This window comes from Desulfobaccales bacterium (assembly GCA_041648175.1).
Classification (GTDB): domain Bacteria; phylum Desulfobacterota; class Desulfobaccia; order Desulfobaccales; family 0-14-0-80-60-11; genus 0-14-0-80-60-11.
This window is the reverse complement of sequence record JBAZPO010000020.1, coordinates 1-53,445: the sequence shown is the minus strand read 5'-3', so window position 1 is coordinate 53,445 and position 53,445 is coordinate 1. Positions and strand designations below refer to the sequence as shown.

The following is a 53,445-nucleotide window of genomic DNA, read 5'->3' as shown; positions in this document are numbered from 1 at the left end:
TCACCCTAACCCTCTCCCCCATTGGGGAGAGGGGAAAAAGTGGAACCGATTTAATGCCTTATGGTTACTAAAACGGCCACATCTCCTACCCCCTCTCCACCCGCTTCGGGGGGAGAGAGCTGGGGTGAGGGGGGCAGAACAACCTCATGCAATTTTCTAACCGGACACTGCTGGGATTTAGGGGGATTTCAAGATGTTATATAAATCCCCCCTGCCCCCCTTTGTCCAAAGGGGGGTGATTATTTCCTTTCAAGTCATTTCAAGGTGAACCCAAAATAGGTTTTGAAATGGCCTATAATGATTTTTTTAGGTTTTGGTTCTTGGTAAAGGCAACAATGAAAACCGTAACGATCCGTAGGCGGGATGCGCTGCGCTTTTCCGCCCTACGACCTTGGGACCTCGACTTTAATTATGGCTAAACTAGCCTTGGGGCTTATGTTGGTGGTACTGTTGACCGGGGTGGGGTGGGCCGCTGAGGCCTTTCAGACGCCACAGCCGGGACGGGCCTTTGAGTTCCCCCGGGACCACGGGGCTCACCCTTCGTTCCAGACCGAGTGGTGGTATTATGTGGGGCACCTTAAGGCCGCGTCCGGGGAAACCTTCGGCTACCAGTTGACCTTCTTTCGGACCGCTTTACGGCAACCCGACCTTAAAGCCCGCTCGGCCTGGTCCTTGAACACCATCTATTTCGCCCACCTGGCCGTTACCGACCCGGCCCGGAGCACCTTTGCCTTTCGGGATAAGGCCGGACGGGGGGCTTTGGGTTTGTCCGGGGCAAAGGCGGGGGCCATGCGGGTCTGGATCGACGACTGGCACACGGAGCTTATGGGGGATGAATTTCACCTTAAGGCCCAAGCTGAAGGCCTGGGGTTGGACCTGACGCTTACGCCATTGAAACCCCCGGCCCTGCATGGTGAAGGCGGCTACAGTCGCAAGTCCGAGGCATACAACTCCGCGAGCTATTACTATTCCATCAGCCGCGTTTCGACCAAGGGTGCCATCACTGTGGACGGCCGCACCCTAACGGTGAGCGGCGAAAGCTGGATGGACCACGAGTTTTTCAGCGGCGCCATGGCCCCGAATCTTTCGGGGTGGGACTGGTTCAGCGTGCAGTTGGGCGACGGCTGGGACGTGATGCTCTATCTCTTGCGGCATAAGGATGGTTCGGTGGACCCGGCTTCTTCGGGCACTTTGATCGACCCGCAGGGGCAGGTCCGGCATTTGAAGCTGGCGGACTTTCAGGTCAAGGCTACCGGCGTCTGGACGTCCCCGCATACGGGCATCAAGTATCCGGCGGGGTGGGAGATCGCCATCCCTAAGGCGGGCTACCGCCTTAACCTGACGCCGACTTTGGCCGACCAGGAGATCCGGGCTCCGGCCCCGGCGAAGGTGACCTATTGGGAGGGCGAGGTCAAGGTTGCGGGCACGAAGAACGGGGCGCCGGTTGCCGGACTGGGTTACGCTGAACTTACCGGGTACGCTGGCGGGATGGGGGGAAGGTTTTAAAAGGAGGGTGAAAAGGGGAAGAGGCGAACAGGGGGGATTTGATAAACAGGCTCAATGTGGTGGGCAGTGCCCTCCTTACATTTTTAGATTCCCCTAAAATGGATTGGCCTTATTCAAGCTTGCACAAGTACCTGGAGTGGGCGGCAGATGATAACATTCGGTAGTCATACCGAGTTGCGCTCATAGAAGTAAACATAGCTTCGATTCTGTAGGGACGCACCTGCGCGAGTGCCGGTCCTGAGGGCGGACACATAGGTCCGCCCCTACAAAACACAAATTACTTGTATGGCCGCAACTTCGTATCAGAGATGGAATGATTCGTAAGGCGGGATGCGCTGCGCTTTCCCGCCCTACGGTGCTTAAGCCAGCCAAGTCCAGCGTTCCGGACCTGGATTTATGTGCAGTTAATTCTAAAACAGACCACTAGCGTCGATGGGGATGGAGAAGCTGATTGCAGTGCCATTACTTTTTTGACTCAAGATATTGAGATGGGCGCCGATCATCCGCAGCCGTTCATCCATAGCCGCAAGCCCCATGCCTTTATCTGCTATTTCATTACGCGTGATTTGTTCAAAATCGAATCCCACCCCGTTATCTTTGATGAGAAAATTTACTTTCCCGTCTTGCCTTTTGATGGTGACTGTGACTTGAGTGGACTGGGCATGCTTGGCAATGTTATTGAGAGATTCCTGGAAGATTCTGAATATGTTGGTCTCGGTCTGGGGCGAGAACAGGTTTTGGATGTCGTCCGTATCTGCTTGTACCGTTGCGTTTTGATACTTACCAAAATCGTCCAAGAGACGCTTTAAGGCCGCGGTTAACCCCAGGTTTTCAAGGAGCGCCGGGCTCAAGCCCTGGGAAATACGCCGCACCTCGTCAATCATTTCCTTTAACAGGTTTTGGGCGCCATTGAAATCCTCTTTTATGGTTACCGACTCTGCCGGCACTTCCATCTGAATGAACCGCAAGTGCATTTTGAGCGCCGTCATGGATTGCCCCAGGCCTTCGTGAAGTTCCATGGCGATGCGTTTGCGCTCCTGTTCCTGGGCGGTCAGGATTTGGGAGGCCAGGTAACGCAGGCGCTGTTCGGATTTCCGTACAGCCTGCTCCGCCTGCTGGCGCTCAGTCACTTCTGCCTGCAATTGGGCCAACGCCAGGCGCAGTTCCTCGGTGCGCTCCTCCACCCGCTGTTCCAGTTCCTCGTGGGCCCGGCGCAAGGCCTTCTGGGTCTGCTGGCGTTCTTCCACTTCCCGGGCCAGTTCGTCACGGGATACCGTGACCTTCGCCAGGTTGTCGATCATCTCATTAAAGGCCTGGGATAGTTCCCGGATCTCCCCCGTGCCGGTGGCCGCCACCCGGTGATCCAGGTTGCCGCGGCCAATGATCTGGGCGCCTTCGTGAAGTTGCAAAACCGGCCGCACCACCGATCTTAAAAGGAATATGGAATTCGCGATAATAAATGAGGCTAAGGTCAGCAAGGCGATGACATCAAGCAGGTTTTCCTGACTCTTCAGCGAAACTCTGTCGCGGCCGATCTCTTCAGATATCTTAACAAGGCTTGCCACTATTTTATGGGCGGTGAGCCTGATCTGGGCTATCAATCTATTCTGGAATTCTTGATTGGCTTCAACTTCCGGTGCACTCAAGCCGGTTTTACCGATGGTTGTCGTCAGCCTGGTGAAGCCCTCGCCCATCAGCTTTAACCGGTCGTCGAGGTCTTCGATGAGATATTTCCTTTGGAACGCCTGGTACTCAGGGGTATTTAATCTCTGGAGGAGCTCCCCCTGAACCGTCCACCATTGTTGGTGGGCCCGTGCCGTCCGGTAGAGCACATAATCGGTGGTAATGTCCCGCAACTGGTCAAAAGTCCCACTGAGGTCAGCCACTTTTTGTAAATCTTGCTCCTTTAACTCCTGGGCTTGGTCGATGAATACGTCAAGAGCGCTGTAAATTATAACTACGATTATGGTGATAAAAGTAGCAATCTTTACCGTGCTTCTGACTCTCATGGCTGCGTTCCTAAAGATCGGAGTTATTTACTTCTTGTCTTTGGGGATGATTATACTGACCGCTTGCTGTGTAACCTTGTCCAGCGGTTCCGCATTGAGGTAGTCCAGATAATTGGGGATTCTGGTTTGGCCGGTCAGTTTATTTTTGATCATCCAGCGGGCTTCGTCCTCCATAGAGATTAAGAGCGCTTGGTCAAAAGACAGCTCATAAGAGCTTTTGAGCCAAGTGCTTTTGAAAATAGCTTGATCGAGGTTAAGGTGTTTGGCGATGATCGCGAGGCTCTCATCCCGGTTATTTTTGCTAAAGGTTTCAGCCTGGGCCAAGGCCCGGAACAGCCTTTCCAGAGCCTTTGACCGGGATTTGATAAATTCGTCGCGGCCCACCAGGACATTATAAAATTTTTGACCGGTTTGCCCCGGCCAACTGATGATCTTGTTGCCCAGGCGCTGGTTAATATCATAGGCTATCGGGTCCCAGACCATGGCCGCATCCACCTGGCCATTGGCCAGGACCGCGGGTGTTTCCTCGGGGGTGAGGGAGATTAGGTGAATATCGCTTAAAGAAAGCTGGTTAAAGGTTAAAAACCTTCCCAGGAAAAATTCCGCGATGGTCCCACGCGCAACGCCGATGCTTTTTCCTTTCAAATCGCCGGGCTGCAAAATCCCCCGGTCCTTTAGGACCGTCATATGCAAAATATCCGTGGTGCCGATTGAACCCAAACAGCGCAGGGACTTCGCACCTTTAAAAATTTCCTGGACTAAAACAAAATCGGAGACATGGGCGATATCGATCTGGCCCGCCTGCAGTTGTTCCAGCCCCAAGGGACCGGTCGGAAAGAACTTTAGCGTGGCCTCCAGGCCGTTATTCCGGAAATATCCTTTAGCTTGAGCAATAAGAAGCAGGCCTGATGTGGAGTTTGAAACGGCGCTGATAGATATTTTCTCCACGGGCCCGGCATAGGGCCGCAGAGATTGGGCCGGAGGGGACCAATACCAGAAGGCCAGTCCTATTAGCACCACCAGCCCCGCGCTCATGAAGGCGATGGTCCGGCCGGTTATAGTTTTCATCTCAAGGCTCCATGGAGAAAAAGCGGCTGAAAGATAGGCAGGGTGAAGAGGACCGGGAAAACTGCCGGATGGGAAGGAGACCGCAAGAGCCAGGTGTACTTTTTTGCTTCGGCGCGGAAATTAGTGCTTCAACAAGCTGCGCCCTGATCTGAGCCCAGTCGGCCAAAACCGCCTCCCTCGGACAGACAACCTTCCATAATGTTGGAATATAATTTTATCACATCGAATTCTAAAGAGAAAATTTTATAAGCATGTGGGGGCGGGAATGGGTTAGGTTCTTTCAGACTGGGACATAACGGAAAAATCTTTTGAACTTCTTGCAAAATTGCCGGACGTTATATAATCGCAGCTTTAGCGTGAAAATCCAAATCCCCTTAGATCCCCCATCTACCTGGTTGTAAGTGTTGTAAGCTGCTCCTTGGCCGCGGCCAGGGCGCTACTCACTTTTTCTTCCAACTCTTCTTTGTCAATCGGCTTGATGCAATAATCAAAGGCGCCAAGTTCCTTGGACTGGCGCGCCGTTTCCAGGGTGGGGTAACCGGTCAGCATGATTACCTGGGTTTGGGGGGACAGCTTTTTCAGTTCCTGGAGCATATCCACGCCACTCATCTTTTTGAGCCGGATGTCCAAAATCGCCACTTGCACCGGGTGAGTTCGAGCATGTGCGAGGGCTGCTTCCTCTTCTGTGAACACCGCTACCTGATGGCCCTTCCGTTCCAGGATGCGTTTGATCATGACGCCGGCGTCGAGGACGTCGTCAAGCACTAAGATATCACCCATAACCCCTCCTAAGAGGCTTGCTGGTAACTGCTCGGACTCAAATTCGTTATAAAGTCTTCACAAGAATCCGCCCCGGGTTCATCCGGCGACACCGGCAATTCCACCAGAAACACCGAGCCCGGCCCCGGCGCTCTTCGGCCCGGTCCGGCATCACCTAAAAAGGCCGGGGGGTTTGGGCTCAGGGCGGAGATGGCGCCGTGATGGTCCTGGATGATGCCGAAAGAGACCGACAGCCCCAGGCCGGTGCCGGCGCCGGGGGGCTTGGTGGTGAAGAACGGTTCAAATACCCTTTTCAGGTCTTCAGGTTCAATGCCGGACCCGCTATCGGCCACCGTCACCAGCACCCGCCGGCCCTGGGGACAGATACTGGTTTTCACCCAGATGGTGCCATCCTGGCCGATGGAATCAAAGGCATTATTCAAAAGGTTGATCCACACCTGCTTGAGTTTTTCCTTATCGCCGGTTAAGCGCGGCAAATCGGGATCGAAAGCGGTAACGATATCAACCCAGTTTTGCTTGAAGGTGTGTCCGACCAGGTGCAAGACCTCCTCGATGGACTGGTTGAGGTCCAATTCCTCCATTTTGCTTTCAATATTCCTGGAAAAGCTCAGTAAATCGCCGACTATGCGCCGGCAAATCTGGGCCTGTTTTTCAATGATACCCAAATATTCAAAACTTTCCGTGTTAGCGGGTACGTCTTCCAGCAGCATCTGGGCATAACCCAGGATGATGCACAAGGGGGTGTTGATTTCGTGGGCCATGCCGCCGGCCAACCGGCCCAACTGCTCCATTTTTACCGTCTGCAATAATTTCTCCTGGTACTGTTTAATCTCGGAAATATCCCGGACCGTGAGCAGCAGACCGGCAATCCGGTCCACATCATAAACCGGCACCTTGACTATATGCAGCCAGTAGCGACGGTGGTTTCTGGTTAAGAGGAGTTCCTTGCTTATAGGTGCGCCGGTCTTGAGGATCTCAAGATCTTCCGCCCGGTGGCGTCCGGCCACTTGGGGGAAGATTTGGGCATTCGACTTGCCCAGGACATCCGGTTCATCCAGACCGAAGAACTGGCAAAAAGCCGGATTAACCGCCCGATAAATGAGATTTTCATCCTGCAGACTTACCAGGTCAGGGGTTACATCCAGAATGGTTTTGAGCAGCTGCTGCTGCCTGGTCAGAGTCCGTTCGGCCTCTTTGAGGCTGGCAATATAGGAATCCAGATTAAGAGCCATAAAGTCGAAGGCCTCGGCCAGGCTCTGGATTTCATCGCCCCTCATTTCCTGGTAAACCGGGCACTCCTGGCAGGCTTCGATTTTTTGTTCAAAACCTCCGGAGGCGCACTCAGGGCACATGGTTCCCACCAGATACCAGCAGCGCCGGCGGGTATCGTTGTAGGCCGGGCATTGGGGCTCCTGGCAATCCTTGATATCCCAGCAGTTGCGCTTGAGTTGGGGGCCGGTCTGGAGATCAAGATTGCCTCTGACGATGGACTCGGCGGATCGCCTCAAAATGTTTAAGCGCCGGGTGACGGTACCGGCAAACAGGGTGCCCAGCACCACCGCCATCAGGCCGGACCCGGCCGAAATGCAGAAGATGATGAAGAGAAGCCGGCGCACCGCAGCCTGGGCTTTGACCTGGGACAGACCCACGTGCACCGTCCCCAGACGCTCGTTACTGATGGTGACCGGTATGGCAAAATCGTAAATCCGCCCCTCTCCCGTATTCAAGAGTTGAACATGCTGACTCGCGTCTGGGGGCACTTGATTGGCGTCTTTGAGGTCCGTGGGAAAACCGTTTTTGAACGTGTGGGACAATATCTGGCTGTTTTTATCCTGGACAAAGACATAGATGATGTCATCGCTGGACTCTTTTAATTCGTCCACCATATTTTTCAGGCGGAGAAAGTCCAGGGCCAGCAAGGGGTCGGCGCTGCGGGCGGCCAACGACAGGCCCAGACTCAGACCCCGCTTTTTGATTTCCCCCAGCATGGCCTGCTTGGCGATTCGGCTCACGAAAATGGCGGAGAGCAGGCCGAAGACCAGGACTACTGCGGTGATTCCCAAAATTATTTTACTGCGAAACGACAGCCTGGTTAAAAACCGCATGTTGCCCTCAACCTTAGAGGCACCTTAAGGGAGGCCCCAAAAAGATAGCGCTGGTATCTATCGCCGTCCGCCGGATTCCACGATATGGGCCAGCCGCCGCACTCCGTTAAAGTCCGCGTCCTGAGCCGGGACGACTTTAATAAAGCCGCCCTTTTCCAGGATGGCCCTATCTGCCGGGTTATTCATATTCAAAGCCAACAGGGCCTGTTTGATCTTTTCCACCAGAGCCGGGTCAAGTCCCCGCCGGGCGGCATAAACCCAGCCCGGATACCAGGGAGAGTAGGCCAGGACCCGGATTTTCGTGAGATCGATCTTGTTCTTCAGGATATTCAGGGTTCCCTCGCGAATCAGGCCCACATCGTACTTCCCCGAATAAACCGCCATAACCACCTTCTCCTGCTTGCCCCCCGGCCCCGGGGCAAAGGTTATTTCGGTGAAATCCTCCTTGCGCAGGCCATTCTCCAAAATCATGCCCCAGGGATAAAGATAGCCTCCCGCGGAAGTGGGGTCCACGGCAATCAGGCGTTTGCCTTTCAAATCAGCCAGGGTTTTGAGATTGTGGTTATCGGCGCGGCAAATAATCTGGCCGCGAAAGTTTTCTTGACCCTGGGGTTCGACGATCCGGGCGAAGGCCCGAGCCCCGTAGCGGTCAGCGATCTTGGTGTAAATGAAAGGATTGCTAAAAGTGAGATCGATCAGCCCCCGGCCCACCATGTGCATGTGTTCATCAAAGGTATCGGGAAAAACCTGGCGGATGGTCAGTCCGGTGACGCGGCTCAAATATTCTATTACCAGATGGTGCCGGGCATAGGAGACCGTATGAGCGTATTGGGGCAGATAAGCATAGGTGATGGCATGATCAGGACGGTCTACCGTGACCTCCCCCCGTTTGGATAAATCAATGGTCTTGGCCGGCTCGTCATTCCCGCAACCACCCAGGAGAAGGCCGACACATAACAGGAGAGCCACGCTGCGCGCACTCATGATCTGCACTCCTTATACTCATTGCCAAAAGTTTTTTCTTATTAACCCCTCACCCTACCCTCTCCCACAAGGGGAGAGGAGAATTAGAGGAAAAAACTTTTGGCAAAACCTTATAGAGTTCCCACGGGCCGTGTAGCTCTCGCCCAGGCAAGGGAATCAAAGCACATCTTTGGCGTTAATTTTATGATATTTTAGCCACTTCCACAAGGTAACGCGGCTTACCCCTAAAATCCTGGCGGCCTCGCTCACCTTGCCTCCGGCTCCTTTCAAAGCTCTCAGCAGCGCCTCCTTATCCCGGGACGGGCTGCCATCCTGAGCTTTGGAGGTTTTTAACCGGGCCGCGCCTTTCTGGCTGAGGTGGATCGGCAGATGTTCCGGCAAAATATACCCTTCCGGGCACAACATAAAGGCATACTCCATGGCGTTGATCAGCTCTCGAACATTGCCTGGCCAATCATACTTCAGCAGCAATTCCAGGGCCTCTTTGCTGAGGCCACCCACGGGTTTGCGGGTCTTGAGCCGGGTGCGCTCGATGAAGGCCTCTGCCAGCAGGGGGATATCTTCTCGGCGCTCCCGCAAGGGCGGCAGGTGAATGGGGATGACGTTGAGGCGATAAAACAGGTCTTCCCGGAACCGGCCCTCCGCCACGAGACCCTGAAGATCCCGATTAGTTGCGGCGATCACCCGCACGTCCACCACGATGGGCTTCTGGCTGCCCTCTCTTTCGATGACTTTCTCACATAAAACCCGTAGCAGCCTGGCCTGGATATTGAGGGACAGGTCCGCCACCTCATCTAAGAAAATGTCGCCCCCATTGGCCGCTTCGAAATGGCCGAGGCGGGCAGGTTCCGCCGCATTGGAAGCACCGTGACCGGGTCCAAAGAGCTCAGTCTCGAGCAGCGATTCCTGCAAGGCCTTGCAATTCACCCTGATATAAGGTCCCTGCCGATGAGGACTTAAGTTATGAATAGCCCGGGCCACCATCTCCTTGCCGGTGCCGCTCTCACCATAAATGATTACCGAAGCATCGTTTGACGCGACGCTTTCGATCAGGGAGAAAAGCTGAAGCATGACGGCAGACTTGCCGATGATCCCTTGAAACCCGTCCTCCTGGCTCAGTTCCCGGCGCAATCGGGTGATGAGCCGTTCCTGAGCAGCCAACTCACTGATATCCATAAAGAACTCTACCCCGCCCAAAATTTGGGCGTCGTCGTCCAGGATCAGAGTCGCAGTCTTCATGACATGTCTCAGGGTACCATCCTTATTAGCCAGGACACACTTGGAGGGCGCAACGACACCGTTTTGGAACAGCTCGCACTGTTTGCGAGCGTTGGCTTGGTCCGCACTGAAGCAGGCGTTACACCTGATCATCGCACAGCTCTGACCGATGAGTTCGTTGTGCGTGTAGCCGGTAATCTCCTCCATGGCGCGGTTGACGGTCTGAATTATCCCCTTGGGGTCCACCACTACCACTCCTTCCATCATGGTGGCACTAACCTTTTCCCAGAGTTTCCCCAAATCCCCTTGAAACATGGCGCTCCTTTGAACCAGCGGCATCCTATTTTCAGGTTAAGTTAACCGTTAATTATTTAAGTTAACCATTAACATAAATAAGCCCCGGTCTCAACCAAAAAAAATAATTGACAACTGATATCAACATGTTTTATATGTTAATCGTTAACTAAAAAAATGTTTTGGAGATAGGCCCGGCGCACCATACCGACCCAATGGATTACAAGAGGGCGGGTCTAAATAATTTCATTAAGGAGGCTTTTTGTTATGAAGAGAAACACCTGGATTCTTATTGGCATGGCGGTCATTCTGGTCGCCTTCGCCGCCCTGGTGTTGACCGCCCCGGCGGAGGCGGGCAAGTTGGAAGAAGCCATTGCCAAGACCCCGGCGGGCACAGGACCGGGGCAGATCAACCCTGAGGCCACTAAAGGGTTCATGGGGATCCCCGGGGCGCCGCATCATTTCTGGCTCTTTTACATCTTATGGGGCATCTGGGTGGGCTGGATTTTCTCGTCCGTGGGCGCCTTCGGGGGCATCATGGCCGGGGTAGGCCATATCTCGGTCTTCGGGCTGTCGGATTATGCCTCGACTTTTAAGAAAACTAGTCCATTTTTGAACAAAATGCTGACTGATTCCATCCGCACCAGCAACCAGTACTTGGTGGGATTATCGGCACTGATCTCTTCCTTTACCTACTATCGCATGGGCCGCTTGGTGCTGCCTTTGGGCCTCTGTTTAGCTGCCGGCGGCATCCTCGCAGGCTACCTTGTCCCCTTGCTTACCGTGGGCAAAATGGATGTCAGTTTCTACGTGGGGTTTTTCGGGATCATCGTCTTTGCCGTAGCCTTTGTGCTCTTTTATGAAACCACCCCTAAGGGGCAAGCCAGCAAGAAGGCGGCCAAAGCCGCAGCCAAGGCCTTTGAGGACATCCACATCAGAAAATGCGCCGTGGACGAGGGCGGGGCCCATGCCTGCGGCGTTCAGGTGAAGCATTGGGGCCTGACCAGAATCGCTTTTACCTTTTATGGCCAGGAATTTTCTTTTAATCCCCTCTGGCCCGTCTTGGGCGGGTTTGTGATCAACGGCATCTCGGCTTTCATCGGGGTGGGCGGCGGCTTTCTCTACGTGCCCTTCCTCACCTCCGTGGCCGGTCTGCCCATGTTCATCGTGGCCGGCACTTCGGCCCTGGCAGTGCTGGTGGGCATGATCGTCAACATCTTTAATATGATGGTGGTCCGGGCGGTGCCCGTGGATTTTGTCCTGATCAGCACTGAACTCATCGGCATCGCCATCGGCTCCGTCCTCGGTCCGATGACCTCCAAGAAGATTCCGGATGTCTGGCTGAAGCGCATCTTCGTGGTCCTGGCCGTGTACGTCGGCATCGGTTATTTGACCAAGGGCTTCATGGGCAAATCAATTTTCCCGGGCATGTAAGGTGCTAAAACGATAGACTAATTGATGGAAGGCGGGGACGCAGCCACTACCGTCCCCGCCCATGGGTTCCCTGACTATGGAAATGCATCCCGTTTATCTCTTCCTGGACCCCTACTTGATCTGGTTTTACCGGCTCACGGGTCATGCTGCCCTGAATTTTCTCCTGGGGACCTTTGTCCTGGCTTCATTGGCCTTCTTGGTGGGGGAGTGCACCTCTAACCTGGCGATGTCCCTGGTGCGGCGTCATCTCGGACGCACGGCCGACGAAGCCAAAAAATACCAGGATTTGTCCATGGAGGCCTTGAAGACAGGGGACAGACCGGCCTATGAGGCGACCAACAAACTAGCCAATGATGCCTTCGGCCAGTCCTTCTTCATGCAGTTGACTCTGTCGGCAACGTTTTTCTGGCCGATTTTTTTCGCTTTGGGCTGGATGCAGTATCGTTTTCTGGAGATGGAGTTCCCCATCCCCGGCACCAACTGGTCTCTGGGCTATATCGGGGGGTTCATTCTCATTTATATTGCGGCCTATCTGATTTTAAAGCGGCTGCCCTGGATTCGGCGGATCAAGGCATGGTGCGGTGCGGTTGGCCATCAGGCTCAGGGTCAGGAATCTACTTGACACCCAAGGGTAGAAACGGGGGTAGGCAACTGCTTGATAAGAGAGGAGCTTTTCGTAGGAAAATCTAGTAATATTAAACAGATGATTAATGCGAACCGGCTTTAAAGAGAGAGGATAGGATCATGGCAACTGAAGTATGGAGCATCTGTTTTATGTGCACGGTGCGCTGCCCTATTCAGGTGATGGTGGAAAACGATGATGTCACCTGGATTCAGGGCAATCCCCATGTTGGGGGCATTGAAGGGGCGTTGTGCGCCAAAGGGAGTGCAGGGCTGTCCCTGCTGCATGACCATGAACGGCCCCAATATCCCATGATTCGCTCCGGACCCCGGGGCGCCGGCCAATGGCGCCGGGCCAGTTGGGAGGACGCTCTGGAGTATGTGGCGGACAAACTCAGGCCTATCCTCCAGGAGCATGGTGGGCAGAGCCTGGTTTTCGGGGAGCGCACCAACCTCAATACCCACATCAACAAGGCTTTCATGAAGGCCCTGGGCAGTCCCAACCACTTCACCCATGACGCCCTGTGCAAGGGGTCGTTGAACACCGCCTTTCGCAGCTTGACGGGCTATACTGACGCCCAGATGGCTGTTGATTACGCCAATACCCGGCATATCATCATGTATGGCCGGAACATCTTTGAATCTTTAGAGATCGCCCCTCTCAACAACCTTCTTAAGGCCATGGACAAGGGCGCCAAGCTTACCTATATCGACCCCCGGGTGAACGTCACGGCCACCAAAGCTCACCGCTACTGGATGATCCGCCCCGGTACCGACCTGGCCTTGAATTATGCCCTGATCCATACCATCCTGAAGGAGAAGCTCTTCGATCAGGATTACGTGCACCGTTGGGTGTCCGGGTTGGACGAGTTGACGGCTTTTGTGGAGCCCTACACTCCGGAATGGGCGGCGGCGGAAACGGGTATACCGGCGGGTGAGATCGTGGCTTTGGCGCGGGAAGCGGCCGAAGTCAAACCCGCGGTGATCTTCCATTATGGTTATCGAAGCGCCCATCACCTCAATGAAATTTATCTCAGGCGCTCCCTCATTATCCTGAACGCCCTCATGGGAAGCATCGAGGCCACCGGTGGCCTGATCATTCGGAAAGGCCCCAAAGCCGCGGGTCGGGGCGATATCGGCAAGTACGTCGCTTCCCAGGAATTCCCCAAAATCACAGTTCCCCGGTTTGACGGCTCGGGCCTTGAAGCCTTTCCCATCGCTGACTCCAGCCATGGCAATCCTCAGATGCTGGCCCATGCCATCTTAAACGAAGACCCTTACCCCATCAAGGCCCTTATCATCAACCGCTTTGAGCCGCTGCAGTCCATCCCGGACAGCGCGAAAGTGCGCCAGGCCCTGGACAAGCTGGACCTCATCGTCGCCATTGACGTCAATTTCAGTGAAATCGCCTGGTATGCCGACGTGATCCTGCCGGAATCCATGTACCTGGAGCGCGCCGACTCCATCCAACTGGTGTCCGGGCCCCGGCCCCAACTGCGTATCCGCCGGCAGGCCGTTTCCCCCCGCTACGATACCAAGCCAGCCTGGCAGATCATCAAAGAACTGGCCAATCGGTTGGACGTGGGCCTATATCTGCCCTTTGAGACCATCGAAGATATCTGGAACTTTCAGCTCAAAGACATGGGGGTGAATCTGGACGATTTTGACGCCAAGGGGTTTGTGGCCCTTACCGACAAGGCTATCATGATGGACCGGAAGGACGGCCTCAAGTTCCCCACCCCTTCAGGCAAGATCGAACTGGTGAGCTCCCTCATGGAAAAAGCCGGCATCCCCTCGTTTGTGCCGTACGAACCGGTGACGCCACCGCCCGAGGGCCAGTTCCGCCTGATGGTGGGACGTTGCGCGGCGCACACTCACGTGTCCACGCAGAATAACTCGCTGTTAAACGAGTTAGTGCCCGAGAACGAGGTGTGGATTCCCACCAAGGTTGCGGCCAAGCTGGGCATCAAAGACGGAGGCTATGTGGAGGTGCTATCCCCCTTGGGCACCACAGGTAAAATCAGAGCCAAGGTCACCGACCTCATCCATTCTGAGGCCGCGTTCATGCTGCACGGCTTCGGGAAAACCGTGCCGGTCCAGAGCCGTGCTTATCAGAAGGGCGCCAGTGACGCCCTCCTGCAAAAAAATATTTCCGACAAGGTTGGCGGCAGCCCTGCTTTGGATGAGACCCTGGTGCAGGTACGCCCCCTTTCGTGAGGAATTCCATGAGCAAATACTTTCTTCTGCAAGATCAAAAAAAGTGTATCGGTTGTTTGAGCTGCGAAGTTCACTGCAAGAGCTATAAAGGGCTGCCTTTCGGGCCTCGCCTGGGGCAGATTATGCCTGTGGGCCCTAAGATGGTGGCGGGACTTCCCCAACAGGCCTTCGTCTTCATGCCCTGCTTCCACTGCGAAGACCCCTGGTGCGTGCCCGTGTGTCCTACCCACGCCATGCGCAAGCGCCCGGAGGACGGCATCGTCTATGTCGAGCCGGCCCTCTGCGTGGGCTGCAAGTCCTGCATCACTGCCTGCCCCTGGGGGGCACCCCAATGGAATCCTGAGACGGGGAAAGCGGTGAAGTGCGACTACTGCATGGACCGGGTGGACCAGGGCCTGCAGCCTGCCTGTGTGACCAAATGCGTCACCCATTGCCTGAGTTTTGGCCAAGTCGAACATATGGACACCACGAAACGGGAGCGTTTCGCCAAGACCGTGGCCTTTGAGCTTGAAACTGTGGTCAGCGCCCGTTGATAAAAGATGCGAGGTGTTAGTCCCGCTCCGGGAGGCTTTTCCCTTGATTGAGAAGACAGGGAGATAAAAGAATTATGCCTAACAATGGGCACCCCTTGCTGCACGTGAATATCTGCACCTTTCCGGGAAAAAGTTTAAGGGAGCCGCAGGCCGTTCAAGAGGCTTTCCTGGAAGCCATGAAAGAACGTTCTTTGGACGATTTGGGGCCGCTGGAGGTACACCTGGTAGGGTGGCGGGGCATTGAAGGCAGAGATGTGGTGGTGGAGGTCCGGGACTCCGCCGGGGCTCACCTTTACGAACTCATCACCCCCGACATGGTGGCTCGCATCGTTTTGAGCCACGTGGATGAAAAACGGCCGGTGGAGCGCTGGCTGGTAGGCAAGGATTTTCGTGACTTTATCGAACCCCAAAAACGGTATATCTCCGAACTGGTGGGCCAGATCGATCCGGTATCTTGGGAGGAGTACCAGGATTACGACGGTTATAAGGGGTTACAAACCTTTCTGAGCCAGGGATTTGATCCCTTTCTACAGAAAGTGGTGGCTGCGGGTTTCTGCGAGTTTGCCCGCCTCACCTCTGCTCCTTTGGGAAGGCGTTGGTGCGAATTGCGGGTGGAGAAAGAGCAGCCCATCATTGTGGTCAACGCCGCTCCCCCCACGCCCGATGCTAGCAGTGAAATGTTTTTGCTGGAAGGGGTGCCCCATCAGGTGCTGGAAGGAATTCTTTTGGCGGCCAAAACCCTGAAGGCTAAAGCCGCCATAGTCTATCTGACCGAGGAGGATGAGTTGGCCCGGGAGCGGCTGCAACAGGCCATGGATGCTTGTGTTACCGCCCCCATCTGGCCCAAGAAGGAACCCTTGGTGGAAATCAAGGTGGTCTCCGGCCACGGCCGCTATATGATGGAGGACGAACACCTCCTCATTCGCAGTCTGACCGGGCTTTTGCCTCGGAGCTTCCTGGACCAATACCCCCAGCGGGTGTTCCTCACCCATAGCCTGATGACCATTGCCTCCCTACCGTTCATCGCCCAAACGCCGGTAGCCTGGTTCCGCAAGTTGGGGGTGGAATGCGCTCCGGGCACCGTGGTTTTCCGCTTGTTTGGGTCGGTGGAACGTCCCGGTTTTGTGGAGGCGCCCTTATCGGCCACCTTGCATGACATCATCCACAATGAAGGCGGGGGATTCCGCTTTGGTCATACCCCTAAGGGCGTCCAGGTAGGCGGCCCCCTGGGGGGTTTTTTCCCCTTGTCTTTGCTGAATATGAACCTGGCCCACGAGACCCTCAAAGAAATGGGCGCCACCCTGGCCGTGGCCTCTATCCGGGTTCTGGATGAGCGGGACTGCTTGGTCTCCCTGGTGCGGGAGCAGGTGGACTTCATCCTCAATCAACCGGGGGGCCAGTGTTCTGCCTGTCAGGATGCTCTGTTAAAGATCAGAGACCTTTTGGACCAAATCTCCGAGGGGGTAGGGAGCAAGGAAACCCTGCAAGAATTGGAAAACCGGGGTCAGGCCTTGAAGATGAAGGGAGCCTGCCAACTATCCCGGAGTGCGGTGAACCCCCTGTTGGCGGCGCTCCATTACTTCCCGGAAGAATTCCGCCTGCATCTGGAAAACAAGCACTGTCCGGCCCGGACTTGCCCCAAACTGCTCTTAGCCCCCTGTCACCAGGCCTGTCCCACCGGCATCGATATTCCCAGCTTTATCGGCTTAATTGCCCAGGGCAACTTTCAGGAAGCCTGGGAGGTGATGCGGGAAGACAACCCCTTCCCCTGGGTGTGCGGCCTGGTGTGTCCCCATCCCTGCGAACGGGCCTGTGTACGGGCCAACCTGGATGAACCTATTAACATTCGCTATTTGAAGGCCTTTGCCTCAGAGTGGGTCTCCAAGCATGGGAATTTTCTCCCGCCCGAAGCGGCCCCGGCCAACGGGCACAAAGTGGCAATCATCGGCTCCGGGCCTGCCGGGCTTTCTTGCGCCTATTTTCTTGCCTTACGCGGCTACGAAGTGACGGTTTTTGAAGGGTTAAAAGAACCGGGCGGTTTGTTAATGGCCGCCATTCCCGACTACCGGCTGGCCCGGGAGGTGGTGCGGAAAGAAGTCCGGCTGATCAAGTCTCTGGGGGTGCAGATCAAAACCGGGGTGACGGTGGGAAGGGATGTCACCTTGGATGAATTGCGGGCTCAGGGCTATGAGGCCTTTTTCCTGGGTATCGGCGCTCACCTAGGCTACAAGTTAAAAATCGAGGGTGAAGCCGATTTTCCCCAGGTCCATGATGTAATCACCTTTCTCCGAGGGATCTATCTGGGGAAAAAGGAAAAACCCGCTGACAAGGTCATGATAATCGGCGGCGGCAACGCTGCCATGGACGCAGCGCGAACCTGTGTGCGCCTGGGTTGCTCCGAGGTGCATGTCTCCTATCGCCGTACCCGGGCCGAGATGCCGGCCCACCCTGAGGAAGTGGAGCAGGCCCTGGAAGAAGGGGTGCAGATTCATTTTCTGACGGTGCCCATCAAGATCGGCGGCGACAATGGCCAGGTCACGCAGGTAGAATGCCTGCAGGCGGCATTGGGGCGGCCGGACGCCAGCGGCCGGCGCCGTCCTTTACCAATTCCGGAGAGCAACTATACGATCGAGGTCGGGGCGGTCATCACCGCTATCGGGCAGCAGCCGGATTTCTGTCCTTTCCCGGAACCTCCGGTGCAAACCACCCCCTGGTGCACCATCGTTACCCAAGCCGGCGGCACCACAACCAGCGTGAAAGATATTTTCGCTGGGGGCGATGGCGTCACCGGCCCGGCCACGGTGGTGGAAGCCATCGCGGCGGCAAAACAAGCGGCCGCGGAAATCGACCATTACCTGACCGGAGCCACCACTCCGGCCCTGGTGATGAGCCCTCAAAAGCGGCGCAAGGTACCTTTTCAAACCATCCCGGCGGCAGAAAAAATCGCCAATCACCGTACTCCCGTCCCGATGTTGGACGTGGAACTGCGCAAAACCACCTTTACGCCGGTGGAGATGGGCTACTCCGACACTCAGGCCCAGAAAGAAGCCAGCCGTTGCCTGCGTTGCGATGTGTGCATCCGCTGTGGCACTTGTGAGAAGACCTGCGTTCGGATGCGGGTGCGGGCTCTGAAATTTACCCAGATCACCACCACCGAACGGGTCCTCACCGACTACCCCCTGGCGGCCAACACCTGCATTGCCTGTGGCGCCTGCGCCCTGGCCTGCCCCACCCAAGCCATTGATTACGTGGAGGGGCCGGATTATCGTGAGGTGCGTCTCTGCGGTACGGTACTGAACCACATGGAAGAAGCCCACTGTATTGCCTGTGGCGCCCCTATTCCTCCGCCCCGTTACCTGGAATATGTTACCAAACGCAGCGACGAGGCCATGAACAAACAAGTGTTGCGCCGTTTATGTCCCTCCTGCAGCCGACAGCAGAGAGCCCAGAAATTTGTCAAGTTTTAACCGGAGATAGCACGGCCAATTTCTCTCACCTGGGCGGCCTGAAGCCGCCCCTCTTTTTGTGATAAAGGAGAGACGAGAGGAAAAGCGCGTATTGGGCGGGCGGGGAACGCAGGGACACCCCGGCCTGCAAAGCGCGGTCGATTTCGGCGCAACCGGGGTGGATGCAGTTCGTTCATCTTTAAGAGTGTCGAGATTTTAGAGAAGCATTCCAGCACCTTCCCCATGACTTGAATTCGGGCTCATCATTTAAAAACAAAAACGTGCGATGGAGACTGTCACTCCCCCGTTCAAGAAGTTTCGAAATAAGCTAATGCTATTTCTCTATATAAATCAGATACATAATGATTAATATTAAACATAGCAATAAACTACCTTTTTCAAGAAATAAACTTCATAAATTGATTTAAGGGTATTCAGAAGTCATAATTAGGGAAACCCTAATAGACCTAAGGATAATCGGAAGCCATAATTAGGAAAAGTCTAAATGACAATAAATAGGTTAAAGCATAGTTAAGATAAAAACCATTCTGTCAGTGCATCCCTAAGGATGGGGAGAGTCTCTATGGCTGGCCAGAATAAAAAATCTTAGATCGAGGGACGCTCCTCTCAAAAAGGTAAGTGCCCTCTTTTTTTTCTCTTAATAATTTTCCATTTAAGATAATGATAATTTTTATTAATTTATTAAATATCATAGCGTTTTATTTCGCTGGATTAAAGGTTATCAAATGGAAAATCATTCATCTATTATTCGAGGGTTAATAAATGATCTCTTGCGTACTTTGTCTGCATCCTTGGTACATGTCGATGATTTGATAATGAAACTTGAAAGAAGTTCAGATGGATTCCCGGATGCTATCTTGACGAATGAACAACTCTCAAGATCAATAGAATTATTTTTAGAGTTACGTTCGGAATGTAATTACCTTCATGAGGAGAGAAGTGCGAAGTCATAATAATTAATTGAATACGTCTATTAAGTTAAATGTAGTTAACGTTAAACATAGCTTGAATAAATTGTTGAAGATTTATTGAATTATTGTGATCTATATTATCTTCGTTATTTATTTAGGCTTAAAAGATTGCCGTTATCGATCCAACTAACCTTGTCGCCTGCCTTATATAGCCACATTAATTTCGGACGATCCATGAAGAAATTGCCTCCTTGGAATTTTCGGGGTGGGTGCATGGAGCAGCGTTTATCCCTGGGTGGTCTCGTTTTTTGGAGCGCTCTTGGGGGGCAGCCAGTAAGGCTGGATGCGCTTCGCTTTCGCACCCTACGTCTTGGGGGCAGGGCATGCCCATACGCAGGAGCGTTCCCAAGGCTTGCGCTTGGGAACGAGGAGTATAAAGGCGGGATGCGCTTCGCTTTCCCGCCCTACGGTTTTAGGTCCTTGGGAACGAGGACGTGAACTTGGGAACGAGAACGCGAAGGGAGGGGCATAGTTCGAGATCTGCCCCTCCCTTATTCTACTTATATATAAGCGCGTGCTAACGCGTGAGCCAGCGGTCGTTTCTGACGGTGAGGAAGGCCCAGGGCTGGACCCAGTTGAGGGCGAAGAAGGCGAAGTAGGAGTAGATGATGCCGTAGACGAAATCCATGTCCCGTTCCTGGTGGATATAGTGGTACATCCAAACCAGGGTTAAGACGCCCAAACCGGCGAAGAATTTCAGCGCCACGATGGGGTAGAGCCAGAAGGAGAAGAGCAGCAGACCCAGGAAGAGGTAGGTTAAGGGAAACTCGATCTGGGTGATAAAGAAATCCAGGATGGGCAGCACCCGGTGGCGCGCCCGGTATTTGCTGAAGATGAACTTGAGCTGGACCCAGTTTTCCCGGAAATTGCTGCGGTCCCAGCGCAGGTACATGCGGCATAAGCCCCGGTAGGTTTCGGGCACCATGGTGTGAACCACGGCGGTGCGTTGATACGAGGTATAATAGCCCCGGCGCAGGACGAAGTTGGTCAGGGCGCGGTCTTCACCGATGTTGGCGGGCAGGCCCATAAACGTTTGGGTGCGCCATTCCTTAAGGACGGGTTTGAGCACCGCGGCCCGGTAGGCGGACAAGGCGCCCGGAGTGCAAGTGACGCAGCCGTACATGGATTGGGAGGCCCTCAGGAAATCAAAGGCCAGGACGAAGCGCACCGCCAGCATCCGGGCCATGGTGCAGCGGAGCCGGTTGTAGACCTTGACGTTGCCCGCTACCGCCCCTATCTTGGGATCGTTGAGCATGGGCGCAATGACCTGTTTGACGGTATCGGGTGAGATCACGCTGTCGGAGTCGATGGTGACAAAGAACTCGCCCTTGCCCCGGATGAAGCCGGCGTACAGGCCTTCTTTTTTACCCCGGTTTTTGGGGAAGCGGATGGCCTTGATCAGCTTGGGATAGCGTTTGCGGGCCTTATCGATATAGGACCACGTGTCGTCCTTGGAGCCGTCGTCGATGCAGATGATTTCCAGCCGATCGGCGGGGTAGTCGGAGGCGACTGCGGCGTAGATGGATTTTTCCACCATGGCGCCTTCGTTATAAGCCGGGATGATGACGGTGACCCGAGGCAAGGGGCCCGGGGGTACGGGATAGGCTTTATAGCGCAGCCATAAGACAGTGCGCACCAGTTGGAAGGCCAGGTAGATCAGGGTGAAGCCGGCCCCCAGGGCCATCAGGGGGGAGCCGAAGCTCTGGCGGCTCAATAGATTGATATAACCGTTAAATGAGCCTACCTTCAGGGCAACTACCAAACAGACCGACAAGATGAGCGGCACTAAAATCTTGAGGGCCAGGTCAATGGTTTGGACTCGCTGTTCCTCTTTGGAGCGCCATTTCACCTGAGTCCAGGGAAAGGCAGAGGTGGTGGTTCGCATATAGTTAAGTTCCTCGTGTAATGGCAAAATAATTCAAGCGCACTCAGGATGCATTTTTTAGAGATGCAATTGGCTTGCCAAGTTGGCTGAAAAAGAGGGGCCATAACTGCTTGAATTAACAATGAATTAATTTACACGAAATTTCCCGCGCCAAGAGATGGCCGCGAATTTCTCTCCTTGAGAGAATGGCCGGGAAGCTTGATAAAAATTTCTCAAATTGAGAAATTGACCTGACCTGGCTGCTCTATATTTATGTTTGGGAGCGGCAGGCAATGCCGTGAAGGCCCAAATCCTTCTAAATCCCCCTTTTCCAAAAGGAGTACTTTTAAAATCCCCTACCTTTTATAAAGGGGAAGGGGGGGGATTTTCATCCTTCAAGGGTGGCCACGTTCGGCCATGTATGTTAAGCCTGCTCTTGCACAGGCGAGACGCCTGTGCCACCGGTTTTTTTTGATTGCGGTAGTTTTAGGAGTTCAACGCTGAGGCGGCAAGCAGGTCCGGAGCAATTATTTTGCGCCTGGAAGTTTAAGGCGGAGTTCACATCTTCATCATCTTATGGTAAAAGACAGAAGTCAGGATTTTTGGGTTTTTCGTATTTTTTTCGTAAGTGTTCGCACATCGGCTCGGCAACCTTAGACCTCAACCCATAGGAAAGACAGCATGGAGGCACCGAAAAAACCGACAGGAGCAGTAGAGGCAGGGCTCAAGCTTTGTCAATTAGGGCATGAGGTGAATGTGCCCGCGGGCACGCGGCTTGTGAGCCAGGGAGAGACGCCGGAATTTTTCTACGTCATCCAAGCCGGTTCAGTGCGGGTCTTTAGGGAAACCTCCGAAGGGATTCGGACCGAGTTGACCGAGTTGCGGGCCGGCAGCTATTTCGGAGAAGTGGCCCTGGTCACCGGAAGGCCCCGTACGGCCTCGGTTGAGGCCGCGGTGGACTCAAAACTGATCAAGGTTTCCAAGGAAGAATTCGACCGCTTGCTAGACCAGAATCCTCAGTTGTCCCGGCATATCATTCAGCAGTTGGCCGACTGGCTGGTGGCCGGGGACAGCCGCCTGGAAACCGAAACGGTGCACCAGGTCAAGCTGCGGCAGGTTTCTTACTTCGATTATGTCCTGATGATGGGGTTGAGCCTCATTCTCGCCCTAGTTTTTAACATTTACAACGATAACCGGATTCCCCTGATTCACGGTTGGGGCTTACCTGCCGTGCCCGAGATTACGACAGACCAGGCCGTGGCCTTAGCCCGGGAGCATAAGGCCATTTTCGTTGATGCCAGGAAAACCGCCTTCTATGCGCAGGAACACATCAAGGGCGCCCAGAATCTGCCGGAGATCTTATTCGATATTATGTTCCCCATGTTCCAGTTCACCCTGGAGCAGACGCCGGGGGATATGGACAAAACCCTGATTGTCTACGGCGGCACCTTGAGCCGCCGCATGGACGTCGATCTGGCCCGTTTATTGATCAGCAAGCGTTTAAAGCACGTGGTGGTGATGCAAGATTACGGGGCCTGGACGAAGGTTTTTCCCATAGAAAAGAAGTCGCCCCAGCCGGCTCCCACCATGCCGCTGGGTCTGCCGGGCCTGCTTGAGTGGATACCGGTGAGCATGTTCTTGCTTATCCTGATTCCGCCCATCCGGCGCAGCCCATATCTAGCGATGTTCTGCCGGGTGCTTTTGGGGGCCATCTTCATTTCGTTCGCGTTGAGCAAAATCTTGCGGCCCGCGGTCTTTGCCTTGAACGTGGTGGATTACGATATGATGCCCTGGTTCGGCGTGAACCTGTGGTCCCTGGCTTTGCCGTGGGCCGAGTTGGTGTGCGGGCTGTTCCTGATCCTGGGCATCCGCACCAGGGCTGCGGCCACGCTTATCGCCGCCATGAATATCATCTTCATTGTGGGACTGGTTAATGCCATTTTGCATCATATGCCCATCAACTGCGGCTGTGTCGGCGAAGTGGGTGAGCCGGTCAACTGGCTGAAGGTTATGAAGAATACTGGCATGGTGATCATGTGCATCCAAATCTACCTCTACGATCGGTTTTTCGTGCTGGATCGGGGAGGGTTCATCTTGCGGGACAGAAAGATATGAAGAAAAAATTTCTTACCGTGGCTGTAGTTTTGGGTCTGATGATGATGGGGCTGGTTCTGGGAGGCTGTGGGGAGTCTCGGGCTAAGTTCGCCGGGACGTATAAATCTGCGCAGCCCTTCGCCGGTAAAGGCAACATCACTCTCGACCTCAAAGAGGACGGCAAGGGGACCTGGTCGCTGGCGGGGAAAACCGTTGAGTTCACCTGGGTGATAAATGACGACAAGATCTGGATTTACACCAAAACCGGCGCCATCCTCATCGTCACCCCCAGCGAAGGTGGCAAAACGTTGTCTGCGGATATGAGCGGTGAGTGGCACCCTGGATGTCCCCCTGGCGCCTGTGTGGTGTTCCTGCGGGTCGGGGAAGGAGGGTAAAAGCATTACCGGTATGCAGAGCTTGGCCGATAAACCGGGCAGAAGGTTCGTTTGGCTGCTCGCGGCGTTGGTTTGCCTGGTGCAACCCGTCTGGGGGGCCGGCGGCGGGGTGGAAGTGCGGCGTCTGGGGCTGAGCAAGGTGGGGGAGAATACGCTCCTAACCGTGGTCCTGGACCGGGCCGCGTCGCCCCTGGTGAGTACTCAGAACGTGGCAGGCAAACCGCAATTGGTGGTGGACTTCCCGCAAGCTCGAGCGGGACAGCTGCCTACCCATCTGGAGGGCGATGAGTCTTTAGTCCAGCAGGTGGTTACCGAAACCCATTCGGCCAAAGGCGGGGTGCGCATCATCCTGGATCTTTTTCCCGAGAGACCCTACACCTATTGGCAGAAGAGCCGGCCGGGCGGGGCGGGGCAGACCTTTTTTATTCTGGGCTTGAACCCGGATCTCAAGGTACCGCCGGTACAGGCCCGGCTTGCCACGCCGGCGTCGCCAGAACCCGCGGCTTCCCTGCCTGGACCCGGGGAAGAGGTGCAAAGAGAGCCAACGCCTGAGCCCCCGGAGGCCAGCACCGATGAGCAAAGTTATCGGGAACCCCCGGGCAGCGCGGCCCCCGGCAGCTTTACCGAACTGCGCAGTTTAATGCCTAAGGCCGCTAACCTGTTCCAGGGTTTGGAAACTGATGGCTGGCGGGTGTCTGAGTCCAACCGGTATGATCGCCCGGGGTCACGCCTCAGCCGCGATTTTATCCTCACCAATAGCAAGTATCCTGAGTTAGCGGTGAAGATCGCCTATCTGCCGGCCAATGTCCCGAATACGCCCAACATTTCCATAATCATGCTCACCACGGACAAACTCCAAAGCCAAACCGCCAGCGAATACCAGGGTTTGCGCCAATGGAGTTTCGCGAAAATCAAGACGAAATACGAGGACATTGGCGATTTCTTTGATGAAGCTTTGAAACCCCTGCGGGTGAAGTTGCGTCAAGAGACGCAAGCTTTAGCGCTGCGCGATGTGACGGTGTTTCAGAACTTCCTGAAGCTCGCCTGTCCCAATGACCCTCAGGTTATCGATAAGGTCATGAAGCACATCAGGGAAAAGGTGAGCCCCCGGTTTGAAGGGGTGCAGTACACCGTTTCGGAAAGACCCCTGGTATTTTTGAATTTGGTGGATTTTCTCTTTATCAAGGTCTATTACGTGGACCTCCCCCATTAAGGAGAAGGGCTATGACCACAGAGATCACCATCTTCGGCAAAAAAACCTGACCATTTACCCGGAAGGCCCGGGAGGCCAAGACCAAGGAAGGCTTGACGGTCATTTATCGGGACGTTCAAGAAGATGCCCAGGCCCTGGCAGAGATGCTCGAGCTCACCGACGGCAACCGCCGGGTGCCGGTCTTGGTGCAGGGTGAGAAACTGAGCATCGGTTTCGGGGGCTCCTGAAAGGTATAATCACCCGCAGGTTGCGGGCCGTGAAATGAATCGGGGGAGCGTCGGGCCAGAGGCCCTGACGCTCCTTTTTTTTGTTGCTTTTCTGCAGGTAGCCGCAGGCTTTAGCCTGCGTCTGCACAGGCGAGACGCCTGTGCCACCAGCCCTCGGTGTCGAATAAAGGGCGGGAAGGCCTGGTCACCCTGAAGCGGAAAAAGCCGGAATAATTAAAGTTGACTAACCTATTGAATAAACAGATTAAAAGTACATTATAAACGTACTAACCGAAATGACCTCCTGGCATACAAAAATCCCCCACTTGAAATCGGAAAGAGGCTCAAACCTGCAAAAGCTACCCACTTATCCATAGAATAGCCCCTATAATTTTTAGCACCCGCCATTGAGAAAAAAAGAACAATATGTTCTATTAAATTTATCTATAAATAACAACAAGTTATACTAATTGTAAAAAATAATCCTTGACAGCAAGTTTTAACCAGGGTAAATATACCGGAAATCGAATCAGCTCACTTGGGTGTGCAGAAGATAGTGCACTTCACCATTGGATGATGGGGATGGGAACCTGAGAGCGGGTGGCAGATAAGCCGAAGAGGAACGTTTCCTTGAGGCGTTCGCCCGAAACGCAGGCGCAATAAACTATCGAAGCAATCCCGGGCCACGGCCCTTACGAGTTCCTGGCAGTTCCCGTCTTTACCATTCCCCAACCATCCGCCAGCTCCCTATAATTGCGTCCAAAAGCGAGGGAACCATGAAAAAAATGGCGATTACGATATTCTGTCTCTTAGCGGTGGGGATATTGGCGACACCGCAACCTACCGTGTGCGTCACCATGTCGATTGTTACGGCAACAGCTTATCATCATTGTCCCGGCAGTAAAGGCATTACTTCTTCGGGGCAGCGGGTTAAGCGGGGGGTATTGGCAGTTAGCCGCGATTTGGAGAGAAACCTGGATTTGCGTTTTGGCAACCGGTTACTGTTGCACGGGATGGGGGTCTATGAATTCCAGGACCGCATGGCCTCCCGGTGGCATAAGAAGGTGGACATATATCTGGACAGCCAACAGAAGGCCAGGCGCTTCGGAGTCAAGCGTTACCTCGTCTTGGTCAAGCTGGTCTAAACGGCAGTCTTTTTATTTTTTTATAAGGTCGCATGAGGCGCAGGTTTTTAAGGGCCCGCGGCTAGCAAAAATCGTTTCATAAAAGCAACCCGCTATTATTTAACCCGCTCAATATAGTTGCCGGTGCGGGTATCCACCTTAACCCGGTCACCCTCGTTGATAAACAGTGGCACCAGGATGGCCGCCCCGCTTTCTAAAGTGGCGGGCTTGGTGCCGCCTGCCGCGGTATCGCCCTTGAGCCCGGGTTCGGTCTGAGTCACTTCCAGTTCCACGAACATGGGAATCTCCACGCCTACGGGCTGTTGGTTGAAAAAGAGGACCTTGACGTCCAGATTATCTATCAGGTAGAGCCGCGCCTCCCCCACCTGCTCCTCGGTGAGCATGATCTGGTCATAGTTCTCGTTGTCCATCATGGAGAACCTGTCACCCTCACGGTAGAGAAATTGCATATCCCGCTCCACGAGGTCCGGCTTTTTGACTTTTTCGCCGGAACGAAACGTCTGATCTATAACCCGGCCGGATAGCAGGCTTTTAAGCTTGGTGCGCACGAAGGCCCCGCCTTTGCCGGGCTTGACGTGCTGGAAGTCTACGATCGTGTAGGGTATGCCGTCCATTTCGACCTTCAAACCTTTTTTGAATTCCGCGGTTGAATACATACGTCTAGCTTTCCTTGTCTATTAAGATGAGTTGCCGAGAGCACCGGCCCGGCCCCGAGCCGTCAGGGGCGAAAAGGGCTCTGCGAGATTTTCAGAGGTTCGCTACCGGGAGGGCTCATTCCCGTCGGCGGCTGGCGCGCTTGTTCTTAGGACCGTCCGCCGGTGGAGAAACCCATTGAGACTTCACGACTTTTCTGGCAGAAATAGTCTGAACCTGAGTCGACGCCGGATCAATGCTGCCGCTGGCCGGGTCTAGCGGCGCCACGGCTGGTTTTTCCGGAGGGAACTGGAAAATAATTTCGTTTTTCTTGACGAAATTGAGTTCCTGGCGAATGAGGTCCTGAATCAATACCGGGTCGTGCTGCAGACGGTCGATGGTGCGGGCCAGGCGGGCATTTTCAGCGGCTAGACGGGCGTTTTCCTTTTCTAACCGTTGCCGCTCATGCCCCAAGCTATACATCTGGTATAGACCCCGATGGCTGAACAGGACCAGAACCAAGACCACCCCCAGGGGCAATGCAATCCACCCCAGGAGCTTATAGCCTCCCCCGACTTTTTGGGTCTCAACCGTCGCACTCGGTGAAGTCATGTTTCCCCCCACAGGACTTCTGTGCAAGATATTGCCTGAAAATTTCCACAGATGCAACAAAATTGCTACCAGAGCAGCATTTAAAGTTAAAAAAATTACCCGGGGCCGCGTGGCATCGTCCAGAGACCAGGGCTATCTCAGGCAGATAGAGGGCCGCTTGGTCCCCACTTTCCAGGAAAGCCGATGCCTGGTGTTGCGCCCGGTTGGCCAAGGGGGCACAGGAGGAGGTCTTGGTTAACGTGCAGGTATGGCTTCGAGGAGCCGATGGGACGCTATTGACAAGGTCCGGGAAACATAATAGGTTTAGGCAAACAATCGGGAGGAGACTATGTCCGGCCTCGCCCCCCTGGCCGCTACCGGCATTGGTTCGGTGCCTTTCACCGACGCCCGGGAGACCGTGGCCTTGATTCTGGAAACCTTGCCCCAGATACCCTATTGGCCGCAAATGGTCCAATTGGGTTATCTCGAAGACATGACCGCCCAGTCGGCCCGGGGTCTGCCCGCCTTGAAGCTGGATGTGGCAAACCGGACCGTTTTGATGGACCCGGCCGTGCCCCGGGATGAAGCCCTGGCGCAGTTTTATGAGGCGATTCTCTCCGGGGACCTCAGCCCCTTTGCCTTGAGCGAGCAGGATTCCCAGGGCTTTTTTGCGCTTTTGGACGCGGTGGCTGCAAAGGGATGCCCGGCCCCGGTCCTCAAAGGCCAGTTGTCCGGTCCGGTGACCTTCGCCTTGGTCATCAAGGACAGCGAAGGCAAACCCATCCTCTATGACCGGGAGCTGACCCAGGCGGTGTGCGCCGGTCTGGCCCGCAAGGCGGCCTGGCAGGCTGAGAAGTTTAGAGAATTGGGGAAGGAGCCCATCGTTTTTTTGGATGAACCCTCACTGACGGGTTTCGGTTCCGCCTACCTGCCCATATCCCGGGAAGAAGTGCTGGAAATCCTGACCCAAACCCTGGAAGAGACCCGGAATGCTGCCACCGGCCCCGTTACTCTGGGGACCCACTGCTGCGGCAACACCGACTGGTCGCTGCTGCTTACCGCTCCCCTGGACATTGTCAGCTTCGATTCTTACGGTTATTTTGAGAGCCTGCGCCTCTATGCTCAACCGCTATCGGCTTTCCTGGCCCGGGGGAGCTGGCTGGCCTGGGGCCTGGTCCCCACCCTCGATCCGGAAGAGTTTAAGAAGGAAACCACCGACACCCTGTGGCAGCGCTTTAAGGAGCAGGCAACCAGACTGGCCGCGGACCTTAACCTGGGACTCAAGGACATTCTCTCCCAATCGCTGCTCACTCCGGCCTGCGGCACGGGCTACATGAGCGTAGCAGACGCCCGCCGGGTGTTGACCACGCTGGCGGAATTGAGCACCCGGGGCCAGGAGTGGCTGGCTTCCCTGTAGGGGAGTCCCGCCTGGCGATACGAATTTAGGATGCGGCAGTTTTTAACCTCATAATAGGCATCTTACGGGGAAGGACATACACATGAAAGTCAAAGATGTTATGGTGAAAGAAGTGGCTACCCTGGACGTCAACGACGAACTGAGCCTGGCCAATGATATCATGCGGTTAGGGCGGATTCGCCACCTCCCGGTTTTGGACGGCACCCGGTTGGTGGGGATTGTCTCGGAGCGGGACCTGTTCCGCAGCTCTTTAGCCCAGGCCTTGGGTTATGCCTCTAAAGATACTCGGGAAATGATGAAGACGTTGCATATCAAGGATGTCATGGTGACCGGCGTGATTACCATTACTGCGGATATGGAGCTCTGCGAAGCCACCAAGATTATGATGGAGGAAAAAATCGGCTGCCTGCCGGTAGTAGAGAATAACCTGCTGGTGGGGCTGATCACCGAAACTGACATCCTCATGCAATACGTGAAAGAATGCGGTCATTAGGAAGAGCTGATTTTTGAGCAGACATGGCAAAGGCGGGCCAGGCGGCCCGCCTTTTTTTGTTTCCGGTATGGCTAAAGGTCTTAATTGACATGGTGGATTTGAGCCTTATTTTCCATGAGCAGGACAGGGAAATATAACGCTTCTCACTATGGTTGCCTCGCTCCGATTTGGGAGGGCATAAACTGTGAATTTTAAATGCGGGTTGGGAGCTACCTGTCTGGGAGGAGGCCTGGGCGGCTTTCTTGTCTGGGCCCCTTTGGTTAGCCGGGTGGAAGTCCATATTGTTTCTCCAGAAGAGCGTATTGCGCCCCTGGAAAAATTCGGACGGGGCTACCACTATGGTGTTGTTCAGGGGATTAGCCCGGGAACCCGATATTTTTATCGGTTCGATAGCAACCTGGAACGTCCTGATCCCGCCTCCAAATTCCAGCCCGAAGGCGTCCATGGGCCGTCCCAGGTCATTGACCCCAATTTTGTTTGGGAAGAGCTGCACTGGTCCGGCATACCTTTCTCCCATTATGTGGTTTACGAACTCCATGTGGGGACTTTTACCGCTCAAGGCACCTTTGACGCCATCGTCTCACACCTGGATGAACTGAAGGATCTGGGCATAACCGCAATTGAGCTCATGCCTGTGTCTCAATTCCCGGGGGAGCGCAACTGGGGTTATGATGGCGTTTACCCTTTTGCGGTGCAAGATTCTTATGGAGGTCCTGATGGACTCAAAAGGCTGATTGACGCCTGCCATCAGCGCGGCTTGGCGGTGATTCTGGACGTGGTTTACAACCATCTCGGGCCGGAAGGAAATTATCTCCAGGATTTTGGGCCCTACTTCACCGACCGATACCGCACTCCATGGGGAATAGCCATCAATTATGATGGGCCTGACAGCGACGAAGTCAGACGATTCTTTATTGAAAATGCGCTCTGGTGGGTAACGGAATTCCGCGTCGATGCCTTGCGCCTCGATGCGGTTCACGGGATTTTCGACTTTTCTGCACTCCATATTCTGCAGGAATTGGCCTCTGCGGTGCACGAGCAGGCCGAGCGGCTTAATCGCCGGATCTATGTCATTGCCGAGAGTGATTTAAACGACGTCCGGCTCGTGCGCTCTCCAGAGCTTGGTGGTTATGGATTGGACGCCCAATGGAACGACGATTTCCATCATGCCCTCCACACGCTGCTTACCGGTGAGCGCACCGGATACTATAAAGATTTCGGACGTCTCCAGGATCTTGCCAAGGCCTTTGCCGAGGGGTTTGTCTATTCAGGCGCGTATGCCCCGGCGCGCCGTCGTCGACATGGGAATAGCTCCAAAGACCTGGCCGCGCACCGGTTCGTGGTCTGCGCCCAGAACCACGATCAGGTGGGAAACCGTCTGAAAGGCGATCGGCTCAGCGCCTTGGCCTCCTTCGAAGGGCTGAAGCTGGCTGCTGCCGTGGTGCTTCTATCGCCGTTCATACCCCTTTTGTTCATGGGTGAAGAATATGGGGAAACCGCGCCGTTTCCTTATTTCGTCAGCCATTCTGACCCGGATTTGGTAGAAATGGTCCGCCGTGGGCGTCGGGAAGAGTTTGAGTATGCACAGGGGTCGGATGAGCCACCGGACCCGCAGGAAGAAGCGACCCAACAGAGCGCCAGATTAAATCACAGCCTGGGGCATCAGGGAAAGCATCGCATCCTGTATGAATTTTACAAGGAATTGATAAAGCTTCGCAATGAAACTCGGGCGGGCGCGGGATTAAGTAAAGATCGCCTGGAAGTGGTGTGCCTGGAGCGAGAGAGCACCCTGGTCGTGCGCGGCTTTGGCCGCGAGGCGCAGGTGGCCGCCATCTTCAATCTTGGTGACACGGCTCGGTCAGTCGAGGTCCCCTTGCCTTGCGGACGCTGGCTAAAACGCCTGGCGTCGGGAGAGGCGCGCTGGCACGGTCCCGGCCCGGACTTGCCCGCGGTGTTTCATTCAGACGGGAAAGTCTCGGTAACCTTGACGCAACATGCCTTTCTCATGGTAAGTCTGGACCCGGAGGACTGATTGATGGGGCGATTTAGTATGAAGTAAAAGGTCCCAAGCCCAGCTTGGGGGATATATGGGTTCCCAAGTGCAACTTGGGAACCAGGGAAAAAAGGGCGCACACACAGGTGCGCCCCTACAATGTCAACACAAATTAAATATAGGTCAGCCAGCGCTCGTAGCGGGAATTGGCGCCCTTGACCGCCGCGAAATAGGTATCCTGGATTTGCATGGTAACCGGGCCGGGCTGACCCGGGCCGATGATCCGGCCGTCCACTTCCCGGATGGGGGTGACTTCGGCCGCAGTCCCGGTGAAGAAGGCCTCATCCGCCAGGTACAGCTCGTCGCGGGAGAACCGGTCTTCCTTCACTTCCATACCCAGGTCCCTGGCTATAGTGATAATGCAGTCCCGGGTTATGCCCGGCAGGATCGAGGTCAAGGGCGGCGTCTTGAGCACGCCGTCTTTGACGATGAAAATATTTTCCCCGGAGGCCTCACAGACGTAGCCGGCCGTATCCAACAGCAAGGCTTCGTCACAGCCAGCCTGGATGGCCTCCTGTTTGGCCATGATGGAATTGACGTAGTTCCCCACGGTTTTGGTCTTAGTCATCATGATGTTGACGTGGTGACGGATGAATGAGGACGTCTTGACCCGTATGCCTTTACGCAGGCCCTCATCACCCAGGTAAGCCCCCCAGACCCAACTGATCACCGTCACCTGGATGGGACTACCCTTGGGGTTGAGCCCCATGACGCCTTCCCCCAGGAAGACCAGGGGGCGGATGTACGCCTCTTTTTGGGCGTTGACCCGCAGGAGTTCGCAGCACGCGGCCTTGACCTCATCCTGGCTAAAGGGGATGTTGATCAGCATGACGTGGGCGGAATCGAACAGGCGCCGGATGTGCTCCGGCAGACGAAAAATGGCGGTGCGGCCATCAGCGCATTGATAAGCCCGAATGCCTTCAAAGACTCCCAGCCCATAATGCAGAGTATGGGTGAGGACGTGAACCTGGGCCTGATCCCAGGGGATCATCTTGCCGTCGAACCAGATAAATTTGGCCTTCTCCACCATTAATCCTACCTCCGTAACCTCAATAAAAATTATTAACTTTTCGAGGCGCAGTTGTCAAACGGAATTTCCCCCCGGTTTTCATTGCCTTGTGAGACCCTTTTCCGGTATCATGGGCAAAACGGCGCGCCATTTGAGGCCGCCGTATCTTAGGGCGGGGTAACATATTCACATTCTCAGTAATAACAAACTCTCTTAATATTTGTGGTGGTGGGCACGGAGGCCCGCCCCACCGATGGGTTTGTTTCTCAAGACGAAAACGGTAAAAATTCATGATCGAACCGGTAAAAGTTGGCGTCATTGGCGTTGGTTATTTGGGCCGTTTCCACGCGGAAAAGTATGCTGCATTGGAGGAAACGGAGTTGGTGGGAGTGGCGGACCTGAACCGGGACCAAGCCTGCAAAGTCGCCCACGCCCTGCATACTCAGGACTTTGTTGACTACCATGACCTCCTGCCCCAGGTTGCGGCGGTGAGTGTGGCGGTCCCAACGTCGATGCATTTTGAGGTGGTCCGGGACGCGCTGTTAGCCGGCTGCCAGGTGCTGGTGGAAAAACCCATCACCGTGACCGTGGCCGAAGCCGACGAACTGGTGCACCTGTCCCGGGAGCGAGGCCTTATCCTTATGGTGGGGCACCTGGAGCGCTTCAACTCGGCCATGGAAGAACTGAAACGGCGATCCGGGCACCCCCGCTTTATCGAGAGCCACCGCCTGTCGTTTTTTAAGGAACGGGGCACCGACGTGGACGTGGTTCTGGATTTGATGATCCACGACCTGGACCATGTCCTGAACCTGGTGCCAACGCCGGTCACCGAGATTCGGGCCGCGGGCATCTCGGTCCTCACCGACCGCGTGGACCTGGCCAACGTCCGGCTGGAGTTCGGCGACGGCTGCATCGCCAACCTCACGGCATCCCGGATGTCCTTCAAGAGCATGCGCAAGTTCCGTCTCTTCCAGCCTGACGCCTACCTGGCAGTGGACTTCGAGAACCGGGAACTCACCGCGGCCTCCCGCAAGGACGGCGCCATCGGGCCGCTGCCGGGAGTGGCCCTGGAGACCCGGCGCTTTTCCCAGGAAGACGTGCTGCTCAAAGAGATCGTGGCCTTTGTCCAGGCTATCCAAACCGGCGGTGAGGCCCTCATCCCCGGCGAGGCCGGCCGGGCCGCCCTGGACCTGGCGTTGGAAATCAACGCCGCCATGAAAAAAGCGAAGGGGTAAAAACCTGGGGGGAAAAGGAGAAAAGGCGAAAAGGCGAAAAGGGGGGGAAGCAAATAGACCTCTTTAAAAATTAGAGTCATAGGGCGTGCCGTGCACGCCTTCCCGACAAATTTCGGCGGCCATGGGCCGCCCTATATTAAGCCATAAGAGAGAGGATAGGCCAGGTAATGATTTTTTCCCCCAATTAATACTGGAGGGTTAAACATGGCACGATGGTTTCGTTTGAGCATGATGGTTTCGGTTTTGTTGGTGGTGTGGGGTTTCGGCCAGAGCAGTTCCGTGGAGGCCCAGGTGGCGGACGGCAAGGGCCAGCCCATGAGATTTACCAAAGCTGCTAATGGCGTTATCAGCGACAGCGTCACCGGCCTTGAGTGGTATGTAGGCCCCAACCACGACAACACTTGGCATGAGGCCAAAGCTTGGACGGAGAATCTCACCGTGGGCGGAGGCGGCTGGCGTCTGCCCACCGTTCCGGAATTGAAAGCCATCTATCAAAAAGGGGCGTCCCCTAACAATATGGACCCCATATTTCAAACTACCGGGGCCTATGTATGGTCTGGGCAGTTGAACAACGCCTGGTCGGCCTGGGGATTGGCCTTCTACAACAACCTGGAGGGCTGGCACAGCATGAACTACGGCTACGGCAGACTGGCGTTGGCGGTGCGTTCCCGGAAATGATGTGGGTTAATAGATTATTTCCCGCAAAGATTTCATTAATTGATGGGGATTTTGGGTGCTGCAAAAGCTGGCGGCCACGGGCCGCCCTATGACTACTAAGGGGTAAAAGGGAAAAAGGGGAAAGGGCGAAAAGGGAGGAAAACTTAAAAATCTAAAATTTATTTATTCTGGTTCCCAAGCTGTGCTTGGAGCTTTATTTTCACCAAACTAATCTTGGAATGCACATAGGTCGTGGTTCCACCAAATAACCTTATGAGAGATTCTTCCCCTTTTTCCCTTTTTCCCTCTTCGCCTTTTCCCCCGGGGAGCAAGCCCCCCCGTATCCTTATCGTCGCAGGCGAGGCCTCCGGTGATGACCATGCGGCCCGGCTGGTGGCGGCCATCCGGGAAGCGGCGCCTCAGACGGAGTTTTTCGGGGTAGGGGGGGAGGCGCTGGAAGGGCAGGGGGTGCGCCTGCTGTGTCACGCGTCGGAGCTGGCCGTGGTGGGCCTCCTGGAAGTGGTGAAGCACCTGCCGTCGATCTGGCGAGGGCTGGCGGCCATCGGCCGGGCCCTGAAAACCGAACCCCCCGATTTGGCCATCCTGGTGGATTTTCCCGACTTCAACTTTTGGGTGGCCCGCCTGGCAAAATATTGGCGAGTGCCGGTGCTCTATTACATCAGCCCGCAGGTCTGGGCCTGGCGCACCTACCGGGTGCGGACCATCGCGCGCCTTACCGACCGCATGGTGGTCATCTTTCCCTTTGAAGCCGATTTCTACAAAGAGCGCGGCGTGGCCGTTTCGTACGTGGGCCATCCCTTTAGAGAAACCCTGCCGCCCCTGCCGGACCGCAAGACCTTCCTGGCCGCGCATAATTTGGACCCGGAGCGTCTTACCATTGCGCTTTTGCCTGGCAGCCGGGCCGGCGAAATCGAGCGGCATCTGCCCATCATCCTTAAGGCCGCGCACCTTATCCACCAAGCTATCCCCCAAACCCAGTTTATCCTGCCCCTGGCCTCCACCGCGCCGGCGGGACTGGTGGAGGGGGTTGTAGAGGAATTTTTGGGGGGAGAACATGTGGAACAGCCGCCCTCGGCTGTTCAAACGCCGGCGGGGGCGCCGGCGCCACATATAAAAACTTTCCCCGGCCCTACCATCAAAATCATTGCCGGTCAGTCCTATCAGGCCATGGGTGCGGCGCAGGTGGCAGTGGTGGCCTCGGGCACGGCCACGGTGGAGGCGGCCCTGGCTGCGGTGCCCACGGTCATTGTCTATCGGGTCTCGCCCCTCACCTTTGCGGTGGCCCGCCGGCTCATCCGGGTGGAGCATGTGGGCATGGCTAATCTTTTGGCGGGGGAGCGGATTTTTCCCGAACTCATCCAGGATGATTTTACCCCGGAGCATTTGGCCCGGGAGGTCTTGAATCTCATTAAAGACCCTGAGTGCATGATTGCGGTGCGCCGGGGACTGGCTACGGTGATCAGGCGTCTGGGGGGGCCGGGGGCGTCGGCCCGGGCTGCGAAGGTGGCTTTGGAACTTATGGAGGCAAATTATAAGGGGAAGGAAACCCTTGTCTAACCACGTGGGAATCTTATATTAAATGAAGCTATACGCATCGCTAAAAGTTTATTCTTAATCGCCTCTGACCCTGGCCCTCCCATCAAGGGAGAGAAAGATATAAGGAGTGAGGTGGGAGGCGTGCAGCGATAGAGGGCGGACACGCAGGTCAGCCCTTACAAGAGGAGCCCAAGCAGAGCTTGGGCGAAAAGTTACGTTCCCAAGTACAACGTGGGAACGAGGATGTAAAGCGCAGCTTGGGAACGAGGGCGTAGTAGCTCATGGAGGGCAAGGCCCGCCCACATGACTCCTGCACAGGCTGGAAAGCCTGTGCCACCAAAAACCGAAAACCGAAAACCGTCTTTTAGGAGGTGGCCTTATGATTAAAAAAATCCAATCGTTATTAGGTGCGGAAGCCGAGGACCTGCTGAACCATAAATGTACGGGGTTCCCCAAGGAGAGCCTGCATCTGCCGGGGCCGGATTTCATCGACCGGGTCTGGGTAGGCAGCGACCGGTCCCCGGGGGTGTTGCGGTCTTTAGGCGCTCTGTTCGGGCACGGCCGTCTGGCCGGGACCGGCTATCTTTCCATCCTGCCGGTGGACCAGGGGGTAGAGCATTCCGCGGCCGCTTCCTTTGCCCCCAACCCCATGTACTTCGACCCGGAGAACATCATCAAGCTGGCCATCGAGGGGGGCTGCAACGCAGTGGCCTCCACCATGGGGATATTGGGTTCGGTGGCGCGGAAGTACGCCTATAAGATCCCTTTCATCGTCAAGATCAACCACAACGAGATGCTCTCCTACCCCAACTTTTACGACCAGACCCTGTTTGCCAGCGTGGAGCAGGCCTTTGACATGGGTGCGGTGGCCGTGGGGGCCACCATCTATTTCGGCTCCGTTGAGTCCCGGCGGCAGATTCTGGAAATTTCTGAAGCCTTCAAACTGGCCCACGAATTGGGCATGGCCTGCATCCTCTGGTGCTACCTGCGCAACTCGGCGTTCAAGACCGCGGAGGGAGATTTCCACGCCTCCGCGGACCTCACCGGGCAGGCGAATTATCTGGGGGTGACCATCGAGGCGGATATCATCAAGCAGAAGCTGGCGGAGAATAACGGCGGCTATAAGGCCGTCAAATTCGGCAAGACCAGCGAGTTGGTCTACACCAAACTGGCCCCCAACCATCCCATCGACCTGTGCCGCTACCAGGTGGCCAACTGCTTCATGGGGCGGGCGGGGCTGATCAATTCGGGCGGCGGTTCCGGCAAGAACGACCTGGCCGACGCGGTGCGCACCGCGGTGGTCAACAAGCGGGCCGGGGGCACAGGGCTGATCTCCGGGCGCAAGACTTTCCAACGGCCCATGAAGGAAGGGGTGGAACTTTTTAATGCCATCCAGGACGTTTTCCTGACCAAAGAGGTTACGGTGGCCTGAGAAACAGGTAATGGAGGGGCGGGAGCCATGCGGTCCAGGCCCTCTGTTTAAACCAGATTTATAGAGGGCGCCTAAGTCTGCCCGGCGCTTCTCGAATTACAAAAGGCAGGGCCATGGTGGTCCTGCCTTTCTCTTTTAATAACCGCAGTCGCTTTGCCTGCCTATATTTTCCCTCACTCTCACGCAGTTTTCAGATTGGAAAACCTCGTCAATAACTTCCTGGCCGTTCATGAAAATTATGTTGATTATGTTTGGTCAATTAATGAACCATTATTGAACCAACTATAATTGTTACATAAAAATGGTTTGATGGAAATTTATGTATAAAAAAATAAACAATTAAAATTTAATAAATATCACATAGAGAACTATAAATATGTAATTAGTTAATTAAATCAATTAATTAATAAAAGGGTATAAAAATTGCATTAAATATAATGTAAATATCTTATTAATATTAATTTAATTTATTAGTTCATGAAAATGAACAAGAGGAAGCAAAACACAGAGGCAAGCCTGTGTTTTGTGTGGCTTGTAGCCTGAATTGATCGCACAGTGACTATTTTCAAAATATTTATACAGGGATGTATCGAGGAGGTGACTCATCGATTTTTCCACAGGCAATTCGTGGATGCAGCGTGCTAACCCTTTTCATCAAACAAGCAATTAAAGGAGGAGAAAACTCATGAAAAAACTTGGAATAGTCGCTCTGGCGGCTATCATGGTTATGGGTTTGACATTTTCGGCGCATGCGTTTCAGACCATTAATCTCGCTCCCGCTGGCGAAGCTAACCTTTGGGACATTATCAATGGGTGGACCACCTTAACCCTCTCCCAGAACGATTTGCAGAACGCAACCGTTCTAGAAACCTTGCCTGATGGCTCTTACACTTTATTAAACTGGGCAAAAGCCTCAGCTTTTAGCCAGACGCTAGATGTTCCCAGCCAAAACTTGCTAAATTTACCGACGAGTCCCACCAACCAATCTGGCTTTTCAGGTACGACGTTCATCGAACCGGCCAGCTTCGGCTTCTCAGACACACCTGATGGGCTTGCGGCCAAGACAACTCAAAACCAAAATGGGGTTGGAAACCAGTCTTCCGGTTTTATCTTCGACCTCGGCCAATTCGACGCGGCCTACGCGGGGCAATACATCGTGGCTTTTGAAGACGGTAGCAACAGTCAGCCCTATGGTGATTCGGATTATAATGACATGGTCGCCCAAGTGGTGCCCGTGCCCCCCAGTGTACTCCTGCTGAGCTCCGGTCTGCTGGGCCTGGTTGCTTGGCGGAGGCGTTTTATCAGCTAAAGGCAAACAGTTTCTCACCTGGAGGGGAGGATAGACCCGCTCGCCTCCCGTAATCAAGTTAACAGGGTTTACTGTTTATCGTCAAGGCGGCGTCCTTCTAAGGGCGCCGTTTTTTTGGAGACGAGAGAATCTTGTCAATACTCCCTGGCCGTCCATGAAAAATGGATTAATTAAATTAGGTTCATCAATATAAACATTAATCAACTAATTAATATAATTAGTCAATAAAACAATTAATATAGAATTATGTTCATTTATTTAACCAAGTAAATTCTTAAAAAATAGATGAGATATAGGTATGTCATTGAATTAATTAATTAATAAAATATAGCAATGGAGGGGCATATAATATGCATTAACTCAGATAAAAATATTATTAAAAATAATTATATTCACTAGTTCACGAAAATGAACAAAGGGAGAAACTGCCGGTGGCGAGGTAAGTCGTGGGCTTCTTGGGGCTTGTTGCCGGGATTGATTAGCACAGTGACCATTTTCAAAATATCCTGATAGGGATGTCATCGGGGAGGTGATGGGCGGCGAGTTTTTTCGCGCAGATATTGTGTTTTAAGATGTTTTTATGAATTAACACAATTCTTTAAAGGAGAGTTCTTTATGAAGAAACTTGGAATTTTTGTCTTAGCGGCCATCATGGTCATGGGCCTGGCGCTGTCGGCCCAAGCGACCAACGTGATTACAGGAAATCTCTGGCACGTTCCCGAGGCAACCTCCCAGAACGCCATCCCTGCGAATGTGCCTGGAACAACCGCAGACGTCGCGTTCGACGTAAATTCGCCATTTAACTTTTCTGGCACAAGCGTCACAGTCGGGACATGGCTTGCTAGTAGTGGTGCCTTCAATATCGTAGAGAATACTGCTGGCACCCTTGCCTCGCTTATGGATAACGGTAGCCAGGGCACCTTGGTACAGTTTAAAGGCTTGGTCACGGTAACCACTGGACAGACATTCACCGTGACGCATGATGATGGTTTGACGCTGATCATCGGTGGTGTCGACCTTGGGTTCAACCCTGGACCCACATCGCCCACTACTACGACAGAAACGTACACGGGGCCATCGGGCAACTTCCCCTTCGAGTTGGTGTATGGTGAGTGCTGTGGAGGCCCAGCCGTCCTCCAGGTCGATCTTCCGTTCACCAACGTTCCCGTGCCCCCCAGCGCCATCCTGATGGGATCCGGCCTGCTGGGTCTGGTGGCCTTTCGGCGGCGGATTTTCGGCTAAAAGCAAGCATCCCCTCATCCGAGGGGTAAACGAAGGGTGGGAGACCGGGTTCGCCTCCCATCATGCAGCTATCAGGGTTTTCCAGTTTAGCATCAAGGCGGCGTCCTTTTGGGGCGCCGTTTTTTTTATGGGGGAAAGGCGTTTTCTTATGCGGCGGCATAGTGTAAAATTACAAGATAATTCACCGCTTATATTCGGTTTCAAGGATTAATTTTATCACCCCTCACCCTGGCCCTCTCCCCTCAAGAGGAGAGGGGAATAGAGGATGGACTACGAATATGTTCACCGGGCTGGTGGAAGGCGTCGGCGTGATCGTGGCGTTAACTCCTATGGCCGAGGGCCTGCGTCTTACGCTGAAGACCTCGTTTCCCGCGGGGGAGCTCACCTTGGGGGAGTCGGTGGCGGTGGCCGGGTCCTGCCTCACGGTGGTTGACCTAGCCCCGCCTAAGGCCAGTTTCGAGGTATCGCCGGAGACCCTGAAACGTACGACTTTCCCCTTGAAAAAGGTGGGCGACCGGGTAAACTTAGAGAGATCATTGAGGATCGGCGACCGCCTGGGCGGGCATCTGGTCACCGGGCATGTGGACTGCCCCGGCGTGGTGCGGGACCGGCGGCCCGGCCCGGCCCACCTGGGTCTCAAGGTTGAAGTGCCTGGGCCTTTGAGCCGCCTGGTCATCGAGAAAGGCTCCATCGCCATCGAGGGGGTCTCCCTGACCGTGAACTCCTGCCAGGGTAACACCTTTACGGTGAACATCATCCCCCACACCGCGGCAGCGACCACTCTGAATGCACTTAAAGTGGGCGACCGGGTCAATCTGGAGATGGACATTATCGGCAAATACGTGGCTCGGCTGCTGGGTAAAGATGCGCCGCAGGGGGAAGGGGTTAGCGCGGAATTATTGGCCCGGCAAGGGTTTTTATAAGTAAGCAGTGAGCAGTAAGCAGTAAAAGTGTAAGCAGTGAGCAGTAAACAGTAAAAGCCTAAGGATGGTGCGCAGGGCGCAACCTACACCCGCGCTGCACAGGTTGAAAACCTGTGCCACCAAATATTAAGAATTATAGGGCGTGCCGTGCACGCCGATTTATGGCGGCCATGGGCCGCCCTATAACTGCACAGGTTGAAAACCTGGCGCCACCGAATATAAGTAACTTTTGTTAACCGAAAACAGAAAACCGAAAACCGAAAACAGGACTATAACCATGACGGTAGTACCCATTGAAGAAGCGATTAAGGACATACGCCAGGGTAAGATGATCATCCTGGTGGACGACGAGGACCGGGAAAACGAAGGCGATCTTACCATGGCCGCTGAACTGGTCACGCCCGAGGCCATCAATTTCATGGCCCGCTTCGGGCGGGGGCTGATCTGTCTGGCCTTGGGTTCGGATATCATTGAGCGCCTGCAACTGCCCCAAATGGTGCGGGATAACCAGTCGGGTTTCAAGACTGCGTTCACCGTGTCCATCGAGGCCCGGCGGGGAGTCACCACCGGGATTTCCGCGGCGGACCGGGCCACCACTATTCTCACCGCGGTGGCCGATGATTCCCATCCCGAACACATCGTCAGCCCGGGGCACGTCTTCCCCATCCGGGCCCGCAAAGGCGGCGTGCTGGTACGCACCGGGCAGACCGAGGGTTCCGTGGACGTGGCCCGCCTGGCCGGACTGAAAGGCGCGGCGGTTATCTGCGAAATCATGAAGGACGACGGCACCATGGCTCGGATGCCGGACCTGGAGAAATTCGCTGCGGAACATAATATCAAGATCGCAACTATCGCTGATCTGGTGGAACATCGTCTGCGGCACGAATCCTTTGTACACCGGCGGGCCACCGTCAAGTTGCCCACCGCGTTCGGGGAGTTTACCGCCATCGCCTATGACAACGACGTGGATGACAACCAGCACGTCGCGCTGGTGAAAGGCGAGATCAGCCCCGATGAAGCGGTTTTGGTGCGGGTCCACTCCGAATGCGTCACCGGAGATGTGTTTCACTCCATGCGCTGCGACTGCGGCGATCAGTTGGAGTCCGCCATGGAGTTGGTGGAGTGCGAAGGCAAGGGCGTCATCCTTTACATGCACCAGGAGGGCCGGGGCATCGGGTTGGTCAACAAGCTCAGGGCCTACGAGCTCCAGGACCAGGGTGCGGACACGGTGGAGGCCAACGAGGCTCTGGGGTTCAAGGCTGACCTGAGGGATTACGGCATCGGGGCGCAGATCCTCAGGGACCTGGGAGTCCGGAAGATGCGCCTCATGACCAATAACCCCAAGAAGATCATCGGCCTGGAGGGCTACGGCCTCACCATGGTGGAACGGGTGGCCCTGGAGATTCCCCCCAATCGGGTGAATCGCCACTATCTCAAGACCAAATGCCAGAAGATGGGGCACCTGCTGAAGATGGTTTAAGAGCAGGTGTCAGGTTTCAGGTGTCAGGTTTTAGGTTTTGGGACAAAATCGAACCTGGACCCGGAACCTGAAACCTAAAACCCGGAACCTGAAACCTGAAACCTGGGGGGTTAAATGCGTAACGTAGAAGGCAAGCTCATCGCAACAGGCCTGAAATTTGCCTTGATCGTCAGCCGGTTCAATTCTTTTATTACCGAGCGCTTGCTTGAAGGGGCGCTGGATTGTCTGCGCCGGCAGGGAGTCAGCGAGGATGCCCTGACGGTGGTGCGGGTGCCCGGAGCCTGGGAGATTCCCCTGGTGGCTAAGCGCCTGGCCCAGGGCCGGGCCTTTGACGCAGTCATTTGCCTGGGCGCGGTGATCCGGGGCTCGACGCCCCATTTCGATTACGTGGCCGCGGAAGTGAGCAAGGGCATCGCGCAGGTGTCCCTGGAGAGCGCGGTTCCCATTGCCTTCGGCATCCTGACCACCGAAAATCTGGAACAGGCCATCGAACGGGCCGGCAGTAAGGCGGGCAACAAAGGCTTTGCCGCGGCGGAAGCCGCCATCGAAATGGTAAACCTCCTGAAAGAGTTGGGGGCCTAGCTGGTTGGCGGATTATTCCCGCAGCCGGTGCCGGGAATGGGCGCTGCAATTCCTCTATCAGGGTGAGTTCTCCGAGCCGCCTGATCCTGCGGCCTTGGAGCGGTTCTGGAGCCATTTTCAGGACGAGGAGGGCGCTCCTCCTGCCTATCTGGAGGAATTGGTGGCCGGAGTTGGGTCCCACGTGGAGGAACTTGATGCCCTGATCGTGCGTTACTCGGAGCATTGGCGCCTGGAACGCATGACCGTTGTGGACCGCAATCTCCTGAGGCTGGCCATCTATGAACTTTTGTACCAGCCCGGAATCCCGCCCAAAGTGGTGATCAACGAGGCGGTGGAAATGGCGAAACGGTATGGGAGTGAGGCCTCCGGGGGCTTTGTCAACGGCATCCTGGATCAGGTGCGGATGTCGGTGGGCCGGGAAGTCTGAAAAGCGGGGGTTAGGGCTTGAAACTTGGGCTCTCAGACATTAATGATATATAGACAAGACGATAACGAATCATGGTCGACTTTTCCCGGCAACGGGCGCAGGTATTCTGGCTTGAACAGCGTTGATGAGGAGGGGACAAGATGACCCGGAAATGGTTGGCAATTGCACTCGTGGTAATCTTTGCCGTGTCTTTAGTAGGCTGTGTCAGCGAGAGCGGTTATTATGATCCATATCGCTCGGCCGGGGCCGGGGCCTTGGGTGGGGCTGCCACCGGTGCGGCCATCGGTTCCATCATCGGCGCGGCGACCGGCAACCCGGCAACGGGAGCCTGGGTGGGCGCGGCTGCAGGGGGCCTCATAGGTGGCGTGGGGGCGACGCTTTATGCTGCTCATCGCAACAGCGAGATCCGCTCGTCCCAGGCTGCGGCCCAGGCTTATAACTATCAGGGCCAGGGCAACGTGGTTAGCGTGGACAACGTGAGCGCCTCTCCGGCCAGCGTACGGCCAGGGCAACAGGTTAGCCTGGGGATGACTTACACCATTCTGACGCCGGCCAACGCCCCGGTGTCTGTCACCCTGGTGCGGGAGATTCGGGTCAACGGGCAAATGGTGGGGTCGCCTTACCAGACCACGGTTTCCAATGCCAATGGGACTTTCAGTGACAACGTGAGTTATGCCTTGCCCAACAACGCCACGCGCGGCACCTATACCGTCACCAGCCGGGTGACGAGCAGTTACGGGACTTCGCAAAAGGACGCGAGTTTTTCGGTCCAGTAGGAGTTCTCACTGAGGCGGAGCCGGGATGATCGGGCTTAAGTGCCAAGATGGTTCCGGCTTCGCCTATCTCCGCCGTAGTTGACAAGCCTCTGTCATTCTGATAAATATTATTTTTTACCTTCCTTGCTCTGGGCCAACGTGCTCCAGGGCCAACGACCATAAGGAGGAAGAATGCGTCGTTATGAGTCTGTCTGGGTGGTGAATGGCGATCTCCCGGATGAAGAAGTCAAGTCCGCCATCGAAAAATTTTCCCGGATTATCTCCTCCCAAGGTGGCACCGTGGTGGGGCTGGAAGAGTGGGGCCGCCGCAAGCTGTCCTACAAAATCCAAGGCACCATCCGCGGTTACTATGTGTTAGCCGATTTTGCCGGGTCGTCCGAGACGGTCAAGGAGCTGGAACGCAACTACCGGATTGACGACCGCATCATTCGCTACATCACCACCAAGAAATCAGACAAAGTGAATCTGGAGGCTTTGCAGGCCGAGATCGCGGCCAAGGCCAAGGCGGCCGCGCCGGCGCCCGAGCCCGAAGCCGCCGTTAGCGCTGAGGAACCCGGAGCAATGGTTGAAGCCGCCGCTCCTTCCGAACCTGCAGCCCCGGCCAAGGAGGACTAACCCGTGCCTGTAATGCCTCGTCGCAAACGGAAACAATTTTACGTCCGCCGCAAGGTCTGCCGTTTTTGTGTGGACGCCAATTTGCCCATTGATTACAAAGATGTCAATACTCTGAGACAATTTGTCACGGAGCGGGGGAAGATCATTCCCCGGCGCATCTCGGGGAACTGCGCCCGCCATCAACGGCGGGTCACCCGGGCCATCAAACAGGCCCGGCTCCTGGCCCTGATTGCCTATACCCCTGCACAGCCGCCCACGTAAGGGCGCGAGGGGGCTTTAAGCCGTGGGCAGAGGTCGCCTCGTCTGGATCTTTTGCCTGAGCGCCCTGCTGGCAGGATTCGTGGGGGCCCAGGTAAATCCTGTGGCTTTGCTGGTGGTTGGCGTCCTGGCACCTTTGCCGGTGTTGGTGGCGGGCCGGCGGTCAGGTGAGTTGGCGGCCTTGGCTTTAGCCCTGGCCGTGGTGGTTCTCATCTTTTGCCTGCACCCCACACTGGACACCTTCTGGCAAAACTTGGGCTTCATGAATCTGTTGGCTATGGGGGTGGTGCTGGCCAGCCTCCAATGCCGGGGAATTTTGGCGCCACAGGCCATCATCTATACGGTGGTTGCCTTAAGCGTCCTTGCGGTGCTGATCTTTGTCGGGCAGGCGTTCTATCTGGGCCTGGCCCCCCAGGACCTGCTGGCTCAAAAGACCGCCGAGATCATGGCAACCGTTGCCAAGATCTTGGGAGACGCCGGCGGCGCCTCGGGCGCGCTGATTCCGGGCGTGGCCTCGGCCGAACTGCAAGTCTTGCTGGAACGCCTCTTGCCGGGGCTGATGGTTGCCAACCTGGGGCTGGTGGCCTGGCTGAACGTTGTTCTGGCCCGGCAGTTATTCATTCTTTTGGGCTGGGGCGAAATGGGGCCGCCGCTTTCTCGCTGGGCGGCGCCGGAGTGGCTGATCTTCCCCTTACTGGGTGCCGGGTTTCTTCTGTTGGTGCCGGTGAGCGCGGTGCGGTTCTTGGGTCTGAACCTGCTCCTGGTACTGGCGGTGCTCTATTTTGCTCAGGGGTTGGCGGTGGTTGCCACCTGGTTTCAGCGCCTGGGTTTGCCCCGGGTGCTCCGGATAATCGGCTACCCGTTGATGTTCCTGAATCCGGTGTTTTTCGTGATTATTACCCTGGGGTTGATGGACCTGTGGCTGGATTTTCGCCGGTTGCATCGGCCCAAGGAGTCTTGAGGAGGACTTGCCGTTGAAGGTCATATTGACAGAAGATGTTAGCCCTTTGGGCGCCATGGGCGCGGTAGTGGACGTGGCCCGGGGTTATGCCCGTAACTATCTGATTCCCCAAGGGAAGGCCATGGAGGCCACCTCAGGCAACCTGACCCGGGTGGAGAAGGCCAAGGCCAAGTATCTTCAGGCCCAGGCTCAGATCCGGGAAGCCGCCATGGTTCAGGTGGCTCACCTGCAGGGCGTCAGCGTCACTATTGCCCAGCGGGTGGGCGAGGAAGAGCGGCTTTACGGTTCCGTCACCGTGGGCATGATCGCCGAGGCCCTGGCCGACCAGGGGGTTGAAGTGGATAAAAAGCAGTTGGAGTTGGCGGAGCCCATCAAGAAGTTAGGCACCTACGAAGTCACAGTCCGCATGGCGCCTGAAGTCAAGGGCACGATCACCGTGGAAGTGGTGGCCGAAAGCGCCTGAATTTGAGCAAGCGGAAATCGGGGGAAGAGGTTAGGGGCCTTTTTGCATTTTTTCATAAGTCTTCGTAAGTGGCCTCTATCTTCTCCTCCGAGCTTTAGGTTAGGCAAGGCAGTAAATTGCCCTGGTCAAAACCCGGCCAGACAATTTATGCAACAAATTTAATATGATTTGACCTCCGGTATTTCTGAAGTTCCCAGCGTCGGCCTCCACAAACCTGCCTTGCGTTATTTAGATTATCCTTACCGCCTTCAACTTCTGAATTTGGCTACAAGCCATTTCAAAACCGATATTATCTGTCATCCTGAACAAAGTGAAGGATTCAACCTATTGAAAAAGCAAGATTCTTCGCTTCACTCAGAATGACAATGCTTCTCGCAAGCAGGTTAAAAATGACGTTAGCTATCTTATATAGTTATTGACAACATTCAATAATATGAATAAGTTTAAATCAGAACAATACCGGGTAAATAAAATTCAACGAGAAGAATCACGGGGTTAGCCATGGCAGGATGCCCTTATTGCCATACCCCTATCAGGAATGATGCAAAATTTTGCCATTCTTGTGGTGCAAACCTATTGCTGCCGGAATTTGACCGGGCTTTTTGTCCCCAATGTGGGGCCAGGGTAAGGTCCCGGCAATGGTTCTGCCAGCAATGCCAGTCGCCGGTGGAGTATAAAGGCGCTGAGGACGGGCCGGCAGAGCAAATTTTAAGTCTCCATGAACCCGACCACTCGCCCCTGGTCACTTTGCTCAAGCCTCCCCGCAGAAGGAATCGCTGGATTGCCGCCGGTCTGTTGAGTTCGCTCTTGGTCATTCCGGTTCTGGTGTGGGCGATTGTGCGAAGAACCACCCCGGCGCCGCCTCCCGCGGTCTCGACGCACATTACCGTTTTAAAGCCGACTCAGCCAGTCAGTTTGTCTAACCAGGCTATCCCTGCCGCGCCCCCGCTGCCACCGGAAGGCAAAGCGCCCGCCCAGACCGCATCGGTGGCAGAGCCCACCGGTCTGCAAACCCAGGCGGCGGCGGTACTCAACAATCTGCGCGCCGCACAACTGGAAAAGGACATTTCAAAATTTCAGAAATCTTATACCAGCACTTTTCCTGGTCTTGATAAGAAACAACAGAAGACTCTGGCGATCTGGAAGAAGTATGACTATCTCGCTTTACACTATGAGATGCGAGATTTTTCCGTCCTGGACCCGAACACCCTGACAGCCCTGGTCAGGTGGTCTTTCGAAACCATGAACCTGAGCAATCGGGAAAAGGAGAAATCGACCCTGGCCTATAAGGTATGGTTCTCCCAGGAGGGCGGAGGGTGGCGGATCAAGCAACTGGACCCGGTGCACAACCCTTGACCACCGAGGCGTATATGGCGGTGCGGACAAAGAAGCAGGGCCTGGGTCTGCTGTGTCTGGTCCTGGCGTTGATAAGCGCATGTGCGGCGCCTCAGGTCGCAGAGGCTCCTGAAACCTATTATGTGACCACGCTAATTTCCTATCTGAGAGAATGTCCGGAGTATAACTGCCAGGTGGTGGCCGAGCTTTACCGGGGCGACGCGGTTAAGTTCTTGGACAATCGCGGAGAAGATTGGTGGCAGATGTATTCTGAGCGGACCGGCCGGACTGGCTGGCTGCAAAGCTCTTTGTTGAGCCAGACGCCTCTAGCGATAACCGAGGCCTACTCTGTTCGGGAGAATGTAACCCTGAGGGACTGTCCCAGCAATGACTGCCCGGGCCACAAGCTTTTGTTGCGCGGGGAGGAAGTACAGAAGATCATAGATAATGGCAGGGGATGGTGGCGGGTGCTGGCGGTTAAAGACAAAAGCATGGGCTGGGTGCCAGCGAACCAGGTTTCTGCAACTCCGGAGAGACTGGCGGCCCCGCCGGAGCTGAAGAAAGGCTCCTTGTTCGTGGGGCCTGAAACCCTGGAACTCCATGCCTTGCCCCTGGGCGACACCCAGGTGGTTAAGGTATTGAACCGCAATGATAAAGTGGAAAAATTGTCAGAACCCGGCGGGCAATGGCTTAAGGTGCGGCATCCGAAAAGCGGCGCCGAGGGTTGGACCAAGACCAATTATCTGAAAGATTCCCCGGTAGTTGCTGAAGAAGCCCCACCTAAAAAGAAGAAGGCAAAAAAGAAGGTAGCCGCGCAGAAATCCAAAGAAGAAGCCCCTCCTCAATCTCCGGTCATGAAGCCGGAACCGATGTGAGACTCGATCCTTCAGATGGACAGTCAAAAAGGCGGGATGCGCTACGCTTTCCCGGCCTACAGCTGATAATTCGGTTATGGCGTAGCATAATGCGGGTAACTCTATAGTCTCACAAAACATTTCGCCGCCACGGAAGAAATGCGGGGATTTATAGGAGAGAGTTACCAGCCTCATCCGCCAAGCTCCTTTTATCACAGGGAGACCACCATCCTGCCCTCCCAGTAATTCCCTGCCATCGCCTCTCTCTGCCTCAGACCAAGGTTGCATTCCTGATCAACTTTTTCTATGATCCAGCATCGTTGGCGGGCCGCTTTTCTCCGGTCCGGCTGATTGGTTCTAAGCAGTCCAGATTTTTACCCGTAAACAGAAAACCTAAGAAGGCATATTTATAATTGATTAAATAATGCCTATTTAATGGTGAGAATAGTGAGTTATCATAGAACTATTTCTGACCTCGTTAGATCATTCATAATACCGGAAATTAATAAGAGGATTGAAACACTTAAGATTGACCCAAAGGATCTTCCTATAGAAATAAATCAATTCAGAATATTACAACCTGCTCAAAAATCAATTACTGTAATAGAATTAAATGAAGAAGTTAGACTAATTTGTGAAGTTAAACTTAAAAGGGAAAAGGGAATAAATGAACTAATAACATTGGATGATATCTATCCTGAAACTTGCAATTTTATGACTTCACAAATTTATGAAGGCGAGAAGGCTGCCTTTTTTTATTATAAGTCTTTGTATTTTAATTTTTTTCTAGCTTTCGATTGTACACCAAATATTCCAGAGAAATATAATATTGATGATAAACCTTCTGCAATTCCATTCCCATTGTTGGATTTTATAAATAATAAAAGATTTTTTGAGAAGATAAAACCGATTGAGAAGTTAGTATTCTTATCATATAATAATTGGCCTCCGGCACCAGGTTATTATCCATATATTCTTTTAAATTTACCTGAGAACCCCGAGGCGATCGATAATGACAAAATACTTGACCTTATTTCTGAACATTATAACAAAGAATACTTTAAAAGAAAAATTAAGCAATGGGAGGAATTAGGTTTTTTCTCAAAAAGAATTCAATATATTAAGAGAGCGATTGATGCGCATTTTCAGAATGATTTTATATGTTCTATTTTTGTAATAGTTCCACAATTCGAAGGGATAATTAAAGATTATTTAATGGAATGTAATGTTAGTATCCCAAATAGTTTTATCAATTGTGTCATAAAATTAAAAAGCTTAGTTCTTTCAAGAAAATTAATATTGTTTCCTATTGAAATATTCAAAACTATTTTTGATTATATAGAAACCGGATCTTTTTGGAAATCTACTAATAACATTTCAGATCAAAGTGAAATGGTGAATCGGCATGGTATTGCACATGGCCTTTTTACCGGATTTGAGTGTAAAGCCATATCATTAAAATATTTGATTCTTATGGATACGTTGTCTTTTATGTTGCTACATGACAAGATATTAACAGGTGCTCTTTAATAATTTTAAAAAATCCGAGGCAACCCTATGTCCAAACCTAACAGGCGCTTTGCGGCGGCGGCGGATCCCGTCCCCGTCGGCTATACCCCACCGGCCAATCCCGAAGCCGAGCAGTCGGTGCTGGGGGCCATCCTGGTGCGGCCGGAGGCCATGGACCGCGTTGCGGATGTAATTGTGCCCGAAGATTTCTACCGGGAGGCCCACGGCCGCATCTATCAGGCCATGCTGGACCTTTACGGCAAGGGCGAGCCCGTGGACCTGGTGACCGTCAATGCCCTTTTGAAAGAACGGGGACAATTGGAAGGGGTGGGGGGGCCGGTGTTCCTGGCGGGGTTAAGCGAGCAGGTGGGTTTCGCCACCAACGCCGAGTATTACGCCAACCTGGTCAAGGACAAGGCGGTGCTCAGGCGGCTGCTGGACTGCAGCCAGGAGATTGCTGCCGGCTGCCTGTCCCCGGTGGAAAACGTCGCCGAGTTCTTGGACGCCGCGGAGCACAAAGTCTTTCAGGTGGCCGAAGCCAAGGTGCGGCCGGGCTTTTCGCCCTTAAGCGCGTTGGTGGATAACGAAATTGCTACTCTGGAGGCTATCTGGGGGCGCAAGGACGGGTCGCTTACCGGCGTGACCAGCGGCTTCAAGGACCTGGACAATTATACCGCGGGGTTCCAGGCCAGCGACCTCATCATCCTGGCGGCCCGCCCCAGCATGGGCAAGACCGCTTTAGCCCTGAACATCGCCTTTAACGCCGCGTACAGGTCCAAGCCGCCGGTGCCGGTGGCCTTCTTCTCGCTCGAAATGTCCAAAGAACAACTGGTGCGCCGGCTGCTCAGCGGCGAAGGCCGGGTGGACGCGTCCCAGATTCGCCGGGCCGCCTTCCTTACCGGGGATGAATGGCGCAAGCTCCAGGAAGCCGCGGGGATACTCCTGGATTGTCCCATCTACATCGACGATACCCCTGCGGCCACCGTCCTGGACATCCGGGCCAAATCACGCCGCCTCAAGGCCGACGGCAAGTTGGGGCTGATCGTTATCGACTATCTCCAACTCATGCAGGGCCGGGCCGAACTGTCCAGCCGGGAGCAGCAAATCTCGGAGATCTCCCGCTCCTTGAAGGGCCTGGCCAAGGAGCTTAAGGTGCCGGTGATCGCCCTGTCCCAGCTCAGCCGGGAGCCGGAGAAACGGGAGCGCAAGCGGCCGCAATTGTCGGATTTGCGGGAATCAGGCGCCATCGAGCAAGACGCCGACGTGGTCATGTTCATCTACCGGGATGAGGTCTACCGCAAGGATTCTGCCGACAACAAGGGCATCGCCGAAGTCATCCTCGGCAAACAGCGGAACGGCCCCATCGGCACGGTGAAGCTCCATTTTGAGGCCAAGTTCACCCGGTTCGACGACCTGGAGCGGGAGGACACTCAAGAGTACTATTGAAGCAGGTTTCAGGTGTCAGGTTTCAGGAGTGTGAAGAATACTAAAGTATGGGTCAGAGGTCAGAATAAGATCAAAACAGGCGCCAGGTTCCAGGGGTAGAAGAAGACCAAACCCGAAACCTGACACCTATTGAGCGGCGCTTCAGGCGACTTTCACCTCAATCTTCCGGGGCTTGGCCTTTTCCACTTTGTGCATCACCAGCCGCAGCACCCCATCCTTCATGGTCGCCTCGATCTTGCTCTGATCGATGAGGCTGCCCAGGTGGAAGTCCCGCTGATAGTCGCCGGTGAAATATTCCTGATCCACCATGGATTCACCTTCACCCAGAGGCGGGCCGACTTCCCCGTAAATGGTGAGATGGTTCTCCTTTAAGTCCAGAGTTACTTTATCACCGGAAACCCCGGGCATATCGGCCACCAGGACCAGGGTCTCGGGGGTCTCGAATATATCCACCGCCGGCAAGAAGACCCGGCCCGGACGGACCCGCTCTCCTTTGGCCGGAGCCTCTTCTTTGGCCTTGGCTTGCAGTTCTTGTTCAGCCATGGATGAACCTCCTTTTTCAGGTTCCAGGTTTCAAATCAGGTTCCAGATTGGAATCAGGTCTTTACTGGCACCTGGCACCTGACACCTGACACCTGCAGTTAAGCAACCTTTACTTCGATTTTGCGCGGTTTGACTTCTTCCGGCTTGGCCAGCTTGATGGTCAGGATGCCGTCCTTGGAAGTGGCTTCCACGTTACCGCCGGCAACTTGCGCAGGTAAGGCCACGATCCGCCGGAAAAATCCGGATTCGCGCTCCCGGCGGTGATAGTTGACCTGCTTTTCTTCCGCGGGAATCTTGCGCTCACCCCTTAAGATCAGGTTGTTGTCCTGCAGGGTGATCTCCAGGTCAGCGGCGGCAACGCCGGGCAACTCGGCCCGGACATAGAGATGATCTTTGTCTTCCGAGAGGTTCACCAGGGGATACACCCCCGCCTGCCACGGAGAGCGCTCGGTTGCATAGGTGTCCTGGAAGAGACGGTCCATGCGGCGCTGCAGTTGTTCCATTTCCCGGAAAGGATTCCTTCCCGGTTCCCTGAAAAAAATCGGCATAACGTTCTCCTTCTTAATATACGAGATTTTCAGGATTTTTCGTGATTAACTAAGGTTAAATTAAGCATGACCGAAAGCGGGGTCAAGAGCCGCACTGGTTGAAAAATAATCAATTTTTCTATAAATAGAGGCAGTGAATTCAAGAAAGGAAACCTGATGACTTTCCCCTGGGATGATGTAACCTGGGTGCTCCTGGACATGGACGGCACCCTGCTGGACAAACACTTCGACGATTATTTCTGGGAGACTCTGGTGCCGCAGGAGTACGCCCGGCGCCAGGCAATGGATCTGGCCCTGGCGAGAGACCTGGTGTTCGCCCGCTACCAAAAGGAGGAGGGCACCCTCAACTGGACGGATATCGACTTCTGGTCCCGGGAACTGGAGTTGGATATCCCGGCCCTGAAGGAAGGCATTCGCCACCTCATCGAGGTGCACCCGGATGCGGAAGATTTTCTCAAGTTTCTGAGATTAAAAGAGAAACGAGTGGCCCTGGTGACCAACGCCCATTATAAGACCTTAAGCCTCAAGATGAACCACACGGGGCTTCTGGGTTACTTCGATGCAGTGGTGTCTTCCTTTGACCTGGGCGCGCCCAAGGAAGAGGCAAGTTTTTGGGAAATCCTCCACGATCGCCTGCACTTCGAGGCCCAACACGCTCTGCTGGTGGACGACAACGCCGAGGCCCTGGCCGCGGCCCGGACCTTCGGCATCAAATACCCTTACTTCAAAGCTAAATCCAGTTCCCGGCAAGACGCCGCGGACCACCCGGACTTTCGTTCTATCGAGAGTTTTCATGAGCTGATGAGCTAAAATTTGAGGGGAGGAACGGGGGACGCGTGTCCCCCGCCCTCCCCTCAAACTCCCCTCCCAACCCCCTATAAGGGTTAGCTTGAGGCGAGGCCACTCGCCCGCCTTTATTGTTTTATGCCTAACCTTGCGGGGTTGGGGGAGAGGGTTTGGGAGAGGGGGGAGG

46 protein-coding genes are annotated in these 53,445 nt (G+C 54.7%); 34 read left to right on the top strand and 12 right to left on the bottom strand.

Translation table 11 applies throughout. From position 1 onward, the window contains the following. Positions 1-411 precede the first annotated feature (411 nt). On the top strand, positions 412-1,506 hold the full coding sequence (locus WC600_15955) for a lipocalin-like domain-containing protein (GenBank protein MFA4904228.1): 1,095 nt from the start codon (positions 412-414) through the stop codon (positions 1,504-1,506). A gap of 410 nt (positions 1,507-1,916) precedes the next feature. Here the strand turns inward: WC600_15955 and WC600_15950 are convergent, their stop codons facing one another. The 6 genes from WC600_15950 to WC600_15925 form a co-directional block, all read right to left on the bottom strand. Next, positions 1,917-3,515, bottom strand: a complete 1,599-nt coding sequence (locus tag WC600_15950) for a HAMP domain-containing protein (GenBank protein ID MFA4904227.1) — start codon at positions 3,513-3,515, stop codon at positions 1,917-1,919. A gap of 27 nt (positions 3,516-3,542) precedes the next feature. Further along, positions 3,543-4,583, bottom strand: a complete 1,041-nt coding sequence (locus WC600_15945; protein ID MFA4904226.1) for an NrtA/SsuA/CpmA family ABC transporter substrate-binding protein — start codon at positions 4,581-4,583, stop codon at positions 3,543-3,545. A 387-nt stretch (positions 4,584-4,970) separates the two neighbouring features. Next, positions 4,971-5,363 carry a response regulator gene (locus WC600_15940; protein ID MFA4904225.1) on the bottom strand — a complete coding sequence of 131 codons (393 nt, stop codon included), beginning with the start codon at positions 5,361-5,363 and terminating at the stop codon, positions 4,971-4,973. Positions 5,364-5,371: 8 nt separating this feature from the next. Further along, positions 5,372-7,468, bottom strand: a complete 2,097-nt coding sequence (locus WC600_15935; protein MFA4904224.1) for an ATP-binding protein — start codon at positions 7,466-7,468, stop codon at positions 5,372-5,374. 57 nt (positions 7,469-7,525) lie between these two features. Beyond that, entirely contained in the window at positions 7,526-8,452 is a 927-nt protein-coding gene (locus WC600_15930) for a phosphate/phosphite/phosphonate ABC transporter substrate-binding protein (GenBank protein MFA4904223.1), read from the bottom strand. Positions 8,453-8,608: 156 nt separating this feature from the next. Continuing rightward, entirely contained in the window at positions 8,609-9,985 is a 1,377-nt protein-coding gene (locus WC600_15925) for a sigma 54-interacting transcriptional regulator (protein ID MFA4904222.1), read from the bottom strand. A gap of 246 nt (positions 9,986-10,231) precedes the next feature. Between WC600_15925 and WC600_15920 the strand changes: the two genes are divergently transcribed. From WC600_15920 to WC600_15900, 5 genes are all read left to right on the top strand, one after another. Then, a complete protein-coding gene (locus WC600_15920) occupies positions 10,232-11,398 on the top strand; it encodes a sulfite exporter TauE/SafE family protein (GenBank protein ID MFA4904221.1) in 1,167 nt (388 codons plus the stop codon). Between the two features lie 76 nt (positions 11,399-11,474). After that, complete coding sequence (locus tag WC600_15915; protein MFA4904220.1) at positions 11,475-12,020, top strand: hypothetical protein; 546 nt, start codon at positions 11,475-11,477, stop codon at positions 12,018-12,020. A 122-nt stretch (positions 12,021-12,142) separates the two neighbouring features. Next, positions 12,143-14,236, top strand: a complete 2,094-nt coding sequence (locus WC600_15910) for a molybdopterin-dependent oxidoreductase (GenBank protein MFA4904219.1) — start codon at positions 12,143-12,145, stop codon at positions 14,234-14,236. An 8-nt stretch (positions 14,237-14,244) separates the two neighbouring features. Further along, complete coding sequence (locus WC600_15905; GenBank protein ID MFA4904218.1) at positions 14,245-14,769, top strand: 4Fe-4S dicluster domain-containing protein; 525 nt, start codon at positions 14,245-14,247, stop codon at positions 14,767-14,769. 74 nt (positions 14,770-14,843) lie between these two features. Further along, positions 14,844-18,236, top strand: coding sequence for an FAD-dependent oxidoreductase (locus WC600_15900; protein MFA4904217.1), 3,393 nt, complete (start codon positions 14,844-14,846; stop codon positions 18,234-18,236). A 1,488-nt stretch (positions 18,237-19,724) separates the two neighbouring features. On the opposite strand, the gene WC600_15895 is transcribed toward WC600_15900, so the two are convergent. Further along, positions 19,725-21,092 carry a glycosyltransferase family 2 protein gene (locus WC600_15895; protein MFA4904216.1) on the bottom strand — a complete coding sequence of 456 codons (1,368 nt, stop codon included), beginning with the start codon at positions 21,090-21,092 and terminating at the stop codon, positions 19,725-19,727. A 660-nt stretch (positions 21,093-21,752) separates the two neighbouring features. Between WC600_15895 and WC600_15890 the strand changes: the two genes are divergently transcribed. The 5 genes from WC600_15890 (at position 21,753) to WC600_15870 (ending at position 26,124) form a co-directional block, all read left to right on the top strand. After that, complete coding sequence (locus WC600_15890; GenBank protein ID MFA4904215.1) at positions 21,753-23,186, top strand: cyclic nucleotide-binding domain-containing protein; 1,434 nt, start codon at positions 21,753-21,755, stop codon at positions 23,184-23,186. Then, complete coding sequence (locus WC600_15885; protein MFA4904214.1) at positions 23,183-23,560, top strand: hypothetical protein; 378 nt, start codon at positions 23,183-23,185, stop codon at positions 23,558-23,560. The genes WC600_15890 and WC600_15885 overlap by 4 nt, the downstream gene beginning before the upstream one ends. Before the next feature lie 13 nt (positions 23,561-23,573). After that, complete coding sequence (locus tag WC600_15880; GenBank protein ID MFA4904213.1) at positions 23,574-24,773, top strand: hypothetical protein; 1,200 nt, start codon at positions 23,574-23,576, stop codon at positions 24,771-24,773. A gap of 11 nt (positions 24,774-24,784) precedes the next feature. Further along, positions 24,785-25,000 (top strand): UXX-star (seleno)protein family 1, encoded by a 216-nt coding sequence (locus tag WC600_15875; protein ID MFA4904212.1) that lies wholly within the window; start codon positions 24,785-24,787, stop codon positions 24,998-25,000. A 755-nt stretch (positions 25,001-25,755) separates the two neighbouring features. Further along, entirely contained in the window at positions 25,756-26,124 is a 369-nt protein-coding gene (locus WC600_15870; GenBank protein MFA4904211.1) for a hypothetical protein, read from the top strand. 95 nt (positions 26,125-26,219) lie between these two features. On the opposite strand, the gene efp is transcribed toward WC600_15870, so the two are convergent. After that, positions 26,220-26,780, bottom strand: a complete 561-nt coding sequence (efp, locus tag WC600_15865) for an elongation factor P (GenBank protein ID MFA4904210.1) — start codon at positions 26,778-26,780, stop codon at positions 26,220-26,222. 115 nt (positions 26,781-26,895) lie between these two features. Beyond that, a complete protein-coding gene (locus tag WC600_15860) occupies positions 26,896-27,369 on the bottom strand; it encodes a septum formation initiator family protein (protein MFA4904209.1) in 474 nt (157 codons plus the stop codon). A gap of 328 nt (positions 27,370-27,697) precedes the next feature. On the opposite strand from WC600_15860, the gene WC600_15855 reads away from it, so the two are divergent. The 3 genes from WC600_15855 to treZ all read left to right on the top strand — a co-directional run bounded on the left by WC600_15855 (position 27,698) and on the right by treZ (position 31,290). Then, positions 27,698-28,765 (top strand): hypothetical protein, encoded by a 1,068-nt coding sequence (locus WC600_15855; protein MFA4904208.1) that lies wholly within the window; start codon positions 27,698-27,700, stop codon positions 28,763-28,765. Between the two features lie 82 nt (positions 28,766-28,847). Beyond that, a complete protein-coding gene (locus WC600_15850) occupies positions 28,848-29,258 on the top strand; it encodes a CBS domain-containing protein (protein ID MFA4904207.1) in 411 nt (136 codons plus the stop codon). 184 nt (positions 29,259-29,442) lie between these two features. Continuing rightward, a complete protein-coding gene (gene treZ / locus WC600_15845) occupies positions 29,443-31,290 on the top strand; it encodes a malto-oligosyltrehalose trehalohydrolase (protein MFA4904206.1) in 1,848 nt (615 codons plus the stop codon). A gap of 133 nt (positions 31,291-31,423) precedes the next feature. Here treZ and WC600_15840 read toward each other — a convergent pair whose 3' ends face one another. Next, positions 31,424-32,341: a branched-chain amino acid transaminase gene (locus WC600_15840; GenBank protein ID MFA4904205.1), complete on the bottom strand. Its 918-nt coding sequence runs from the start codon at positions 32,339-32,341 to the stop codon at positions 31,424-31,426. A 269-nt stretch (positions 32,342-32,610) separates the two neighbouring features. On the opposite strand from WC600_15840, the gene WC600_15835 reads away from it, so the two are divergent. The 19 genes from WC600_15835 (at position 32,611) to dnaB (ending at position 51,381) form a co-directional block, all read left to right on the top strand. Beyond that, entirely contained in the window at positions 32,611-33,555 is a 945-nt protein-coding gene (locus tag WC600_15835) for a Gfo/Idh/MocA family oxidoreductase (GenBank protein ID MFA4904204.1), read from the top strand. Positions 33,556-33,759: 204 nt separating this feature from the next. Beyond that, the gene (locus WC600_15830; protein MFA4904203.1) at positions 33,760-34,233 is read left to right on the top strand and encodes a DUF1566 domain-containing protein; all 474 of its coding nucleotides are present in this window, start codon (positions 33,760-33,762) and stop codon (positions 34,231-34,233) included. A gap of 252 nt (positions 34,234-34,485) precedes the next feature. After that, positions 34,486-35,790, top strand: a complete 1,305-nt coding sequence (lpxB, locus tag WC600_15825; protein ID MFA4904202.1) for a lipid-A-disaccharide synthase — start codon at positions 34,486-34,488, stop codon at positions 35,788-35,790. Between the two features lie 358 nt (positions 35,791-36,148). After that, complete coding sequence (locus tag WC600_15820) at positions 36,149-37,201, top strand: class I fructose-bisphosphate aldolase (GenBank protein ID MFA4904201.1); 1,053 nt, start codon at positions 36,149-36,151, stop codon at positions 37,199-37,201. A 685-nt stretch (positions 37,202-37,886) separates the two neighbouring features. Then, entirely contained in the window at positions 37,887-38,510 is a 624-nt protein-coding gene (locus WC600_15815; GenBank protein ID MFA4904200.1) for a hypothetical protein, read from the top strand. Between the two features lie 615 nt (positions 38,511-39,125). Continuing rightward, on the top strand, positions 39,126-39,752 hold the full coding sequence (locus WC600_15810) for a hypothetical protein (GenBank protein ID MFA4904199.1): 627 nt from the start codon (positions 39,126-39,128) through the stop codon (positions 39,750-39,752). A gap of 278 nt (positions 39,753-40,030) precedes the next feature. Then, complete coding sequence (locus tag WC600_15805; GenBank protein MFA4904198.1) at positions 40,031-40,675, top strand: riboflavin synthase; 645 nt, start codon at positions 40,031-40,033, stop codon at positions 40,673-40,675. A gap of 277 nt (positions 40,676-40,952) precedes the next feature. Beyond that, the gene (locus WC600_15800; GenBank protein MFA4904197.1) at positions 40,953-42,155 is read left to right on the top strand and encodes a bifunctional 3,4-dihydroxy-2-butanone-4-phosphate synthase/GTP cyclohydrolase II; all 1,203 of its coding nucleotides are present in this window, start codon (positions 40,953-40,955) and stop codon (positions 42,153-42,155) included. Positions 42,156-42,269: 114 nt separating this feature from the next. Next, complete coding sequence (gene ribE, locus WC600_15795; protein MFA4904196.1) at positions 42,270-42,737, top strand: 6,7-dimethyl-8-ribityllumazine synthase; 468 nt, start codon at positions 42,270-42,272, stop codon at positions 42,735-42,737. A gap of 4 nt (positions 42,738-42,741) precedes the next feature. Continuing rightward, positions 42,742-43,164 (top strand): transcription antitermination factor NusB, encoded by a 423-nt coding sequence (gene nusB, locus WC600_15790; GenBank protein MFA4904195.1) that lies wholly within the window; start codon positions 42,742-42,744, stop codon positions 43,162-43,164. A gap of 140 nt (positions 43,165-43,304) precedes the next feature. After that, on the top strand, positions 43,305-43,940 hold the full coding sequence (locus tag WC600_15785) for a hypothetical protein (GenBank protein MFA4904194.1): 636 nt from the start codon (positions 43,305-43,307) through the stop codon (positions 43,938-43,940). A gap of 171 nt (positions 43,941-44,111) precedes the next feature. Next, positions 44,112-44,555 carry a 30S ribosomal protein S6 gene (gene rpsF, locus WC600_15780; protein MFA4904193.1) on the top strand — a complete coding sequence of 148 codons (444 nt, stop codon included), beginning with the start codon at positions 44,112-44,114 and terminating at the stop codon, positions 44,553-44,555. Positions 44,556-44,567: 12 nt separating this feature from the next. Further along, positions 44,568-44,816 (top strand): 30S ribosomal protein S18, encoded by a 249-nt coding sequence (gene rpsR / locus WC600_15775; protein MFA4904192.1) that lies wholly within the window; start codon positions 44,568-44,570, stop codon positions 44,814-44,816. Between the two features lie 22 nt (positions 44,817-44,838). Then, positions 44,839-45,774 carry a DUF2232 domain-containing protein gene (locus WC600_15770; protein ID MFA4904191.1) on the top strand — a complete coding sequence of 312 codons (936 nt, stop codon included), beginning with the start codon at positions 44,839-44,841 and terminating at the stop codon, positions 45,772-45,774. A 13-nt stretch (positions 45,775-45,787) separates the two neighbouring features. After that, the gene (rplI, locus tag WC600_15765) at positions 45,788-46,237 is read left to right on the top strand and encodes a 50S ribosomal protein L9 (protein ID MFA4904190.1); all 450 of its coding nucleotides are present in this window, start codon (positions 45,788-45,790) and stop codon (positions 46,235-46,237) included. Positions 46,238-46,738: 501 nt separating this feature from the next. Beyond that, the gene (locus WC600_15760; protein MFA4904189.1) at positions 46,739-47,593 is read left to right on the top strand and encodes a zinc ribbon domain-containing protein; all 855 of its coding nucleotides are present in this window, start codon (positions 46,739-46,741) and stop codon (positions 47,591-47,593) included. Beyond that, positions 47,554-48,447 carry an SH3 domain-containing protein gene (locus WC600_15755; GenBank protein MFA4904188.1) on the top strand — a complete coding sequence of 298 codons (894 nt, stop codon included), beginning with the start codon at positions 47,554-47,556 and terminating at the stop codon, positions 48,445-48,447. The genes WC600_15760 and WC600_15755 overlap by 40 nt, the downstream gene beginning before the upstream one ends. 426 nt (positions 48,448-48,873) lie before the next feature. Continuing rightward, the gene (locus WC600_15750) at positions 48,874-49,956 is read left to right on the top strand and encodes a hypothetical protein (GenBank protein MFA4904187.1); all 1,083 of its coding nucleotides are present in this window, start codon (positions 48,874-48,876) and stop codon (positions 49,954-49,956) included. A 27-nt stretch (positions 49,957-49,983) separates the two neighbouring features. Further along, positions 49,984-51,381 (top strand): replicative DNA helicase, encoded by a 1,398-nt coding sequence (dnaB, locus tag WC600_15745; GenBank protein ID MFA4904186.1) that lies wholly within the window; start codon positions 49,984-49,986, stop codon positions 51,379-51,381. Positions 51,382-51,522: 141 nt separating this feature from the next. On the opposite strand, the gene WC600_15740 is transcribed toward dnaB, so the two are convergent. Together WC600_15740 and WC600_15735 are read right to left on the bottom strand one after the other, a co-directional pair. Beyond that, positions 51,523-51,924 (bottom strand): Hsp20/alpha crystallin family protein, encoded by a 402-nt coding sequence (locus tag WC600_15740; protein ID MFA4904185.1) that lies wholly within the window; start codon positions 51,922-51,924, stop codon positions 51,523-51,525. A 98-nt stretch (positions 51,925-52,022) separates the two neighbouring features. Further along, positions 52,023-52,472 (bottom strand): Hsp20/alpha crystallin family protein, encoded by a 450-nt coding sequence (locus WC600_15735; GenBank protein MFA4904184.1) that lies wholly within the window; start codon positions 52,470-52,472, stop codon positions 52,023-52,025. A 156-nt stretch (positions 52,473-52,628) separates the two neighbouring features. Here WC600_15735 and WC600_15730 point away from each other — a divergent pair, with 156 nt between their 5' ends. Continuing rightward, entirely contained in the window at positions 52,629-53,282 is a 654-nt protein-coding gene (locus WC600_15730; GenBank protein MFA4904183.1) for an HAD-IA family hydrolase, read from the top strand. Positions 53,283-53,445: the final 163 nt, after the last annotated feature.

Bases quoted from the DNA above. Each gene is read 5' to 3' on its own strand.
- WC600_15830 (MFA4904203.1), top strand. From the start codon at position 33,760: ATGGCACGATGGTTTCGTTTGAGCATGATGGTTTCGGTTTTGTTGGTG.
- efp (MFA4904210.1), bottom strand. From the start codon at position 26,780: ATGTATTCAACCGCGGAATTCAAAAAAGGTTTGAAGGTCGAAATGGAC.
- lpxB (MFA4904202.1), top strand. From the start codon at position 34,486: ATGAGAGATTCTTCCCCTTTTTCCCTTTTTCCCTCTTCGCCTTTTCCC.
- WC600_15870 (MFA4904211.1), top strand. From the start codon at position 25,756: ATGAAAAAAATGGCGATTACGATATTCTGTCTCTTAGCGGTGGGGATA.
- WC600_15810 (MFA4904199.1), top strand. From the start codon at position 39,126: ATGAAGAAACTTGGAATTTTTGTCTTAGCGGCCATCATGGTCATGGGC.
- WC600_15915 (MFA4904220.1), top strand. From the start codon at position 11,475: ATGGAAATGCATCCCGTTTATCTCTTCCTGGACCCCTACTTGATCTGG.
- WC600_15855 (MFA4904208.1), top strand. From the start codon at position 27,698: ATGTCCGGCCTCGCCCCCCTGGCCGCTACCGGCATTGGTTCGGTGCCT.
- WC600_15840 (MFA4904205.1), bottom strand. From the start codon at position 32,341: ATGGTGGAGAAGGCCAAATTTATCTGGTTCGACGGCAAGATGATCCCC.
- WC600_15895 (MFA4904216.1), bottom strand. From the start codon at position 21,092: ATGCGAACCACCACCTCTGCCTTTCCCTGGACTCAGGTGAAATGGCGC.
- rpsR (MFA4904192.1), top strand. From the start codon at position 44,568: ATGCCTCGTCGCAAACGGAAACAATTTTACGTCCGCCGCAAGGTCTGC.
- WC600_15940 (MFA4904225.1), bottom strand. From the start codon at position 5,363: ATGGGTGATATCTTAGTGCTTGACGACGTCCTCGACGCCGGCGTCATG.
- WC600_15885 (MFA4904214.1), top strand. From the start codon at position 23,183: ATGAAGAAAAAATTTCTTACCGTGGCTGTAGTTTTGGGTCTGATGATG.
- WC600_15860 (MFA4904209.1), bottom strand. From the start codon at position 27,369: ATGACTTCACCGAGTGCGACGGTTGAGACCCAAAAAGTCGGGGGAGGC.
- WC600_15890 (MFA4904215.1), top strand. From the start codon at position 21,753: ATGGAGGCACCGAAAAAACCGACAGGAGCAGTAGAGGCAGGGCTCAAG.
- WC600_15850 (MFA4904207.1), top strand. From the start codon at position 28,848: ATGAAAGTCAAAGATGTTATGGTGAAAGAAGTGGCTACCCTGGACGTC.
- WC600_15910 (MFA4904219.1), top strand. From the start codon at position 12,143: ATGGCAACTGAAGTATGGAGCATCTGTTTTATGTGCACGGTGCGCTGC.
- WC600_15925 (MFA4904222.1), bottom strand. From the start codon at position 9,985: ATGTTTCAAGGGGATTTGGGGAAACTCTGGGAAAAGGTTAGTGCCACC.
- WC600_15735 (MFA4904184.1), bottom strand. From the start codon at position 52,472: ATGCCGATTTTTTTCAGGGAACCGGGAAGGAATCCTTTCCGGGAAATG.
- WC600_15955 (MFA4904228.1), top strand. From the start codon at position 412: ATGGCTAAACTAGCCTTGGGGCTTATGTTGGTGGTACTGTTGACCGGG.
- WC600_15730 (MFA4904183.1), top strand. From the start codon at position 52,629: ATGACTTTCCCCTGGGATGATGTAACCTGGGTGCTCCTGGACATGGAC.
- dnaB (MFA4904186.1), top strand. From the start codon at position 49,984: ATGTCCAAACCTAACAGGCGCTTTGCGGCGGCGGCGGATCCCGTCCCC.
- WC600_15740 (MFA4904185.1), bottom strand. From the start codon at position 51,924: ATGGCTGAACAAGAACTGCAAGCCAAGGCCAAAGAAGAGGCTCCGGCC.
- WC600_15930 (MFA4904223.1), bottom strand. From the start codon at position 8,452: ATGAGTGCGCGCAGCGTGGCTCTCCTGTTATGTGTCGGCCTTCTCCTG.
- WC600_15945 (MFA4904226.1), bottom strand. From the start codon at position 4,583: ATGAAAACTATAACCGGCCGGACCATCGCCTTCATGAGCGCGGGGCTG.
- WC600_15805 (MFA4904198.1), top strand. From the start codon at position 40,031: ATGTTCACCGGGCTGGTGGAAGGCGTCGGCGTGATCGTGGCGTTAACT.
- WC600_15815 (MFA4904200.1), top strand. From the start codon at position 37,887: ATGAAAAAACTTGGAATAGTCGCTCTGGCGGCTATCATGGTTATGGGT.
- WC600_15880 (MFA4904213.1), top strand. From the start codon at position 23,574: ATGCAGAGCTTGGCCGATAAACCGGGCAGAAGGTTCGTTTGGCTGCTC.
- WC600_15835 (MFA4904204.1), top strand. From the start codon at position 32,611: ATGATCGAACCGGTAAAAGTTGGCGTCATTGGCGTTGGTTATTTGGGC.
- WC600_15800 (MFA4904197.1), top strand. From the start codon at position 40,953: ATGACGGTAGTACCCATTGAAGAAGCGATTAAGGACATACGCCAGGGT.
- WC600_15900 (MFA4904217.1), top strand. From the start codon at position 14,844: ATGCCTAACAATGGGCACCCCTTGCTGCACGTGAATATCTGCACCTTT.
- WC600_15820 (MFA4904201.1), top strand. From the start codon at position 36,149: ATGATTAAAAAAATCCAATCGTTATTAGGTGCGGAAGCCGAGGACCTG.
- WC600_15920 (MFA4904221.1), top strand. From the start codon at position 10,232: ATGAAGAGAAACACCTGGATTCTTATTGGCATGGCGGTCATTCTGGTC.
- WC600_15760 (MFA4904189.1), top strand. From the start codon at position 46,739: ATGGCAGGATGCCCTTATTGCCATACCCCTATCAGGAATGATGCAAAA.
- rpsF (MFA4904193.1), top strand. From the start codon at position 44,112: ATGCGTCGTTATGAGTCTGTCTGGGTGGTGAATGGCGATCTCCCGGAT.
- WC600_15950 (MFA4904227.1), bottom strand. From the start codon at position 3,515: ATGAGAGTCAGAAGCACGGTAAAGATTGCTACTTTTATCACCATAATC.
- WC600_15905 (MFA4904218.1), top strand. From the start codon at position 14,245: ATGAGCAAATACTTTCTTCTGCAAGATCAAAAAAAGTGTATCGGTTGT.
- WC600_15785 (MFA4904194.1), top strand. From the start codon at position 43,305: ATGACCCGGAAATGGTTGGCAATTGCACTCGTGGTAATCTTTGCCGTG.
- ribE (MFA4904196.1), top strand. From the start codon at position 42,270: ATGCGTAACGTAGAAGGCAAGCTCATCGCAACAGGCCTGAAATTTGCC.
- WC600_15935 (MFA4904224.1), bottom strand. From the start codon at position 7,468: ATGCGGTTTTTAACCAGGCTGTCGTTTCGCAGTAAAATAATTTTGGGA.